Consider the following 55717-nt stretch of genomic DNA (forward strand, 5'->3'; position numbering starts at 1 on the left):
TCTGGAGGGGGTCAATGGGAAAATGTCCATTTAGGCAAAAAAGTTCAAAAACCTTGGAAGTTCCTGAACCAGGCTGAGAAAATTCCGATTCCCGTCTCAAGATTCGTTTCTGGTTTCCATCCACTAAGCTTCTGCACAGCCTCCAGAGACGCCCAGGTCGATTCCATATCCGCAGCCGGGCGGGGACGAAACTCTATCTGGGCTTTACGGCCAAGTGTTTCCTCAAGCAGCCCGATAAGGCGTGTCACTTTTTCTGGGTGATCTCCGCCAAGATTGAAAAGCCGCGCCTCACCTGCTTTTGCGGGGTGATCCATAACGGCAAGAACGCCAGAAGTGATGTCATCTATATAAGTGAAGTCACGTGAAAGGCCGGACCCTTCATAAAGCGTGACGGGTTCGCCCGCACATATCGCTTTCGCAAACCCGTAATAGGCCATATCAGGCCTGCCCCACGGGCCATACACCGTGAAAAAACGCAGACCTGTCTGCGGGATTCCATGAAGATGCGCGTATGCCGTCGCCGTGAGTTCGCCCGCTCTTTTGGTGACCGCATAAAGCGAGCCAGGAGCGTCAACCCGATCGGACTCCTTAAAAGGCAAGGATGTGTTCTGACCGTACACTGACGACGATGAGGCATAAATGAAGTGCTCCAGGCTTGGCAGCTTGCGGCAAGCCTCCAGAAGCACGACCTGCCCCATGACGTTTGTATTCACATACGAATAGGGATCGACCAGCGAGTACCGCACCCCCGCCTGCGCTGCGAGATGCACAACAATCCGAATGTCAGGGTTATCAGCCATTAGCCCGTTCATCTGATCACGATCAGAGACATCAGCCTGCTGAAAACTGAACTTCGGCGATACCGTCAGACGTTCCAGTCGGGCTTTTTTGAGCACCGGATCGTAGTAGGCATTGAGCGTATCAATGCCTACTACTTCAATTCCGCGATCAATCAGGGCATGCGCCACATGCGAGCCAATAAAGCCCGCAGCCCCCGTAACGAGAACCTTCACTGCCAGCTTACTGCTTCACATGAGCCAAAACAGGACTGCTAACTTCGTCTCCCACTTCAATCCCCAAAGCCTCTGTAACACCCCCTGCCAGTTCAAGCGTGTTCGCCACCACACCCTGACTACTCAGAATTGCTTCACTCCGCGGAACAGCCTTTTCGGAAATGGCGTGAACATGGTTCGTCGAATCAATGAACACGATATCCAGAGAGACAAGTGTATTACGCATCCACATGTCCGAGTTCTGAGGGCGCGGCCACATGAATAGCATCCCACGGTCATGCGGGAGCGTCGTGCGGAACATCTCGCCGACCTCCTGCTGAGGATAAGTTTTTGCAAGCTCCACCGTGAAATTATGCTTCACGCCATCCTTTGTGGTGATCGTAAGGGGCGCTGTAGGCAATTCCGCCTGAGCCTTGGTGATCGTGTCCGCCGGCTGCGCGTGAACAACTGAACTGAAGGAAAGAGCGGCCACCGCAGCCGAAAGGAAAAACCAACGCATAAAATATCCTCAGCAGAAATTCAGGAAACAGACTTGAAAAAAGGATTGGACCGGCGTTCCTCACCAATGGTCGTAGGCATTCCGTGACCACAGAGCACGACAGTGTCGTCAGGAAGGGTGAAGAGCTCCGCGCGGATGCTGTCAATCAGCGCTTTTGCATCACCATACGCAAAATCCGTCCTACCAACCGTTCCGCGAAAGAGCGTGTCACCTACGATGGCGCGCTTACTGGCGCGATCAATAAAAACGACGTGCCCTGGAGTATGACCCGGAACGTGGGCCACCTCGAATTCATGCCCTAACAAAGAGAGCTTTTCTCCTGCTTCAAGATAACGATCAGGCTCTACATTATACATGCCACCAAGACCGAAAGCTGCAGCCTGATTTTCAATACTTGCCAAAAGGGCAGCATCTCGACGGTCCGGCCCCAAAATAGGAACGTCCGCACCCTGACGAGCAGCAAGCCCTTCTTTCAAAGCAGCAGCGCCGCCCACATGATCCAGATGCCCGTGTGTGAGCAGAATGGCGTCAACATGCGTGGCCTGCAGTTGACGAAGAAGCTCGTCCACATCCCCACCCGGATCTATGACAACCGCATGCCCATTCTGATCAGAGAGAATGGTGCAGTTCTGACGTAGCGGCGTAACGGGCACGGTCTTGGCGCTTAGCGGCATGACGCTCATCCTTCCCAGTGACGATTCGTTGCGTCTCGGGCGATACAGCCTTGAACACGCCATCACAAGTCATCCGAGAGATTGACCCGTTCGGCGGAAAAGACCAGCCTTCCGGCTTTCCATTTCCAGAGAGACCGGATCATGAGCCGTATTCTTCGCACAGACCCTAACCCCATCCTCTCCAAAGCCGTTGAATATCATGGCTTTGTTTTCACACAGGGCGTGGTCTCACGCGACCTGACCCTCGACGCCGAAGGGCAAACCCGTGATATCCTTGCACAGCTCGACGACCTGCTCGAGCTGCATGGAACAGACAACACACGCATCCTGCAGGCTCAGATCTGGCTGAAATCCATTGATGACCGTGAAGCCCTAAACAAGCTTTGGAGCGCCTGGCTACCAGAAGGTTTGGCCCCGGCACGCGCGTGCGTTCAGGCAGTAATGGCTGATTCGCGCATGCTTGTTGAGATCATGCTGATTACGACCAAATAATGGCAGATCAGGGCGAGGGAAAGATTTTCGCAAAAAACGAAAATTTAGCCCTCAGCCCTGCTTTCAGCTCTTGTCAGGGTTGCAAGAAGATTGTTACCTGCATGTGACCCGAACAACACATGTCCAATCAGGATCAAAAAGATCGTGACGCAACAACGCCGCCGGAAATCTTTCCTCTCTGCTTTGGCATTGTCTGCTGTCATGCTCCTGACGGGTCATGCACAGGCCCGACACCTTCGCGCTCATCAGGCTAGGGCCAGTCACCACTCATATTTTTCCCATCACGGTCGCTTCCATTCCAGCGTCCACGTTCTTCAGTGCGTGGCCTTTGCAAAGGAAGCTTCCGAAGTAGTTCTCCACGGAAATGCTCGGGACTGGTGGCATAATGCAGCTGGCATCTACGCACGTGGCACAGCACCGGAAGAGGGTTCAGTTCTGAATTTCCGCGGTATCCGTCGTATGCCTCTCGGCCACGTTGCCGTGGTACGTCAGGTTGCGGATAACCGCACGATCTACATCGACCAGTCTCATTGGGCCTCAAACGGTATCGCCCGTAACGTCAAGGTTGTGGACGTATCTCCCAACAACGACTGGAGCGCAGTTCGCGTCGCTCTGAATGATCGTAGTGGACGCCTTGGCAGCATTTACCCAACCTACGGCTTCATCTACAGCCGCGCCGATGATGGCCGCCAGCCTTCTCAGGTTATGGTTGCACGTGCTGATCGCACCACCATCCACCGCCGCCTGATTTCCCGGAGCGCCAGCCCGCTTAGCAATCCGATGTCCAGCACGGAAGTTGCAGAAGCCCCGGACGATGCTTTCACATCCGATGCCCCCAACCGCTCCATTCGTTAACGTATCACTCGCCAACATGGTTCAATAAAAAAGGCAGGGGTTTCCCCTGCCTTTTTTATTGGCTGAACTGAAAAGACAATCAGTCCGGACGTGTATCGCGATGATACGGGTGGCCTGTATTGATCGCCTGAGCGCGAAAAATCTGCTCTGCGATCATGGTCCGGACCAGCATATGGGGCCACGTCAGCGCCCCCAGAGAAAGAACAGCATCAGCGCGCTCAATCACAGAAGAATCCAGCCCTTCCGCACCACCGATCAAAAAATGAATCGGACGGCCTGAATCCTGCCAACGTTCCATCATTGCCGCAAATTTGAGGCTGCTTAGGGCTTTCCCACCTTCATCAAGCGCTACAACAATCGCGTTATCAGGACACGCCCCCAACAGAGCCGCAGCATCACGGCGCTTCTGCTCAAGGACAGAGCCTTTGGACGGCGGAAGTTCCGTAACCTCCAAAGCTGGCCTCAGCCGTGCAGCATAACGCTCGAAAAGGTCGCGTTCTGGTCCAGATTTAAGACGACCGATAGCGACCAGACGCATTCAGGACTGCTCTTCGTCGCTGCCAACCGCAACTTCTGCTTCAGCCGAATCAATGTCAGATCCCCACATACGCTCAAGCGCATAAAGTTCACGACTTTCCTGCTTGAACAGATGCACCACAATGTCACCGATATCGATCAGGACCCAGTCGCTGCCATTGGTGCCTTCAACCAGAACCCGCTTGAAGCCCTCTTCACCAAGCTTACGCTCGATGTGATGCGCCATCGCAGAAATCTGACGGTCCGACAAACCCGTCGCAATAACCATGCGGTCTGCGAAGCTGGCACGCCCAACAAGATCAAGCGTCACAATGTCCACGGCGCCATCTTCATCGAGGCTAGTGGTCACGATGCCGAGCATCTTTTCCAGAACATCCGGACTGACAGCTTCGCGCTTGGTGCGGGACTTCTTGGGTCCGGCAGCGGCAGCCTTCTTCCGAGGGGTTCCAGGTACCTTCGCCGCTTCGGCCAGAGCCGTATCGGGAGAAGTCGGCTTCCGACGCGTCGTCTTTGCCTTCGGTTCGGTAATGGTGGTCTTGGTGATGGTTTTCACTCCTGATCGGAATCGAGGCAGACCCGCCCTGACTCTCGCAACGCTGTAGCTGATATATCGTTCTGCGGCGCAGAAAGGAACGTCCATGCGCTTCCCTTCTGGCGGAACAGAATCGGGGACTCACGTGAAGGCCGTCGCTGCGCCCTTAATGCCGAAGCCGCTGCCCCATGCAAAGCAGGTGTGACACTGCCAGGACGTGGCAGGACAGCAATGGGGACGAGCCGCGCCAGTCTTCTCCAGTTTTTCCACCGGGAGAACTGCGCCAGCCCATCAGCCCCCATAAGCCAGACAAAGCTTGCGTTTGGGAAACGCTGCTTCAGCATCGCAACCGTCTGGGCTGTGTAACGCTGCTTCAGACGAAATTCTATGTCCGTGGCCAGAATATGCCGCCCATCTGAAAGACGCTGTGCCGAGGCGAGGCGCGCCCGAAAAGGGCCCATTCCAGCCTTGGGCTTTAGCGGATTCCCGGGCGAAACCATCAACCAGACCTGATCGAGACGCAATGAACGCAAGGCGCGTCGCGCAAGCTGAAGATGTCCCTCATGGGCGGGGTTGAACGACCCGCCCAGAAGCCCGATCCGCATGCGCCGTCCATCACCGAATGTCGGGATGGTATTCAGCCGCGCACCTGTCCGGTACCAATTACTTCGTAATGATAGGTGGTCAGTTGCTCGAGCCCAACCGGACCGCGGGCATGCATCTTGCCGGTGGCAATGCCGATCTCGGCACCAAAACCGAATTCGCCCCCATCGCAGAACTGCGTGGATGCATTCCACATCACTACAGCGCTATCCGTTCCATTCAGGAACTGCATCGCCACAACCTCATCTTCTGCGATGATGGCTTCTGTATGGGCACTACCGTGCTGGGCGACGTGCTCCAGAGCCTGCTCCACACCGTCCACCACAGCGATCGACAGCACCGAATCAAGCCACTCGGTATCAAAATCCACAGCATCTGCGAGCGGAAGAGACGGAATAATTTCGCGCGCTTTGGCATCCGCACGAAAAGCACAGCCCTTGGCCGCCAGGTCCTGCACCAGAACAGGCAGAAGCGAAGGGGCGATGGCAGAATCGATCAGCAGCGTTTCCGTAGCACCACAGATACCAGTACGCCGCATCTTGGCATCCAGTAGAATCCTGCGAGCCATATCTGGCTTAGCACTGGCGTGAACATAGGTATGGCAAAGGCCATCCGCATGGGAAAGGACAGGCACCCGCGCCTCTCGCTGCACACGCTCCACAAGCGCACGCCCCCCACGTGGTATGATCAGGTCCACGCCACCAGATGCCTGTAGCAAAGCGCCAACAAGATCACGATCCGCCGAAGGCATGATCTGCACACATGCCTCATCCAGCCCCGCAGCCCTAAGACCATCAGCCATAGCCGCATGAATGGCACGTGCGGAGTTCAAGCTCTCACCACCACCACGCAGAATCACTGCATTCCCGGACTTGATACACAGCGCGGCCGCATCCGCCCCAACGTTCGGACGACTTTCGTAAATCATGCCGATCACGCCAAGCGGCACGGCCACACGACGAAAATGCAAACCATTCGGGCGCGTCCACTGCGCCAGAACCCGCCCCAGAGGGTCTGGGAGAGCAATAACCTCTTCCAAGCCCTTGGCCATCGCTTCAACCCGCTCCGAAGTGAGCGTCAGGCGATCACGAAACGCAGCATTACGATCTGCGGACAGCCCCGCCAAATCACGCGCGTTCGCTGCAACGATCTCATCTGTTCGTACACGCAACGCTTTAGCCGCCGCAAGAAGCGCATTGTTTCGCACACCCTCGTCAGCGCGAGCGAGACCACGGGCCGCACGACGCGCAGCGTCAGTCAAACCCTTGAGAAGGATTGTCGCGTCAGACATTGAACCGGAACAACAGGACGTCTCCATCTTGCACCACATATTCTTTGCCTTCGATGCGAAGCTTACCCGCTTCCTTAGCGCCTGCTTCGCCGTTGAAAGCGATGTAGTCTTCATAAGCCACGGTCTCACAGGCAATGAAGCCACGCTCGAAATCGTTATGGATCACGGCAGCTGCCTGTGGGGCCTTGGTGCCCGCGGTAATCGTCCAGGCACGTGTTTCCTTGGGGCCAACCGTGAAATACGTTTTCAGGCCAAGCAGACTGTACCCCGCCGCAATCACACGATCCAGACCGCTATCACTCAGACCGAGTCCTTCAAGGAAATCCTTGCGGTCTTCCTGGGGAAGCTGGCTGACCTCTGCCTCGATGGCCGCGGACACAATCACAACGCCAGCACCTTCTGCCGCTGCACGCTTGCGAACAGCTTCAGAATGCACGTTACCTGTCGCAGCAGCGCCTTCCTCGACATTGCAGACATACAGGACCGGCTTGGTGGTCATCAGTTGCAAACGGGAAGCCTCAAGCTCCATCCCCTTCGGCACTGCAGTGCGCGCGGGCTTTCCCTCACGAAGGGCCGCCATGAGCGGGTCCATGATTTCAAGCAACGCCTGCGCTTCACGGTCATTTCCACGTGCGCGCTTCTGCAGGCTGATCTGGCGCTTTTCCAAGCTCTCCAGATCCGCAAGCATCAGCTCAGTCTCAATGATTTCCGCATCGCGAACCGGGTCAACGCCACCTTCGACATGCGTGATGTCGTCATCCTCAAAGCAACGCAGAACATGGATGATGGCATCCACTTCACGAATATTGCCCAAAAACTGGTTGCCCAGACCTTCGCCACGCGAAGCGCCCCGTACCAGACCAGCGATATCCACAAACTCCAGACTCGTAGGCAGGATTTTCTGGGATTTGCCAACATGCGCCAGCTTTTCCAAGCGCGGGTCCGGCACACCCACACGCCCGGTATTTGGCTCGATGGTGCAGAACGGATAATTCGCAGCCTGCGCTGCCGCGGTCTCCGTCAGCGCATTAAACAGCGTGGACTTGCCGACATTGGGCAGACCGACGATGCCGCAGTTGAAACCCATCCGTACTCTCCATATTCAGGCCCGCGCACAAAGCAGGAGCCATACGCGTAAATTCGTTGCCCTGTGTTTGCAGAAACCGCGCTTCACGACAACCATCACAACGTCAGGAAGACGCTTTATCTCCTGCTATTCCGGCAAGTTCCTGCAAGGCCTGCACGTGAGAGCAAAAAGCGCGTCGTCCCTCCTTTGTCAGAACGAGCCATGTGCGCTGCCGTCCACCTAACGCTGCCTTGCGCAGACGCACATATCCGGCCTCCTGCATCTGGGCGAGATGTTTGGAAAGAACAGAATCACTGACCGCCAGCATATCCCGTGCCGTGCCAAATTCCATATCGTTGACCGACGCCAGAAGTGCCGCAAGCTGAAGGCGGACCGGCGGATGGATAACCGGATCAAATAGCGGAAGCGTGCTCACAAGGTGCGCTTCATATCAGCCACATATGCACGCTGCCAGACACCACACCCATAAAAACCCATCGCTACGGCCATCAATGCCGCAGGATAGGTGACCCAGCCCGGCACAATATGAAACCTTGCGAGCGCCGATACGGCCATAAGAGCATAAACCATCAGAACTATCGCCACGGCGACCCTGCGAGTGGAGCCCTCACGATACCCGCTGACAAAAAAGCCACGCTTGCGCCGCCCCATCACATACAGAAACGCGCCTCCCGCTGCGGCTACAGACTCAAGAAGATACATCCAGAAAATCGGCAGGTTCATAGCCATCACAATTGCCCCCATGCAGAGCCCAATTCCCGCCCTCTCCCACCATGCCTGTTTCATATGCCCCGCCATCTGCTGCCGGGTATGCTCCAGCGCTTCCAGTTGCTGTGCTGCCTCAAACCTCGGGTCATTCATTTTATTGACTTTCCATATTGGAAAATGATGATCATGACTTTCCAATATGGAAAGAGAATCGCATCATGACCATTATTCTGCCCGTATGGATAGCTTTCCTGCTTGCAGCCTGCGCCATCCGCGCCAGAAAAAGCGCCCGAGAGTGGCAGAATTTTAAAGCCACACACCAGACCAGAGAACGTCAGCGCTTCTATCGCCGCTGGCTATTGGAGGGCGTCGTTCTGCTGGATTTCGGCAGCATCATTACTATTGTCCTGCTCCACGAAAAAACCTCATCATGGCCATATCTGACTTTGCCTCTTTCAGGCCAACTCGTTCCAGAAATCGAAATTTCAGGTGCCTTCGTAGCCGGCCTGCTATCGGGCCTGGCAATCTTGCTTCTGGGCCTCTGGCTGAACTTCAAATTTCGCCAAAAGAGCCTCAACGTGACTTTGGGTGATTTCGAAAGTCTCATCCCGCGAACGCGCAAGGAAGCAGGCTTAGCACTCCTGCTCTGCCTCAACGCGGGCATCGGAGAAGAGCTGTTTTTCCGCTTCGCTCTACCACTTCTGATTGCCCGGTTTTCCAGCAGCCTGATTGCAGGGGCCATCGCCTCGACAGCCCTCTTCGGACTGATGCACTGGTATCAGGGCTGCAAAGGAATACTGGCAACGACGTTTCTGGGCGCAGTCTTCATGACCCGCGCATTACACGGCACTTCTCTGCCTGCCCTGATGGTAGTCCACGCATTAATCGATATTTTTGGACTATTCGTCCGACCCGCCGTTTCGGGGAAGTTCAGCCGACGAGCAGCGCAACCTTCGTCATGAAGGCCTCATTCTCGCCTTTTGCCAAAAGAGGCGCGGCATCGGCGATGGACTCCAGCCAACGCTCAAGCTCGGATTCTTCTGCCTTGGCAAAATTACCCAGCACATGACCATGCACCCGGTCCTTGTGGCCAGGGTGACCGATCCCCATCCGCACGCGCCAATAATCCGGCCCCGGAAGAGAACGATCCATGGAGCGTAGCCCATTATGACCTGCCGCACCGCCGCCGCGCTTTATGCGCAGTTTGCCAAAGGCAAGATCAAGTTCGTCATGGAAAACGATAATATCGGCCTGCGCAATTTTGAAAAAATGCGCCGCCTGCTGAACGCTGTCGCCGGACAGGTTCATGTATGTCATCGGCTTGAGGAGGAGGATTTTCTCCCCCCCCAGCATACCCTCGGAAGTCTCCCCCCGAAAGCGCTTCCGCCACGGCGAAAAGCCATGACGTCTGGCAATTTCATCAACCGCCATGAAGCCAATATTGTGTCGATGACGGCTCATCCCCGGCTCGGGATTGCCGAGGCCGGCGATGAGCCTCATGACTTACTTCTTCTTTGCGCCCGGCTTTGCATTTGCCAGTGCAGCAGCAGCAGCCTTGGCAGCAGCTTCAGCTTCCATTTCTGCATCGACGGTCGGCGCAGCAACGGATGCGATCACGAAGTTCGGGATCTTCAGCGTCGGCACAATACCGGCTGTGCCTTCAAGATCATCCCAACGCACGTTGTCATGGATGTCGAGTTTGCTCAGATCAACCGTGAAGTGCTCAGGAATGTTCTCGGGGTCAACCAGAACGTCCACGGAGTGACGAACAATGTTCAGCACGCCGCCACGCTTGATGCCAGGAGCCTTTTCTTCGCCCGTGAACTCGATGGCGACCTGAACGTGAACCTTTACACCAGCGGAGAGGCGCTGAAAGTCAACGTGGATCGGGGCATCGCTCACCGGGTGCAGCTGCACGTCACGCAGCAGAGCCGTCACGGCACCGCCTTCGAGATCGAGGCTGTACAGACGGGACTGCCAGCCACCGCGGTGAAGTTCTTTCATCACGACGCGCGGGTCGATCGAAATGATGGAGGGTTCCTGCTTACCGCCGTAAATTACTGCTGGTACCAGGCCCTCACGTCTCGTAGCGCGCGCTGCCCCCTTACCAGCCTTCGCGCGCGGGGAGACAGCGAGTGTCGTCAGATTAGCCACTTTACGCTCCTGCGTATTGGAATTTCGTTACCACACAGACCTCCAGGGGTGCCTGCGCGAGGGGCGGCATTAGCGGAAAACCGCCACAAACACAACAGCCCGCGAGAATGGGGCCCATAAGACACCAGCACAAACATCACATTTTCGCGCGATTAAAGGCTGCGACAAGAATTCGGCTGGAAACAAAAAATAATTCGCGCAATGTGACGTGAAATTTCCTCCAAAGGACTTCGCGTGCACATAAATCATCCCTTCCCCACAAGAGCAGAAGCCCACAAATCTCTGGGGACGGGCACATCAAATACTATAAACTTATTTTTAATATTTCATAAATCAACAACTCCTCTTTCACAACATTCCTCCGGGACTAACAGAGTCTTCTTAATGCCAAGCAATCCCTGGCATGCAATCCCCACTACCAGACACTTCATGTCAGCTACCTCAATCCGAACATTCTGCGAATCCAGTCTCTCCTTTGCCCATGCCACAAATTCGGGGAGCGTCTCTGCATGACCTTCGAACTCGACAGAAGGCGCTTTCTTGGCGCCACACTCAGCGCCGCCATCATAGCCCTTCAATCGCCGGGAAAGGCTTTTGCCGCCACCGATGCTGACGCTTTCATGGCCGTCTCCCGTGCCGCAATCGGCCCGCAACAGCACCTGAACCCGACCATCGCCCGACGCCTTCAGGAAACCATGGCTGAACATCTTCAGGGATTTGGAGCAGCCCTCACCAGACTGGAGCCCCTCGCCCGCCAGAATGCGGATACAGACGCTCTTGGCAAAGCAGCAGAAGAAGCAGGCCTGCACGATACCCTGCGGGCAATCATCGCAGCCTGGTATACAGGCTCCATTTCAAACACCATGAATGCCCCGATGGTCGCCTATTACGAGGCGCTCATGTACCGGCCCGTCGCGGATGCACTTCCGGTGCCAACCTACTGTTTCGGTGTGCCAGGATGGTGGACTGCTACTCCTCCGGCTCTCGGCATTTCCCCCATTCCCACCGCAGCACCGCCAAAAACCTCACAGGCCCCGGCGCAGGGCGCTGCTCCCCTTCCTGCCCACCCGCTACCCAATACACCGACCGGGAAACTCTGAACCATGTCCGATTCCACGTCCCTCTCCGACCTTTCTGCCGACGTCGTCATCGTAGGCAGTGGCGTCGTCGGTGGCATGATCGCCGACCAGATGGTTCAGGCAGGTCGCTCCGTCATCGTGCTGGAAGCCGGCATGCGGCGTCCACGCGGCGAATTCGTTGAGAAATGGCGAGACATGTCGTTTTTCAACCGGCGCCACTCCGACTTTCAGGGCCTGTATCCGCAATCTCCAAAAGCGCCCGCGCCTCTTTATTTCCCACCCAACAATTATGTTGGTCTGAGCGGCCCGGACGGAAGCGCCTATCAGCAGGGTTACCTCCGGATCGTCGGCGGTACGACATGGCATTGGGCAGCCTCATGCTGGCGGCATCTGCCAGAAGATTTTCAGATGAAGTCCCTGTTCGGCGTTGGGCGCGACTGGCCGATCTCCTATGACGATCTGGAGCCCTATTATCAGCGTGCCGAAGAGGAAATGGGCGTCTCAGGCCCGCATGATCCGCACCTCCAGTCTCCGGACCGGCGCAGTAAGCCATATCCGCGGGACATGATACCATTCGGATATGGTGATCGCCGCGTGTCGGAGATCCTCAATCCACATGGCTTCAATGTCGTCCCCATTCCACAAGGACGCAGCATTCAACCATACGGCGATCGCCCGGGCTGTTGCGGCAACAATAACTGCCAGCCCATCTGCCCGATTGGCGCCATGTATAATGGCATCCAGCACATTGAACGCGCAGAAGCCCGTGGCGCACGGATCATCGCAGAGGCGGTCGTCTACTCCGCCGATACAGACGAAAACAACAATATCACAGCGGTGCATTGGTACGATTCACAGCACAATAGCCACCGCGTAACCGGCAAGGCGTTTGTCTTCGCCTGTAACGGCATCGAAACACCCCGTCTGCTGCTCCTCGCTGCCAACAGCCGCAACCCGAATGGTCTGGCCAATTCGTCCGATCAGGTGGGACGCAACATGATGGACCACTCCGGCATCCACGCCACCTTCCTTGCCAGCGAACCGCTCTGGTTCGGTCGTGGCCCGGCGCAGAGCAGTTGCATCGTGGGCGCCCGTAACGGCGATTTCCGCGCACGATACTCTGCAAACAAAATGATTCTGAACAATATCAGCCGCGTAGCACCCGCAACGGAACAGGCCCTCGCGCTTGGTCTTTCAGGTCAGGCGCTGGACGACGAGATCCGCCGCCGGGCAGCCTGTGGCGTTGATCTTTCCATCAGCCTTGAGCCCCTCCCCGATCCCGCCAACCGCCTGACAATCAGCAAAACCCGTAAAGACCCGATGGGGCTTGGATGCCCCGATATCCATTATGACGTGGGAGACTACGTCCGGAATGGAACACAGGCCGCGGTGGACCAGATCCACCAGATTTCTGCGTTGCTGGGTGGGCAGGAACTAGAAATCAACACCAAGTTCAACGCCAACAATCACATCATGGGCGGCGCGATCATGGGTAAGGATCCAAAAGATTCCGTCACCAATGGCGAATGCCGGGCACATGATCACGCAAACCTCTGGCTGCCCGGCGGTGCGACCATGCCATCAGCCAGCGTCGTGAACACAACACTAAGCATGGCAGCTCTTGGCCTTCGCGCGGCCGATTCCATCAAGAGGTTTTTCGCATGAAATGCGCGCACCTGCTGGCGAGCGCTCTCGCCTTTCCCTTGCTACTGTCAGTCGCGCAAGCCTCAACAACGCAAGACGCACAGAACGCTCATCAGGACACACAATCTCCTGTTCTGAAGGCACAAACACCCGACAAGCCGCCCGGCACCATTCCAGAACATAAACCAGCGCCTGTCTCCGGGCGCGATAACGGCCCCGTCTCGGCCAAAACCCCCGTCCCTGGCCCGACACAGTCTCCCGATCAGCAGCCAACGGCGATTGCACCTCATACTCCCGCGCCAGTCGCAGAAATGCACGGCGAAGATGCTCTCATCGCCCGTGGCCACTATCTGGCCATAGCCGCAGACTGCGCCGCCTGCCACACCAATCCCTATGGTGGAAAAGCCTATGCCGGCGGATATGGCATCGCGTCCCCACTTGGTACGATTTACTCGACAAACATCACGCCCTCAAAAAGCGACGGCATCGGCACCTACACCCTGAAACAGTTCACGGCTGCGCTGCGAGACGGCATCCGGGGCGATGGAGCACATCTCTATCCCGCAATGCCCTACACGTCCTACACACACCTGTCAGACGTCGATGTCCGCGCGCTTTATGAATATTTCATGCATGGCGTGCAGCCAGTAAACCACAAGCCACCCGTAACACATCTGCCTTTCCCATTTGGCATCCGTGCGTCGATGGCGTTCTGGAATCTGCTTTATCTGGATCATAGTCCTCTCAAAGCGCCCGCCAACGCTTCTGATGAGGTTCGCCGTGGCCAATACCTCACAATCGCCCTCGCCCATTGCGACACATGCCACACACCACGCGGACAGCTGATGGCCGAAAAGAGCAGCCGTCCTTTTGCCGGTGCTTCGCTTGCCTCCTGGTACGCACCCAACATCACCAACGGCCCAGCAGGCATCGCGGACTGGTCCGACAATGATCTGTTCCAGTATCTCAAAACAGGGGACGTTCCAGGGCGTTCTCAGGCTGCGGGACCAATGGCCGAAGCCGTGGAACACAGCTTCCAGTATCTAAGCGACACTGACCTGCACGACATTGTCTCGTATGTCCGTACACTGGAAGCGCTGCCCGATCAGGGTCAGACATTGGCTCGGGACAGCTTCGGGAAACCAAGTGATCGCGAAGCTGCGCTTCGTGGTCTTCCCATGCAGGACCATGGAGAATGGATCTACCAAAGCGAATGCGCCGCCTGCCACCGCCCCGACGGAAAGGGCAGCCCGGATCATTATTATCCACAGCTTTTCCATAACAGCGTCACGGGCGCGAATACGCCCACCAACCTGATCGCAGCCATCCTTCTGGGTGTGGACCGCACCGTTGATGGAAAACGCGTCTACATGCCAGGCTTCGGCCCCGGCTCCTTCGTACAGACACTGTCTGACCACGATGTTGCAGACGTCGCAAATTATGTGCTCAGGCAGTTTGGCAACACCAGCGCATCTGTCACGCCCGCCGATGTAGCTCTCGTGCGATCGGGCGGCCCCAAACCCCTCATCGCACGCCTCGGACCATTCATTGCCCCAGCGATGGGCGTAGGCGGCGTTGCAGTCGTGCTCATTGCTGCTCTGCTCCTCCTGCGTCGACGTAAACGCAGCATCTGACTGGACCTGACGGGGAGGAGGCGGATAGGATTTCCATTCCCTCCCCGCAACATCAGGTCCGCACGCCGCATGAGCATCAATGCCCGTATCGAACGGCTGCCCTTTACCCATTTCCACCGCAAACTGCTGCTTCTGGGTGGCTTAGGATACACGTTCGACGGGTTGGATTCCGCAATCGTCGCTTTTGTTTTGCCGGTCCTGAAAGCAGACTGGCACCTCTCAGGCCCCGGCGTGGGGTTTCTAGGCAGCGCGACCTATCTCGGATACGGCCTGGGCGCCCTACTCTCAGGCTCCATCGGAGACCGTTTCGGTCGCCGCCGGGTTATGATGAGCGCATTGCTCCTCTATGCAATTGGCTCCCTGCTCTCGGCCATCACAGCATCCTACACGGCCTTCTTCATCTGCCGCGTCATTGCCGGAACAGGCGCCGGAGCAGAAGCCACGATCATCGCACCATATCTCAGCGAGTTTGTTGCCGCCCAATACCGGGGCGCATTTACCGCAGCCCTCACAGGTTTCTACTCATTCGGATATGTGATCGCAGCGATCCTCGGATATGAGCTGATCCCAACACAAACGGATGGATGGCGCTGGGCCCTCGCCCTGACGGGTCTGCCCATCCTGATGCTGCTATGGTGGCGGCATGCACTCCCGGAGTCACCGCGCTGGCTTGACCGGCGTGGACGCACCCGCGAAGCCTGTGCGATCGTGGGTGGAATTGAGCGTATGGCAGGCCTTGAGCCGGGCCTTAGCCTTCCATCCACACAACACCTCCAGACCCTACACCCCGCATCTGACCTGCTCCGTAAACCTCTGCGCCGCTCTACCCTTATGAGCTGGGTCATGTGGCTTACCATCACATTCAGCTTCTATGCGTTCTTCACGTGGATCCCGACCCTCATGATCGAACGCGGCATGACCATCACCCGGAGCTTCGGATATTCCATCTCCATCGCCGCAGCGCAGCTTCCGGGATATCTCTGTGCCGCATTATGCACCGAGAGACTTGGCAGACGCGGGACCGTCGCGGGATTTATGCTTCTGGGCGGCCTGAGCGCTATCGTCATGGCAGCAAGCCGGACATCAGGTGAAGTCCTGCTCTGTGGTATCGCGCTGTCCTTTTTCATGAACGGCACGTTCGGCGGCATTTACGCATATACGCCTGAACTCTTTCCCACGGATCTCCGGGCCCGCGGCATGGGAATCGCATCCGCCATCGCACGGCTCGGAGCAATCGCATCTCCGGTCATGATCGGATGGATCTACCCTCATGCTGGCTTCCCCGGTGTTTTCGGCCTGACGACTGTTATTTTACTAACCGGTGCACTGACCGTCCTACTCTTTGGTCCCCGCACCGAAAACCGCCCGCTCGATGCCGAAGTAGCCTCTCCGTAAGAATTTCCAGGCTTTGTCGCATAAATGGTGCGCGGAAATTCCGATTTTTACCTTGAGTTTGTGAGCTGGTCGCGGCGAGTAAAACGGAGGCGCGAAGCAAAGGCCCACGCTATATGAGATTTGTTTATCCGCTGAAGGATGGTTTCACGTGAAACCATCCCCCGTGTCCCTGAAAACAGATTTTTAGCCAAAGCAAACAGTTTTATAATCAAAACCGATAAAGCCTTTATGGTTGTGTAACTGTTTTTTGATGGCCTCCATTGACACATCAAGATATGAATTAGACATATTTTGACATGGAGCGTGCAATTGTCCCTCCCGGATTTTTTCTGCCTGCATTCACGGACCAACCGCCAACGCGCCCTGCTTCTACTGGGCACAACCTGCGGGCTGACATTGCTCTCCACACCGGCTTTTGCGTCCGAAGACGACGTCATCACCCGAATGGAAAAGGAAATGTCACGCCTTCAGGAAGCGCAGGCACACGTCCAGCAGGAGCAGAAGGAAATCAATCATGATATGGCAATTATCCGCGCGGAACTTATCCGCCATCGTAGAGCAGCAACTCCATCACAAGCCCTGAACACAAGCGCCAGCAAAACGGTAAAATCTGCTCCAATCTCCCGAATAACTCAGAAAACAGCCCACGCATTCCCCGTTCCGTCAGGATCAGACGAAACGAAAACAGTGTCTCTCCAGAGCAATCACACGCCCACCGTTCTGGAGCCGTTCGTAGTAGGAACACCCCATTCCGCAACGGCCCGGCGCGACGAGGTCAGCCTTTCTCCTACCGGTAAATCTCTGGTAGATATCGGCCCCAGCAGCCAGCTCGCCGTGGTCGGGCGACGTTCGGAAGATATTAGCAGCCGCTTTGCTGAAAACGGCGTCGGCCCTCATTCGCGTGAAACAGTAGGCGCACAGGCAGCTGGTGCACTGGGCGACCATGGCGTTTTCCATTTCGGACCCGTATCGATTATCCTTGGCGGCTTCGTGGATACTTCCGCCGTTCTTGAAAACCGCCACGTGGCGTCCGGAACGTTCAACTACTGGCAGGACATGCCGTATCCGAACGAGCCACGCTATCACACCAATAATTTTGACGGCAGCGCGCGCTACAGCCGCCTTTCGCTCATGGCACGGGGCAATATTGATCCTGAGCGCGTCATTTCAGGATTTTTCGAATCAGATTTTGGCGCAGGCGCCGTCACAACAGACCCATATGAAAGCAACAGCTACTCATTCCGCCTCAGACAGGCCTACCTGTCCTATGACGATAACCGGAACGGCCTGCATTTTTTGGGTGGTCAGGCCTGGAGCCTCCTGACACCGGGCCGTATCGGTATCGTGCCCCGTCAGGAAAGCCTGCCTGAAACCATTGAAGCATCAATGCTCGCAGGCCAGACCTGGGCGCGACAGTGGCAGGTTCGAGCGGTGAAAGACTTTCTTCATCGTCGCCTCTGGGCGGGCCTCTCGATTGAGAACCCGGCAACCCTGTATGACACCACAGGCTTCACCAATAACAACGGCTCAGTAGCACTGCCAAATGGCGGCACGGCGACCATCGGTGAAAATGGCGTTGGACTGACAAACGACACAACGAATTTCTCCAATGAAATCTCGCCCGACGTCATCGGCAAGCTCGCCTACGATCCACGATGGGGTCACTACGAAGTCGAAGGCATCCTGCATTTCCCCCATGACCGCGTGACGATTGGCCACACCGGGCACAATAATACCGCCATCGCAGGCGGAGGTGGTGGATCAATGATCCTGCCCCTCATCCCCAGCAAACTCGAAATCAGGCTTGGTGGCCTCGCGGGCTGGGGCGTGAACCGCTACGGATCTGCGCTACTTCCCGACGCCACTCTGAACGCTCAGGGTGCCCCCGCGCCACTCTTTGGAGTGCAGGCGCAGGCCGGCGTGATTGCACACCCCAACCAACGGATCGACGTCTACGGATATTTCGGCACCCAGCGCGTCGGAAAATCCTCTTTCAGCGTCAATGGTACACCCTATGGGTATGGAAACACCGGCTACTCGAACGCAGGCTGCTTGCAGGAGCTGTCTTCCCTGAGCTGCACAGCCAATACCCGCGCCGTCTCGGAAATTACGGTCGGCGCATGGTGGCGCTTCTTCAAGGGGCGCTTCGGAACAGTCGAAGGTGGCACACAACTCGCCTATTCACGTCGGGAAATCTGGTCCGGCATCGGGGGAGACCCCCATACGAGCATGAGCCAGATCTTCTTCGATTTCCGTTATCTGCCCTTCCAGTAACCTCCCCTTACGGAACAGAAAGATAATCCCCGCGGCACTCTCAGGCAGTGGGGCGAATAGCGGAAATCTGGTGGCCAATATGGCCGCCGCCCGCGAGTGTCCTCCGACGATGGCTGAAGAAACGCTGATCCGTCAGTGTATCCACACCTATCACGTCCACCTGATCCACGCCGGCACGACGCAATCGGGCAGCGCAATACCCCGGCAAATCAAAGTAAAAATGCCCGCTCCGATCAGCCGGCCTGAAAAATGCGCCTGCTCCTGAATCCTGCGCCATGACAGCGGCCCGCATATCCGGACCGACCTCATAGCTCTCCGGGCCGATACACGGCCCTACAGCCGCCACGATATTCAGTGCGCCAAGTGCCCGCATTCGGCTCACAACAGATTCAAGAATACCACCAGCTGCCCCGCGCCACCCGGCATGCGCCGCTCCAACAACCCGCCCATCGTTGCCAGACAGAAGGATCGGGCCGCAATCCGCGGTAATCACACCAATCCCAACATCGGGGCGATCCGTCACCAACGCATCTCCATCCTGACCTTTTCCCATTGGCCAGAGCGGCATGTCAGCAATCACCGGCACCGTCGTATCGCTGTGGGTCTGCTTCAACCCCATAAGATTTTCCGGCAAAATACCTATTTCACGAGCCACCCGCGCCCGATTTTCCCGAACATGCTCCAGATCATCCAAAGACGACAAAGAACAGTTCAGACTGTCAAATGGTGCGGGAGAAACTCCACCAAGGCGGGTAAAAAAGCCATGCGGAACAGCGAGAGCACCAGAGCGCAAAACCCACTCAGGCATGCGCACGCGCCCGACGCGGGTTTTTGAGGGCATAGATCATAAGACCGATACCCGCCATTGCCATAGGAATGCAGAGTATCTGGCCCATCGTCACGCCACCTGACAGAAACCCGATATTTGCGTCTGGCTGCCGGAAAAATTCGCAGAAACTGCGGGCGCACGCGTACCCGAACAAGAACAGCCCCGACAGAAATCCAAAATGTTCTCGCAATCGCGGACGTGTGGCCGAAAAGAGCATAACAGTCAGCAACACCACCCCCTCAGTCAACGCTTCATAAAGCTCTGACGGATGGCGCGCGATCGGGCCACCTGTGGGGAAAACCATGGCCCAGGGCAAATCAGGAGATGCCGCGCGCCCCCAAAGCTCACCGTTCACAAAGTTCGCGCAGCGACCAAGCCCCAGACCAATCGGCACCACAGGCACGATACGATCTGAAAAAGCCAGGAAATTCAGCTTCTTTTTCCATGAGAACAAGGCCAGAGCGATGATGACGCCTAAAGCACCACCATGGAAGGACATGCCGCCGTCCCATGTTTTCAGGATTTCCAACGGATTCGAAAGATAATCCAGCGGCCGATAGAACAACACATAACCAAGGCGCCCCCCCACAAGTACACCAAGAATGGCGTAAAACAGGAAGTCATCCACCTGCTCGCCCGTCGCAACTTCCGGGGAGAGGCGGCAAAGCCGCTTGGCAATCGGCAGGGCAATGATGAAGGACACCATATAGGCGAGCGCATACCAGCGCACCGCCAGAGGGCCGACGTGAAAAGCAACCGGATCAAAGCCCGGGAACATGAGAGGATGGCTCAAAGGTTAGGCTCCGGACGGGAAAGATAGTCACGCACATACATGCCAATTCCGTCTTCAAGAGACGTGAACGGCGCATCATAGCCCGCATCACGCAATTGGCTCATATCCGCACATGTATAGGACTGATACTGCCCTTTCAGACTCTGCGGCATATCAATGAATTCAACATCGCGACCACGTCCAGCCGCATCGCATACGGCGTGCGCCAGATCCAGATAGGTCCGTGCAACACCCGTACCACAATTGAAAAGCCCACTTACCGAAGGATTATCAAAAAGCCAGAGCATGATCTTCACGATATCTCCCACCCAGATGAAGTCACGCTTCTGCGCTCCATCTGCCAGACCGGGGATATCGGAACGAAACAGCCTAGCCGAATGACCTTTGACAACCTCATCGTATTTGACCTTCACCACCGAGATCATAGACCCCTTGTGATATTCGTTCGGGCCATACACGTTGAAAAACTTCAACCCGGCCCATTGGCGCGGCGCAGCCTCACCTTCAACAAGCGTGCGCTTCACCCAGAGATCAAATGCCTGCTTGGACCAGCCATACAGGTTAAGCGGGCGAAGATGGTCGATACCCTCAAGGCCATCAACAAACAGGTCCGGACGATCCGCTCCGCCATAGGTCGCAGCGGAGGACGCATAAATCATCCTGACATCACGTGCCGCACACCACCGCCACAAAAACTGTGAAAGCGCGACATTCGTGGACCAGACAAGATCGCCATCACGCGCAGTCGTTGCGCTGATCGCTCCCATATGAAACACGGCCTCAACATTGGGCTCGCTTTCCAGAAAAGCGGGCAGATCCTCCGGAGCGATGAGCATATCCGGGGCATGAGCCGCGAGATTGCGCCATTTCAGGCCATCGCGAAGGCGATCCACCACAACTGTCTGCAAACCGCGCCTGCGGAGTGCAGCATGAAGACACGAACCAATGAATCCGGCGCCGCCGGTGACGATGATCATGGTTACTGTATAGTCTGCTAACAAACACGATCCAAGCGACGCGCCACACGCGAAACGCCGCATATCAGCAGGAGCTTACCCCATGTCCGACAGACCCCGTTTCTTTGACGATATTGCAGGACTGGCAGGAAACGCATTTTCCGCCGTTACCGGCGCACGTGAAGAACTTCATTCCATCATCCGTACCCGCGTAGATGAAATCCTGGGCGCCCTTGAGCTGGTTCGCCGCGATGAATTCGACGCGGTTCAGGAAATGGCCACGCGCGCGCGCATCGGTCAGGCCGAAACAGAAGCACGCCTCACGGCCCTCGAATCGCGTCTCGCAACCCTCGAAGGCCTGACAGAAGAAGAAAAAGGCGGCCCCCAAGGCTGAACATTACACTTTTGCGCGTAATACTTGCGTAGGTGCAAAAGGCTCCATAACGTGGTGGAGACCAGAAGGGTTCGCCCTTCTGGTTCGCAGACATCTGGAGCGCCGCACCGGCGTGACCGGTGCCGGGCTCTATGGCCTTGGGAGAACCGCCATGCCTGCCCTGATCACCTCACCGACCCACGAAGCAGAAGCGCACGCACTCGATCTCATGGAACAGGTCATCGGCCTGTATGAATGGGAGTGCGAACGCCTTGGCCCATCAGAAATGGCCGCACAAGCCCCTGGCCAGTGGTGCGATTACAACCTTTTCTTCACATGGTCTGATGAGCTCTGCGCGCTGAACCTGACATGCGCGCTCGACTTGCGCTCTCCTGCCAATCACAGAACCGCCATTCACGAACTCGTGGCGCTGGCAAACAACCGTTTGTGGGTGGGCCATTTTTCCGTGGAACCCGAAACAGGCATCCCGTCCTTTCGCCACACCCTACTGATGCGGGGTGTCCAAACGCTTCCTGGTGAAAGCATGGAAGACCTGATCGACATCACTCTTTCTGAATGTGAGCGCTTCTATCCTGCGTTTCAGTTCGCGCTCTGGGGCGGAAAGTCACCACAGGACGCTCTGGACGCCGCGATGCTGGATTGCGCAGGAGACGCCTGAACTTGCCTAAAAACTCCTCCATTCTTCTGGTTGGCTGTGGAAAGTTGGGGGGCGCGCTACTTGATGGCTGGCTCGCCTCCCCTACACCGCCTCGCCTCGTCGTTCTTGATCGCCATCGGACAAATGAAGACCCTGACTACACAACAGTCAGGGTCGCTTCAGAAATTCCCACAGATTTTCAACCCGACATCATTGTGCTGGCCGTAAAACCCGCAGCGGCAGACGCGATCATTACCGAGCTCTGCATCACACTTGGTCAGCGTCTCTCAAGATCTGCATTTCTTTCAGTCATGGCGGGAAGAACCTGTGATGGGCTTGCGGCAGCTGCCCGAAGTGCCGGGATAAACAACGCACCAGTCATCCGCGCCATGCCAAACACACCTTCCGCTATCGGTGCAGGAACCAGCGGCTTTTACGTTCCTCCTACTGCGACCGAGCGTCAGCATACGCTCTGTCATGACCTTCTTTGTGCAGTCGGTGATGTCGTGCGCGTTGAACACGAGGCTGACCTTGCCGCTGTTACAGCCATTTCCGGTTCTGGCCCGGCTTATGTATTCCTCTTGGCCGAACTTTTGGAAGAAGCCGGCATAAAACACGGCCTTCCAGCACCTGTCGCACGCCGCCTGGCACGGGGAACCGTGTATGGGGCCGGCCGCATGTTGGATGACTGCCCCGAAGATGCATCAGCACTCCGTAAGGCAGTCACAAGCCCAAAAGGCACAACAGCCGCCGCACTCGATGTCCTGATGTCGCCGGATGCGTGGCCCACAAGTATCTCCAAAGCCATTGACGCAGCAGCCAGACGAGCAGAAGAACTCGCTGGTTAACGCTTTCCAGGCAACAGGGAACTGTACGACAGGGAAACCCTTAGCACTCTGGAAAGAATGATATCGACAGGAGACCGGCATGGAACCCGCTACGGACACATCGGAAGACCCGTATTTTACTGACGACGGACTGTCCGACAGCATCGCGCCGGAGACAGACAGCGACGCCTTGGACATCGCATTCCTGCAATCCTCATTCACCCTCGCCGCACGCGATGGGTGGAGCAGGTTTTCTCTGGTAGAGGCCGCAAAAAATGCTGGCCTACCATTGGAAGTCGTGCGGACCCATTATCCGCTAAAATCCATGCTTCTTCTGCGCCTCGGCCGCTTGGCAGACGAGAGTGCCCTCCGGGATGATGGAGCTGGCACACTGCGTGAGCATTTGTTCGATCTGCTGATGCGACGGCTCGATGTCTTTCAGGACTATCGTGAGGGCCTTCGCGCCGTAATGCATGCAGTCCCCTATGACCCGGCACTCGGCGCGATCCTGACAGGAGCCACTTTGGACAGCATCCGCTGGGTCGCCGACGCAGCGGGACTAGACTGCACTGGCTTGGGCGGAGTCTGGAGAATCAACGCACTGGGCGCCGTATGGGGGCACGCCCTGCGCGCGTGGGAAAAAGATGAGAGCCCGGATCTGGGAAGCACGATGGCTGCCCTCGATACAGCGCTAAACAAAGCGGAGCGTTTCGGTATCCTAAAAGCCTCCGCACGGCGCAAACTCGAAGACGCCACACGCTCTTCCGGACTCCCAGATCACGAACTTGAACTAGAATCCTGACTTAACATCTTTACGAACACCTCAGCTTCGGATTAGAACCCAACTCAGGCCACTCTTTCACGGGAGACTGGCCTGATGCTGGGGCGTAGCCAAGCGGTAAGGCAGCGGATTTTGATTCCGCCATGCGGAGGTTCGAATCCTCCCGCCCCAGCCAAATCTCATAAAACTTTACAACTTCTGCTTTAATCTGGGACTCGCCTTGAAGCGGACCGTCTGACCAGCCTGAACGGTGACCGTAGCGCCCGTTCTAGGATTGAGAGCCTGCCTTTCCTTTGTCTCGCATACGGCAAATGTTCCGAATGACGGCAGTGTAAAACTCCCTTCTTCTTTCAATTCTTCTACGATTGCTGACATCAGGTCTTTGACAGCCTTGTGCGCAGCAACACCTGTACAGTCGAGTGAATCCTGCAGGACAGCCGCTAAAAATGCCTTACTCATGAGTACGCACCTTCCACCACGAGATGGCTCTCTCCCCAAAAATCACCAATTTCCGCGATCTATTGGAATGCCAAAACAGATGACCTGACAATCGTAGAGCGCTACCGAGAGTGCTTCAACACACCCCCTATCTGTCAAGTTAGTTTGGAAAACAGTTTCCAATGGAATTTCATGAACCAAAACCGATTTCACCCAAAGAATGGTGTGGCTTCGTATTTTCACTTCACAATCAAAAAAGGCCGGGTCCCATGGGGACCCGGCCTTTCCAGTAGAAACTCAGACGTTAAAGACTAAAAATCAGGACTGACCCCACAGGCTGAAGTCCGAAGCCTTCAGATCCGTGGTGTTCAGGAACGTAATTTTGGAATTATCAGAAAGCTGAATGGTCGTATTGCCACCAGAAATCGTCGCATTATTCAGCATTTTCGACACATCTGCATCCGTCATGTTGTACTTGTTCAAGCCAACAAGGTTACCGGCTGCACTACCAAAGTCAGTAATCGTATAATCACCGCCCGCATAGCCATCAATGAACTGGAACACGTTTGCTGCACCCGAACCACCCGTAAGGGTCGAGTTACCCGTCGTTCCTGTAAGTGTATCGGAAGCAGATCCGCCAACAACCGTCTGGTTGTTACCAACCCACGCGATCAGAGAAGTCTGCGAAGAGGATGCATTGAACGATTCCCCGGCCATCGTCGAACGATCGCCGCTAGCACTTTGATCGCCGACAAAAAGGCTTGTACCAGACGTACCCGTGAAGTTAGCTACGAGTCCGGTTGAGCCCCAGACGGTTGCAGTTCCGGCCGTAATGGTCGTGGAGCCGGTGCCACTTAGGAACTGTAAGGAACCACCAACACTGATATTGTTAGCGATACCTGCGTCTTGAATCAGACTGCCTGCTGCAGAAATCGTGTCGCCCGTACCACCCGAAAAAGTGCCCCAGCCACTCCCCGTTGTAAAATAAGTACCCGAGCTGCCACCTATGATCGTGCTGTTACTTCCAACAGTCACAGAATTATTGGTAGAAGTATCGAACACAGTTGCATTTGCATTCAACTGTACAATGGAACTTCCGCCCTGCAGACTTACTGTGTCCGTGCCAGAAGTACCGTAAATCGTGTCCTGACCCTCAGATAGAACAGAATTCTTTCCTGAGCCAAGGAAGATCAGATTCTGACCCGAGCCACCAGAAATTGTGTCGTTGCCGTTGGTGCCGAGGATTGTGTCGTTACCGTTACCGGTCGCCACGTTCCAGTTTCCAGTCTTACCCGAACCAAGGAATGCATTGTTACCAACGCCACCAACGAAAAGACCGTCCTGATTACCAGCAAACAGCGTCACACCGCCAAAGCTACCCGTCAGAACACTGATCGAAGAAGCGGTATCAGACGTCAGGTTAATCGCAACTGGATCACTAAGGGAATAGGTTGGGCTCGATTCGCTAATATAGCTGCCTGCAGCAATATAGGAGAGATCACCTGTAAAATTATAAGCCCCACCAGTGCTGATAAGCCCCTGAGCAAGACTGCCTGATCCAGCAACATTACCTGAAGAGACATTATAAGAGGTGAAACCGCCCCCTGCCTGAAGGCCGGCGACAGCAGATGCATACTGCTGAGCAAGAGTCTGGGCTGCCGAACCATCGACCGTGACCGTAAAAGTCTGGCCGGAGGCGCCAACCACTGTAGTGATTGCCATGCTATGCGCTCCTGAACACTAGAAGGTTTCTCGCACCGGCGGCCCTCGGACCCCCCAAATGATCGAGTGACGAGAGGAAGCTATATCAATAACAAACTCCATATAGCAATCACATTTTAACCATTTGAATACGAATCGTTTACCTTTTGCAAAGCTTCAAAAGGGCAGACGAAATAGAATTAAATATTTCAAATAATAAATGTAAAAGTAAGAAATTTATTTAAATAGAAACCCTATTATCTAGATAATTAATTATTAACGATATTAATTAATGAACTGTTGTTGTTTTTATAATTTTTTATATAATATTATTTTGAAAAAAATAGAAAATAACCCTTTTAAATACTACTTATGATAGGAATATTTATAATTTATATACAAAAAACCCGACATCTATCTAAGATGTCGGGTCAAAACATACTGAAAATCAGTACGAATTATTAATTACGAGAGTTAAAATGGCGCATCAATGTCCACGACATCAATAAGCTTATGGTTGACGAACTCTTTAATACCGAGACCAATTAGTTCACGACCATAACCGGAACGCGCAACACCACCGAAAGGGAGGTCTGCTTTAACCATCGTGGGATGATTGATGTAGACCATTCCCGTATAGATCTGCTCTGCGACCTTATAACCACGCTTGGTGTCCTTGGTGAAAACGGAACCACCCAGACCAAACGGTGAATCATTTGCAATACGAATCGCATCCTGTTCGTCTTTGGCGCGATACAGCTGTGTAACCGGCCCAAAGAACTCCCAATGCCGCGCTTCATTCTCGCTGTGCAGGTTTGTCATCAGCAGTGGCTGGAAGAAAGCACCCTTCTCCGGAACTGGCGCACCAATTACTTCGACGTGTGCACCGTGCTTCTTGGCTTCTTCCACCTGAGCTAGCAGATCATCAGCAGCCTTCTGCGAAGACAGCGGTGCGAGCGTTGTTGCCGGGTCCATCGGATCTCCAGCCTTCAGCTCTGCAACGCCTTTCTTATAGAGCTCAACGAAGCGCTCATAAATTGAATCCACAACAATGAGGCGCTTTGAAGAAACACAGACCTGACCTGCATTCCAGTGACGGCCGAATACCGCCCACTTTACTGCCTTCTCTAGATCCGCGTCTTCCAGAACGAGGAACGCATCCGCGCCACCAAGCTCCATCGTAGACTTCTTGAGCGCCTTACCAGCAATGGCGCCGACAACACTACCAGCCCCTTCGGAGCCGGTCAGAGCAACGCCGCAAACGCGAGGGTCGTTCAGAATGACTTCCGTATGGTGTCGTGCTGCATACAGATTACGGAAACCACCCTTCGGCAGACCAGCTTCCAGCATCAGCTCCTCAAATGCATGCGCAGACTGCGGCACGTTGGAAGCATGCTTCAACAGGACAGTATTTCCTGCCGACAACTGCGGAGCAATGATGCGGGCGATCTGATAGAATGGGAAATTCCATGGCTCGATGGCCAGAAGAACACCCTGCGGCTGACAGATAAGATGAGCTTCACCCTCGGCAGGGTTTGCAACCGGCAGTTTTTCTGGCGCGAGAAGGCGCTCTGCATTCTTCGCATAATATTCGAAGATTTCTGCAGACAGCTCGGTCTCAAGCTTTGCTTCAGTGAAAAGCTTTCCCATCTCAAGCGTCAGGAGTTTAGAATACTTGTCGATGTCACGACGCAGAATAGACGCCGCAGCACTCATTACCTTCGCACGGTCAGCGAAGGATGCATGACGCCATTCCTTAAACACATCATATGCATCCGTGATGGCACCCTGGACTTCAGCGTCAGTTGCATCCGGGAAAGTCTTGATCGTCTCACCCGTAAAGGGGTTTGTAGTAGCGTAAGCCATTCTGTCAGGTCCTTACGGTTGTTATCCAAGTCTTCTTCATATGGGATTGGGAGTCGGGCTCTGGAAGTGTCCAACTTGCGAGAATTCGCAAAGTTCATTCAGGGACGTTCTTCCGGAGCTCCTCAAGCCATGCCCGCGCGTTGCCATCCGAAGGCGCCCGCCAATCTCCACGCGGAGACAGAGAGCCACCCGCAACCAGCTTGGGGCCATTCGGCATTGCAGAGCGCTTGAACTGACTCGTTCCAAAAAAACGGCTCAGGAAAATCTCCATCCAGTGCCTGATATCGGAGAGATCATAAGCAGTTCTCCGGTCCTGTGGATAGTTCTGCGGCCAAACACCGCATTTCGGATCAGACCAGGCCCGCTCAGCCAGATAAGCGATACGCGAAGGCCGAAACCCGTGTCTCAGCACATAATAGAGCGTAAAATCCTGTAGCGCGTAAGGGCCGATAATCTGCTCTGTGCTCTGCACACCCTGCCCGCTATCAGGGACAAGTTCGGGCGAAATTTCTGCACTTACAATCGACTCAAGAACCGAAGCGATACGCCCCTCAACGTCTTCCTGCCTAGCGAACCAGCGGATGACATGCTGGATCAGGGTCTTGGGCATGCCTGCATTAACATTATAATGGGACATCTGATCGCCCACCCCATATGTGCACCACCCAAGCGCCAGTTCGGACAGATCTCCAGTCCCGATCACAATTCCGTTACGAAGATTGGCCAGCCTGAAAAGAAAGTCCGTCCGCAGCCCGGCCTGGACGTTTTCGAAGGTGATATCATGGACAGCTTCACCGCGGGAATATGGATGACCAATCCCTTGGAGCATCGTTTCTGCCGCAGGGCGAATGTCCAGTTCATTGGACTCCACTCCCAACGCATCCATCAATTCATGCGCCAGCCCACGGCTCTCGGTACCTGTCGCAAATCCGGGCATCGTGTATGCAAGAACATGCGTCCGAGGCCATCCAAGTTCATCTGCGGCCCGTGCTGCAACCAGAAGCGCCAATGTACTATCGAGACCACCGGAAACTCCGATCACCATGCGCTGCGCCCGACTCGCCACGAGCCTTTGTCGCAATGCACTGACCTGAATCGTCCAGGCTTCGTAACAGTCGCGCTTCAGATGTTCAGACTCGGAGGGAACAAAGGGAAACCGCGCCACATCCCGCTTCAACCCCAGATCGGTCAATGGAGGAGCCAGAACGAATCCAAGCCGTCGGAACCGCTCGCCCCCCATACCAAACTGGCCTGTGCGCATGCGCTCCTGACGTAGAAGCTCCAGATCCACGTCCGCGACGATAACCCTTTCGCCTCTGGGAAAGCGGTCCGAACGCGCAAGAACTTTACCCGCCTCATGAATCGAGATCTGCCCATCCCACGCAAGATCAGTCGTGGATTCACCCTCGCCGGCTGCTGCATACGCGTAGGCCGTAAGGGTCCGCATGGATTGTGCATTGCACAGAAGCGTGCGGTCTTCGGCCCTGCCAATCGTCACAGGAGAGGCAGACGGGTTCAAAATGACACTGGCCCCTGCCATCGCAAGCGCACCACTCGGCGGAGAAGCCACCCATAGATCCTCACAGATCTCGACCCCCAGCGTCAGACCGGCAATATCCTCGGCCTCGAACAAAAGATCCGCACCAAACGGCACATCCGTCCCCCATAGACGGATGACGCCGGTTGAGCCCAGACCAGATGTAAAATGACGGGGTTCATAAAACTCCCGGTATCGCGGCAGGTAGGATTTAGGAACCACACCCAGCAGGCGCCCTCGGTGCACCACCGCGGCGCAGTTGTACAAAAGGTCACCACGCCTGAGGGGCACACCAACTACAACAACCGTCATCAGGTCCGTAGTGGCTTCCACCAGCTTTTTCAGTGCAACCTCAGCCGCTTCCAGAACGACATCCTGAAATCGCAGATCGTCCAGCGTGTAGCCTGTAAGGGCAAGCTCCGGAAAAACCACCGCGGCAACGCCCTGTGCCGAGCAATTGCGGGCAACGGATAGAATGGCATGCAGACTTGCCTGCGAATCCGCCAGAACAACAGGCAGCGTACAGGCCGCGATCCGGGCAAAGCCCTGATGATAAAGAGAGCGGAATCCCTGCATGACACCCTTCACTGTAACCAACGGAGATCGGCACTCCTGAAAACGGATGATGCCAGAAAAGAGCTCCATGAAAAATGAACCCGGCCTGATCAGCGCCGTTTCATTTCGCTCCTGTGCCTTCTCCAACGTGGAAAAGGCTTTTTTCGGAAGATCGACATCATGGACCTCCTACGCTGGACGATCGTATTCCTTATCCTCGCCCTGTGCGCCGGCGTGCTGGGTTTCGGAGGAATTTCGGCTGACTTTGCCTATATAGGCAAGATCCTGTTCTTCATCTTCCTGATCCTGCTGATCGTAAGCTTTGTCTTCGGTCGTGGTCGCGGCCCCCGACTGTAACGTTCAGGCCCGGCGGGAACGGAAAACCTTCACGCTTCCCGCCGCAGCGACAACAAACACGACCAAAGCATAAAGCCCACCCGTCTCCGTCATCGAGATGGGAAGACCGTAGAGATAATCTGGCGAATCACAGGGTTTGTTTGGACGCGCTGGCATACTTGCCATCCAGTCCTTGAAACCTCCTCCATGGAACGCAGGCGCCCGACATTCAGGCGCCGGGCTTGGCCAAAAGCCATGCTCGACACCCGCATGAAGAATGGCCAACCCAATACTTACTCCAATGCACGCAAGCCCAGCAGCCAGCGGCCAACGTGCATAGCGAGGCGGCAGGGCAAACGTGAGCACACCCAGAGCAATCAGGTATCGCCACGGACGCCTTTCCCAAAGGCATAATTCACAGGGCGCCAGCAGCAATCTGTTCTGCGCATACCAAGCCACTCCGATTGCAAGCAGCCCAGCCAAAACGAAAAGTCCACCGAGCAATCTGGTCCTCGTGGACTGTCTCGTTCTGCTCGCAATCATGTCGTGGCCATCTCCAGACTATCAAGAAACTGCTTGGCCCAGCTCCCCGCCGTGTTGCGGGTCACCTCACCATACATGACTGACCATGCCTCATGACGGGCCTTCCGGTCCATGCTGAGGCCCGTATGAAGAGCGTCCGCAATACCATCCGTATCCAACGGATTGACCTGTAACGCCTTCACGAGGTCAGGCGCAGCACCCGCAAGCCGCGAGAGAATCAGGACGCCAGGGTCGTTTTCGTCCTGCGCCGCGATAAATTCTTTCGCAACGAGGTTCATGCCGTCACGGCGGGGCGTAACAAGCCCGATATCAGCATGACGATACAGACCCGCCAGATCCTCACGCGCCAGCCCATGCGTCGTGTATCGTACAGGCGTCCACGCAGCCGTTCCGTGAGCCCCATTGATGGAACCAACCAGTTCGTCAATCTGCTGCTTCAACGCACGGTAACTCTCAACACCCGCACGCGACACAGGCGTAACCTGAAGAAAAGTAACCTGCTCACAGTATTGCGGATACCGTTCCAGCAACCTTGCAAAACCACGCAAACGCTCGGGAATACCCTTGGAGTAATCAAGACGATCCACGCCAATGATAAAGCGGTGGCCGTCAAAGGAGCGTAGCGTTTTGCGAACCTCATCAGATGCGGCACTACTAATCGCCGTCTGCCGGAAGGATTCAGGCTCAATTCCAATCGGACAGGCCTCAACCACCGCTTCTAATCCACAGGCAGCAAAACAACCTCGCAGGTTTTCGGCATCCTCATGGGTCTGCACGCCAATCCGGTCATAGGCCGTCATGCTCTCCAGAAGCCTGTCCACCCCCGGCAGAACACGCGCCACACTCCATGGCGGAAACGGAATGTGCAGGAAAAAGCCAATCCGACCTTTCACGCCACGACTACGGAGCCGCTTCCCCATTGGAAAGAGATGATAGTCATGAATCCAGATCGTATCATCTGACCGCAAATAGGGCAGCAAACGGTCCGCAAAACGCTCATTAACCGCGTAATAAGCTTCAGCGTCCGCACGCCAGTATCGAATCAAATCCGTCCTGTAATGACACAGGGGCCAGAGCACACCGTTGGAAAAATTCAGGTAAAAACGCTCATACTGCTCAGGCGTCAGATCAAAAGTCGCATAGCTGACCGTCTCACCCGATTCTACCTGTACAGGCTTGGCATCCGCATCCTCCGCCTGGTTTCCCGACCAGCCGAACCACAGGCTTTCCCGCGTTTGAACCACCTCATGCAGGCCGACAGTCAAGCCTCCCGCTGGCTGGGTTCGTTCTCCCTGCGCGGGAGTACGGTTGGAAACTACAATCAGACGTTCCATCGTTTATCTTCCGCGAGCTTGTGCAGCCATTCCCGAAAAGAAGCGGCATCGGGGAAATCATCCGGAATCAGCCAGCCAGCACCGCCAAGCTCACGCGCAGCCAGAACCCCGTCCATATCCGTTACATCATCCCCGACAAAAACCGGCAGCCTTCCCCGAAACGGCATTTCTTCCATGACACGCCGAACGGCCTGCCCCTTGTCCACACCGTCCGGACGAAGTTCCAAGGCCATCTTGGCCTCCTGAACTCCAAATCCATACCGCTCAACACCCCACCGGGATGTCATTTCCCGCAAAGCCTGCTCTGCACCGGGGGCGCCTCTATAGTGAAGCACCAGCCCGGCGCGTTTGCGCTCGACGTGAACACCAGGGTAACGCGCGGCAGTCTCATCGGCTTCCTCAAGCCATGCAGCATGTATTTCCGGTAACGATGCATGCACGGCCGCAACATCAGGTGCACGACGCAGCGCTACACCATGTTCACCCGCCACTGCATGAGGAATACCGGGCAGGAAGTGATCAATCTGAGCAATCGGACGACCGGTAATGATCGCCAATGCGCCCCCCAGTCTTTTTTTCAGACAAAGAAGATCATCGACCAGACCAGCGGGAACCACAACGCTGTCAGGAGTCGGGGCGATATCGACGAGCGTTCCGTCGAAATCCAGCAGGAGAGCCATCCGGGAGGGGGAGAAGGGCAGTTCAGTCATATGTGACAGCCTTTGCACCAAACGTGTCATTTTCATGCCCCTCTCGAATTTTATTCGAGACCGGGGTCAGGTTCCGGGGGAGGTAACGGCTGCTGGGCAGACGGAGCAGCGCCCGACGGCGCAACAGGGGCCGCGGGAACAAGGGATTGCGGTGCACCGTTCATGGGCGCAAGTGGAATAGGCGCACTGGATTGCGGCGCAAGGGGGACGGGACCGCCACCCTGCGGCGAATAGGGCTGCGGCTGTGCAGGACCAATCTGATCGCCACCTTCCTCTTCCGGCGCATCGGTCTGCGCCAGTTGAGGCGTGACAGGCACCGGAACAGGGCCAGCCTGTGGCGCAACCATATCACCGCCACATGAGACAACCCGCACATCATAAAGCGGACTGCCATACGTATTGAGAGACGGTTCGGCAGCCAGTAGCCAGCCATCGAAAGGCTTGCTTGTCTTGTCGACGGTATCCGAAAGATGAACCTGCACAGCAGAATCGGCAGGCAATGTCGCGGGGCGGCTCACGCAGGATTGAACTGCCACAGAGAGCGAACGATAAGCTCCGGTTCCTCCTACAGGAACCGTCAGCGTCTCAACATGCGAATCCAGTCTGTCCAGAATCCGGATGACAGCCTGCGTACGCCCCTGCCAGGTCGCCGCCGGATACATGGCAGGTGGCGTAACAGCTGTAGCCGCAAATGCCCCAACGGGCATCGCAACAAACAGCCCTGCAAGCATGCCCCTGTAAACAGTACGGATCATGAGCGTCCTTCCTGCGTAGGATCAATCAGAGAGGATAGCATGTCCTCGAATGTTGCCCGCATGGAGGCTGGCGTGACACCCATCAGAACTCCGTCTTCAAACGCATCCTGAAGAGCCTGACGCAGTTCCGCATCATTCTCCCGCAGGACCTTGACCTTCTCCGCACAGGCCACAGGCTCGCCTGCACGATCCACCCATGGAAAGGAAGCGTCCTTCACGGCTGGTCAGAAACTCCACCAGACGTCTTCTTACTCTTCTGAAGCGAATCCGTGACCGAAAAGATGAATTTGCTGAGAAGCTGTTCCAGACTGATGGAGCCCTGCGTCTCGGTCATTGTGCCACCCGGCTTGATCAGGCTGTCCGCACCACCAGGAGAAAGGGCAATATACTTTCCACCAAGCAGACTGTCAGACGTGATGATCGCAGCAGAATCCGTCGGCAGCTTCACCTTCGGGTCCAGAGAAAAGGTTACCTGCGCCTGAAAGGTCTTAGGATCGACACGTTCAGCAGTGACATGCCCGACCGTAATCCCCGCCAGACGAACATCGGAACCCACGTTCAGACCATCGATCTGACTGAACGAGGCCAGAACGGGATAGCCGTCATTGCCCTGCTGGTGCCTGCCAATCATGGCCGCGACAAGCAGTCCGGCAAGAGCCAGAAGCACCACCAGTCCTGCGAGCAGTTCAAGCCGGTCATGCCGGGCGTTTGCGCGGGCTGTTCCTGCAACTGCGGTCATGCCGGTCCCTTCAGTGAAATCATGTCGCCAGCACTAGCCGACTCCACGACGGACGTCCAATCCGTTGTCTGTTTCCGCCCCTTGGGAACGCCTTGTGAATGTTATCCCCCATATCCCCATGTTCCCACCCATTAACCGGGTTTTCGAGGCTCTTTTCCACCTTACAGGCGCAGGGAGCGGAGGCTTAAACTCCTATTCATGACAGCTCGTCTTCACTGGACCGGCGTTCGCATGCGGACGCTTCGGGTCAATATCGATCCGGATGACAGCGCCATGCGCTCCGTCACCCTTCCTGCTGCATGGGAGGATGACGCCGCACAGGCACTGGCCCAGATTACCCCGACCACTGGCGGCCCTATACGCCTGTCTTCAGAAGCAGGCCGCTGGGTCGACACGATAGACGCAAGTCCCGCCCTGCCAGGGACGCCCGCAGACGCTCCTTCTCCGGGTCGCAGCCTGTCCTGCCTCCTGCTCATGCGTCAGCTCGCTCCTAACGTCGCGTTATGGCAGCGCCAGCCAGACGACGCGCCCGGCTTTGTCCTGCGGCTTTCCGGCTTCGTGCAGGATGGTGGCTTCTCGCCGGAGCATTTCGTGGCCTGCATGCAGCTGGCATGCGATTCGCTGCGCCGCCTCGCCGCTGAGACCTCCGCCGAACGCACAGGGGAGCTTCCCCTGTTCGATATCCCAACAGAGCAGACCCTCGACTCCGCAGGCATCATCCTGCTGACAGATCTGGACGCCTGCCTCGCGGCACAGGGCTACGACTATGACAGCGATGACGGCCGAAATGCTGCAAAGGCAATTTCCGCCCTCGCAACAACCGTGGCGCGAGCAGGAACAGGACGGGCTGCACCATCGATTCCCAACACTCCGCTCCCCGGTCTGCGCGCACTGGCCGCATCCGTAATGGCATCTGCCGAAAACCAGCGGCTGGCACCGATCGAAACAGGCTTTTCCACCCCCGGGCCAGTCGATGCCCTTCTCGGCGCAGAAGCCTGCGGCCTTGCGCCGGTGTTCTCCCCCCTTACCGAGGGTGGGCAGCTGCGCGAATCCACTCTGGCACGGCTCGCGCACCGGGGCCTGACTCCTGAAGCCGCTCTCGCTATGGCACTGGGTGGGACAGCACCGCTGCCGTTGGCGGGGGTACATGCGCATACAGCCATGCATCAGGCGCTTGCAGGTGCCGTGGATTACCTGCCAGCCCTGCCCGAACCCGAAATGGAGAATCTGCGTGCGCGGCTCGAGCGTGGCGTGAGACGCCCGCTTCCAATGCGCCAGACGGGCTTCACGCAACGCGCCGCCATTGGTGGTCATCATATTTTCATGCGCACGAGCGAATTCGAAGACGGTTCCCTCGGAGAGCTCAGCATCACCCCTGCCCGTGAGAGCCCGATGGCGCGCGGACTGATGGATTGCCTGAGTCAGGCCGTCAGCATCGGACTGCAGTTCGGCGCCCCGCTCGAGGCATTTGTAGAACGATTCGCTTATACCCGTTTCGGGCCAGGAGGTACCGTAGAAGGCGACCCCGTGGCTGCTTACGCCACATCAATGCTGGATTATGCCTTCCGCGCATTATCGGATGCCTATCTCGGCACACACATGCCCGATGCCCCTCCTATCGAACCCAACGCGGAGGACCCTTCGCCGATGCTGCCCTTCACGAACACATCGGACGAACGCCCCCGTGGGCGGCGTCTGAAACTGGTCAGTTAGGACGAAAAATACACCTGAACGCGCTGTTACCGCTGGAATACATTGACAGTCCGAAGACACGCCGGTAGCTAGCGCCTGCGCTGAGAAAAGACCTGTTCTATGACCGGTTGCTTCAAGGCGCACAGGGTAAGGGATCAGATCAGCATGGGACATGCCCCTTCCGGAGATGAAGAAAGCTTCGAACGCCGCCTGAAAAAGGCACGGGCAAAGCTTGATCCCCGGAGTGACATGGCAGCAGATGCAGTTGAGACCGAGAGCGATACATCTTCGCTTCTTGGCCTCGCACTCCGCATCGGCACCGATATGGTCGCGGGTCTCGCGGTTGGCGTGGCGGTTGGCTACGGTCTGGACCGCTGGCTTGGTTACAGGGCATTATTCCTTGTAATCTTTGCCCTGTTGGGTTTTGCCGCCGGCATGATGAATGTCTGGCGTATTGTAAACGGGTCAGACATGGGGTCTGGACCAAAAGGTGACGGGAGAAGCCAGCGTGGCAGCCGGATCGACGATTGACGCGCTCGGACAGTTCGAGCTCCATCCGGTTCTTGGATCGCTGGGAGAAGCCCTGCGCTTCTCGCAATCCCCGCTGTTCATGCTGATTGCAGTAGTCCTGGTTCTGGCATTCCTGTTCATCGGCATGCGTCCGGCAGCAGTTGTGCCCGGTCGCCTGCAGGCTGCAGCCGAGATCGGTTACGATTTCGTACACGATCTGGCCATTGGCACGATGGGCAAGGAAGGGACGGCATTCTTCCCATTCGTATTCGCCATCTTCTTCTTCGTGCTCGCCGGTAACTATCTAGGCCTCCTGCCTTTCTCCTTCACTTACACGAGCCACATCGCGGTAACATTCGCGCTGGCAATGTCCGTGTTCGTGATTGCGATTCTTGCATCGCTCCGTATTCAGGGTCTTGGCTTTTTCAAGCACTTCATGCCGGCAGGCGCCCCGATCTGGCTGGCACCGCTGCTGATTCCCATCGAGATCCTTTCTTTCCTCTCCCGTCCTGTCAGCCTCTCGATCCGTCTGTTCGCCAATATGGTGGCGGGTCACGTGCTGCTGGAAGTGTTTGCCGGCTTCACAATCATGCTCGCCGGTCTGGGCGCATTCGGCCACGTTCTGGCTGTCGCTCCGATCGCGATCAATGTTGCGCTGACGGCCCTCGAATTGCTGGTGGGTGTGCTTCAGGCATACGTATTCGCCATCCTCACCTGCATCTATCTGCGTGAGGCCGTTGCGCACTGAGCGCGGCTTCACACAAACCCTGTATCGACCCTAAAGGAACCTGACCATGGACGTTCAAGCCGCTCGTGAAATCGGCGCCGGTATCGCTGTTATCGCCCTCGCAGGCGTGGGCATTGGCCTCGGCAACATCTTTTCGACGCTTGTGAGCTCCATCGCTCGCAACCCGGCTTCCCGCCCGCACGTCTTCGGCCTCGGCATGCTCGGCTTCGCGCTGACGGAAGCCGTGGCTCTGTTCGCGCTGCTGATCGCCTTCCTGATCCTGTTCGCCTGAGGTCGAACATGCACCGTATGCCACGCCTCTTCCTGTTCGCCGCTCCGCTCGCGGCCGTGCCGGGCCGTGCCGTGGCTGCGGGCATGCCACAGCTGAACGTCCACGATCCGCTGCTGCTCGGACAGGTAGCCTGGGGAGCCGTCATCTTTGCCGGCTTCTACATGGTCCTCAGCCGCTCCGCCCTGCCGCGGATCGAACGGGTTCTGGAAAATCGCCGCACGCGCATCCAGAACGACCTCGATATTGCCCGCCGTGCAAAAGCTGACGCCGACCGCGCCAGCGCAGAACTGCTCAGCACACGCCACGAAGCAGCCATGCACGCACGGGCCAACGTGCAGCGTATCCAGGACGAAGCCCGCAATGCAGCTGAGGCCTATGCCGCAGCCACGAACGCGCGCCTCGAAACCGAGATCGCAAACGCCGAAAACAGCATTGCAGCTTCCCGTGAGCGCGCATTGTCCGGCCTGCCCGAGATCGCCACCGGAACTGCACAGTCTCTGGTCGAGCGTCTGATCGGCACCCACGACACGCAGGCTGTTGCCAGCGCCGTCGAACGCGCAAGCGCCTGAAGGAGACGACGATGTTCCACGAACCCCGTTTCTGGACGGCACTTGCCTTTGTTCTGTTCTTCGTGATCTTCGGAAAGAAGCTCTGGACAGTCATCGCAAGCCATCTTGACGCCCGCGCTTCCAGCGTTCGCAGCGACCTGGACGAGGCTGCCCGCCTTCGCCGTGAAGCCGAGCAGATGCTGGAAGATGCAACCCGCGAACGCGAAAGCACCCTGGCCGAGACCCAGGCCATGCTCGCTCGTTCCGAAGCAGAAGCCGCAGCTCTCGCAGAGCGTGCACGCCGCGAAGCAGAAGCCGCAGCAACCCGTTACGAGCAGATGGCCCGCGACCGTATCCAGGCTGCCGAGCGTGCGGCAATCCGCGAAGTTCAGGAGCGTGCTGCCGCAATCGCCGTTTCTGCTGCCCGTGATGTTGTTGCCGCCCACCTGTCTCAGGACTCGCAGGCAGCTTCAAAGCTTATCAATGAGAGCATCGATGCTCTCCCGGCTGCTCTTCGTCGCTCCGCAGCCTGAGCTATGACTAACTTCAGCCCTCGCCATGACAAGGGTAGCAGCAGCGTCGAACCGCCTGTGCTGTCCATCGTCATGGCAGTGTTGAATGAAGCCGACAATATTCTTCCTGTCTGTCAGGAAATTTCAGAAACATTGTCGCAGCTTCCGGCTACCGAAATTCTTGCCATCGACGATGGTAGTACTGATGAAACAGTCGAGCGCCTTCTTGAAGCCCGCCATCGCTTTGTTCCTTCGCTCAGAATCATCAGCCATCCAAAGCGCCTCGGCAAGTCAGCTGCCCTCCGCACCGGTGTAACAGCAGCACGCGGCAAATGGGTCGCGACGATTGACGGAGACGGTCAGGATGATCCTGTCGCAATCGTCTCAATGCTTGAGCGCGCCCGCGCCTCGAATGGTGCGCCCCCGCTAGTTGTCGGTGTCCGTCGCAAACGCAATGATCGTCTCTCACGGCGCCTAGCAACACGCCTCGCGAATGGTTTGAGACGTCGATTGTTGAATGACGGCTGCCCCGATACCGGCGCGCCGCTCAAGCTTTTCTCGAGAGACCTGTTCCTGAGAATGCCGCAGTTTGAGGGCGTCCATCGCTTCCTGCCTGCCTTACTCGGTCACTACGGCGCCCCACTGATCTGCATTGAAGTCAAGCATCGCGCGCGCCTTCATGGTACATCCAAATACACCAATCTGAATCGGGCCCTCGTTGGCATCCGCGATATGCTGGGTGTCATGTGGTTGCAAAACCGCACCCACCTGCCCGACCATCTCACCGAACGCTGATCCCGTAGCCCTGTGCGGCACACCTGCCTTCCTTTGAGGCTGGCCGTAGTAGGACTACCCGATGGACGGTAACGGAGTTCCCTCATGACCCTGACCCTCCGGCATTATGCCCTGCTCGGGCTGCTGACGTTCCTGCTTGCTTTGCCAGGCCGAATGACGTTACCGCCACTGGACCGGGACGAACCTCGTTACATGGAAGCATCCGAACAGATGCTGACATCGGGAAACCTCATTGACGTCCGCTTTCAGGACAAGCCACGCTATCTTCAGCCTGCTGGAATTTACTGGCTTGAAGCAGGATCGGCACGCATTGCCGAAGTAGCATTTGGCCCCGAAATTCTGCGTAAAACATGGCCTTACCGAATCCCAAGCCTGCTCGCTGCCAGTCTGATCATTCCGCTCACTGCATGGGTTGGCGCGTCCCTTTTCGGAGCGGTCACAGGCCTCATGGCCGCAGCATTGCTGATGGTATCGACACTCTTCGTCGCCGAAAGCCATATGGCGACCATCGATACGGTCCTCCTGCTAGACATCCTGTGCGTCGAAGCGACCCTGCTTCGCGCGTTTTTGGATCGCCAGAAAAATCGTCCTACCCTGCTTCGCACCGCAGTTTTCTTTTGGCTCTCTCTTGGTGTCGGCCTGATGCTCAAAGGGCCTGTCGTACTGATCCCAGGCTTTGGCACCCCGCTTGCCCTATGGCTGATAGAGCGCGACAAACGCTGGTGGTCACGCCTTCGCCCATCCTGGGGGTGGCTGTTGATGCTGGCTGTTGTTGTGCCGTGGTGTGTAGCAATCGATGTTATCAGCGGGGGAGATTTCTTTTCGCGTGCCGTTGGTAACAATTTTCTGGGCAAGGTCGCGCACGGTCAACAGGCCCATGGCCTTCCACCAGGCTTTCATCTACTGGTTTTTGCGTTGGCTTTCTGGCCCGGCTCCATTTTTGCCGCGCTGGCGATCCCTGCTATCTGGGCAAGGCGCTCGCTTCCCGAGGTGCGCTTTCTTCTGTGCTGGATTCTTCCACACTGGCTGGTCTTTGAACTGATCGCCACCAAACTTCCACACTATGTTCTGCCCACCTATCCGGCTATCGCTGTGCTAACCGCGGCAGCATTGATTAATTGGCCGGAAGTCAGACCCAAGCGCCTTGGACGTATCTTGCTGGGAGCTTACGGAGCCGTTTGGGCGGGCATAGGGATTGCGTTCTGCGTTGCTGGAACTGTGCTTCTCTACAAGATGGAACACATGATCTCCGTCCGGGAAGCCATTGCCATGTTCGGCTCCTTGCCTCTCATGGCAGGTGCCGCTGTGTTGCTGTTTCAGCACCAGCGTCGGCAGGCTGCATTCTGTGCAATGGGTGCTGCGATCATCGCTCAGGCGGGCTTGTTTCTAGCTGTCATTCCGAACCTCCAGACCATTCGCCTTGCCCCACGCGCGGCTGCATTATTCGAAGAATCCAAGCCCTGCGCTGACAGTGTGCTGATCTCGACATCATATTCTGAACCAAGTCTCGTTTTTCTTGCAGGGCAGCATACCCAGCTGATCGGCCCGGTAGAGGCTGCGCGTTACCTGAAAAAAAATCCTCGCTGCGATCTCGCGCTTGTGGACCGGAAAGACGAACCAAAATTCCGTGCGGAGTTACAGAAAAACGGAATGGATGTTCTAGAGTATGGTCGGGTGAGTGGAATCAACTATTCCAATGGACACCACCTTGATCTTGGACTTTTTGCCCCGCGCTAAAGTGCCGCGTCAGTGGGTTTGAACATAATCATCAGGTCGAAAAGGTGGCGCCGATATTGCATAAAAGCTGAGTGCAACATTCGCATCCGCCCTGACTTTATGACGGACACCTGGCGCAATTTTCACAAGATCACCTGTGTTTAAACTCTGCGCCTTACCATCTAGCCAAACCGTACCTCTTCCGGCGATTACAATAAAAATCTCCTCAGATGCCCGGTTATAGCTCTCAGGATATTCGGTGCCCGGCGCAATGGAAAACCGTGCAATACTCTGCCTTGCAGAATTAAGAGCGGCACCCTGTCCAAGCAATTCCTGCATATCAACACCGCTCTTGGGGTGAATGACGCTCACTTTCGAAGCATCAAGATGCTGTGCATGGGCCAATGCCGGAGCGGACAAGGCTACTATCGAGACGAATAATGCTCTCATGGCTTAAAAGCCTCCGTGCGCGTCAGTGCAGATATTTGCGAGCGGAATGCAGGATAGCTGCGGCTCAAGCTCGCACGATCCCCAATCTCGAAATCACTGTCGATAAATCCAGGTGCCATGGTAGTGCCCGCAACAGACCATCCCTCAGAACCAACAGGGGCAGACCCCTGCCATACACCTTCAGGCGCCACGAAAAAGGGATGATGACGATCGAGAAGAACAGTCTTCCCATGCCCATCGGGATACAAAAGCAATAACCGGATGGGATCTCCGCCGTAAAAATGCCAGACCTCGTCGGTTTTCAACCGATGCAGCGCAGAAAAGCCTTTTCGGGTTTCAACGTAGAGGATCGCGGTAGAAGCAGGATGCGCAACACCCGCATATCGTGATGGCAGGGCAGAGCCGGGAATGGTCTCTGGTGTTCGCAGTACCTGCGCAAACCATCCTCCCTCAACCGGCACTGGGCGCATGTCAAAACGCGCGATCCATTCCTGTGCATTATCCTGTGTACCGCGCGCATACGCGGCGGTAATGTTCAATGCACAGACAAGCATTCCAATAGCGACGAAGCGCACACTGCCCTCCTGATTATTTTGAAATCAGGATGACATGTTCCTGCCCATTGGCAAAACCGCGAACGATATTAGGCCGTGCGGATTGATCTGAGCGCTGGATATATTTCCCGATATCTCAGATATGCCTGACGATATGCACCATTGAGCGTACTATCCGGCTCAATCGATGCAACGCGCTCTGGTGGCGTGCAAACATCCTGAACGGATTCATTCGTAACAGCGATACGCGCCAGACGCGCAGCACCAAACGCCCCCCCCTGTTCACCATGCGCTAGTCGATGAAGTTTTACGTCCAAAATCGATGCTATGATGGATGTCCACAATGCACTTTGTGATCCACCACCGATCACATCTGCCTCCTGAAACGACAGCCCCGATGCTGCCAATCCCTCGACTGCATCCCGGAATGAAAACGCGACACCTTCCAACACGGCCTGCGTCATCTGTGCACGGGTGGTGCTCTGTGAAAGCCCAATAAAGCCCCCCCTGATCGTACCATCATTATGTGGCGTGCGTTCACCCGAGAGATAAGGTGCAAACATAACCGGCGATGGCGCCTGAGGTGCTTCAGGCAACTCGGCAAGAAGCTGCGCCTCGCTCTTTCCTGCAATACCCGACCACCATGCCAAAGACGCAGCCGCAGACAGCGTGACACCCATCTGATGCCAAGTAGCCGGAACAGCATGGCAAAAGGAATGGATCGCCGCATTTCCACCAGGATAATAGGAATCGGTTGTCATCCAGACCACCCCGGACGTACCAAGCGAAATAAATGCATCGTTGGCCCGAACGGCACCAAGTCCTACTGCTCCCGCCGCGTTATCTCCAGCACTTCCGGCAAATACGGGACGTTCAGCCATTCCCCATCGCTGCGCGAGATCTGCGTTAAGACGCCCTGCGACGGCTGTGCCTTCACACAATTCAGGCATATGCTGAAGGCGCAGCCCACAGCATTCGAGCGCTGCGTCGGACCACATGCGTTTTCCGGTATCAAGCCACAACGTCCCCGAAGCGTCGGACATGTCTTCGATCATGTCGCCTGTCATGCGAAAGCGAAGCCATGCTTTCGGCAAAAGTACATGACGCACCTGACTGAAAATATCAGCCTCATGCCGCGCCACCCACAGGACCTTTGGGGCCGTGAAACCAGGCATTGCAATGTTGCCTGTGATCTGTCGACTCTGTGGAAAGCGACGTTCAAAGACCGTACATTCTGTCTCCGCCCTGGTGTCATTCCAGAGCATGCACGGCCGCAGGACCTCGTTGTTACGCCCCATCAGCACCGCACCATGCTGCTGGCCGGACAGACCAATGCCCCTGACTGCACCAACTTCCCGCGGATGGCTGGCATGTAGCGCATCAATGGCGCTGCACGTTGCTGTCCACCAGTCTTCAGGGTTCTGCTCACTCCACCCCTCATGAGGGCGGCTCACAACCAGCTTCTCCGTGTGAGACGCAACAACCTTCTGCGCCTCGTCAACCAGCAAAACCTTTATGCCGGATGTTCCTACATCAATCCCGATGAACATAATCGCTCCGATACCCTGCAGGTGCCATGAAGTGCAGATCGCGCAGTACGCGTCTCAGGCCAACGCACATTACGTTGATAAGAAGCATTCAGATGTAAAAAACACTGCAGTCTGATCAGGACATAAAAGGTCACAAAGGAAAATTGTTCAGGGATGTGTCCCCAGAGACAAAAGCAGACGGTATAAATAGAGAAGCAACTGATAAAGCGCCTTAATCATTTCCAGAAAAGCGCGCAAAACCTCCAACATTCCTGATCCCTGTTTCTTCCAGAACAGGCACCATACACACGTTTCACCCCTCACGCTCAGCCGATACAAATTGAAAATACGATGCGATGAAAGGCAATCGTCCGGCACACAGCTATTAAAATCTGCTCCGCTGTATCACGCTCGCGAAAGTAGCGCCTGTTGTGGTGTAGCCCGCAGCCGGATACAACAGGGAAATCCCTGCCGCATTTTTTCTGCGCTCTTATTTTGCCAAGAGGTTCCTGTGGTGTTTGCCCTGTACCAGATCATCATGATGCTGATTCAGGCCTTTGTCTGGGCTCTGCTGGCGTACTGCGTGATGTCGATGATGCTCGGTTTTGGCGTTCTGGATATTCGTAACAGGTTTTTCTATTCAGTCTTCAATACGCTTGCGCGGATTGTCGAACCTGTCATGACACCAATCCGCAACATCATGCCCAACACTGGCGCCATGGATTTTACACCCATGATCGTGCTGCTGCTTATCCAGTTTCTGGTGCGGCCTGCCGTAACACGCATTTTCTTCATGCTGGCCTCACACAACAGCTTCTGATTTATCGAACGGCGCGCCAAGCCTCTTCGAGCGCGTCAACCAGTTCAGCATGGGGCGCACTACAATACCCCGCGTGCCCAGGCGGCTGCATCGACACGCGCCACGGCTCACCCGGTATCCGCTCAATGCTGATATTCCAGTTTTCGGGCAGGCGCGCCAGAACCCGCGTCATGCGCAGTTCGGCGGTCAAGGGTTTGGCGTAGTTATGTCCCAATCCACTTCTCCTGAAAAACCCCTGATATTCCGCATAATCAGCCCAAAAATGCTCTTCTTTAGGCCGTACCCCCAACCGTAAGACCGGCGAGCTTCAGCGTTGGCTGTCCAACGCCTACCGGCACACCCTGCCCGGCCTTACCGCAGGTCCCAATACCGGGGTCGAGCTCCACATCAGAACCAATCATCGAAATTCGATTCATGGCATCTGCACCATTGCCGATAAGTGTCGCCCCACGCACCGGGGTCGTCACTTTTCCATCTTCGATCAGATATGCTTCGGAAGCCGCAAAAACGAATTTCCCGGAGGTGATGTCCACCTGCCCACCCCCAAAATTCACGGCGTAAAGACCACGTTTGGTGGAGCGGATCATCTCCTCTGTGGTCGCATCTCCACCCAGCATCAGCGTATTCGTCATTCGGGGAAGTGGCGCATGAGCGTAGGACTCGCGCCGTCCATTACCCGTAGGATTGACGCCCATCAGCCTCGCATTCAGGCGGTCCTGCAGATACCCGGTCAGGATACCGTCCTCGATCAGCGTTGTCCGGTCTGTAGGTGTTCCTTCGTCGTCAATGCTCAGAGAACCACGACGCTCTGCCAATGTGCCGTCATCTATCACTGTAACGCCCGGCGATGCCACGCGCTTGCCAACCATTCCCGCAAAAGAGGATGTTCCCTTGCGGTTGAAATCACCCTCAAGACCATGACCAACTGCTTCATGGAGCAGAATACCGGGCCAGCCAGAGCCAAGCACAATATCCATTTCACCCGCAGGAGCCGGTGCCGCATCGAGATTGACAAGCGCCTGACGCAAGGCCTCATCAACAGCGCCCTGCCATTTCTCGGTGGTCAGCAGGCGTCGCAATTCATAGCGCCCGCCCTGACCCGAGCTGCCACTTTCACGGCGCCCGTCCTTTTCCACGACAATAGAAACATTTAACCGAACGAGCGGGCGCAAATCTGCAACGCGACCGCCTGCATCCGCCCGACGCATGATCTGCACGGCCTGCCACTCCGAGCTGATACTCGCGCTGACCTGCACTACACGGGGATCACGCCCGCGCGCATAGGCATCAATTTCGCCCAGAACGGCCGCACGCTTTACGAACTCCGTCCCTTCAAGGGGGCGCGAATCTCCGTAAAGGCGTTGATTGGTTTTCTGCGGGCCCGGTGCCATCGTAAAGCCGCGCCCCTGCCGCACAGCCCCAACTGTTGCAACGGCACGTCCGAGTGCGTCGCGGCTGATCTCATCTGAATGCGCGAAAGCGGTTTCCGTTCCGAGCACGGCCCGAAGACCAAACCCGGACGACGTATTGAAGCTGGCCGAACGAATTGTGCCGTCATCAAGACTGATGCCTTCACTCTCCCGGTACTCCAGGAAAAGCTCCCCATCGTCCACACCGTCCAGCCCGCGTGAGACAAGAGCTTCGGCATCCTCGCGGGTCAGGGCTGTGTCCGGACGCTCGAAAAACAGGGCATCAGTGGTGGCAAGCGCCCCCACGGCATCAGCGGCTACGGACATGGTTCATTCTCCGGGACGGCAGGAAAGAGTGCCCCTAACCTAATGCGGCCAGGAATAATTACGAGAGGGCAGCGCGGTTTATGTCAGGGCGGCACGCATACGCTTCAAAGCTTCTTCCAGAACATGCGGCTGTTTGCAGAAGGCAAAGCGTATAAGATTTTGCGGCGCTTCAGGGCCGTTCGGATCATAGAACGCCGAGACAGGAATTGTCGCAACACCTGCATGCTCCACGAGCCACCGTGCAAACTCGACATCATTGCGACCGGCCGCATGTCGCGAAATGTCGGCCACAATGAAGTAACTGCCATCTGCTGGAAGTGTACTGAACCCCAGATCATGCAGCCCATTCCTCAGCAGATCGCGACGCCCCTCAAGATCTGCCGATAGCTGCTGGAAATAAGTATCATCCATATTCAGCCCGTGCGCCACGGCGCGCTGAAGATTGGGCGCCGTAGCAAACACCATCACCTGATGTGCTTTGGCAATCACGGAGGCAAGAGCCGCAGGAGCCGTCACATATCCAACCTTCCAGCCGGTCAGAGAGAAGCTCTTCCCTGCGCTGCCGATACGCATGCAGCGCTCGCGCATTCCAGGCAGCGTCATGAGCGGAACATGTTTCACGTGAAACGTCAGATGTTCGTAAACTTCATCACAGATGGCATAGACATCATGTTCCCGCACGAGATCCGCGATCAGATGCAGTTCCTGCTCGGAGAAAACCTTGCCAGCAGGGTTCATGGGAGAATTAAGAAGGATAGCCTTGGTTTTGGGCCCAAATGCAGCCCGCAGCTCATTTTCCGGCAAAGACCAGTGCGGCGGCTGCAATCGTACGCATTTCGCGGTAGCTCCAAGAAGCTTCAGCGCAGGCAGGTAAGTGTCATACAGCGGTTCGATCAAAACCACTTCATCGCCCGGCTCGATAACTGCCATCAGACACGCGGCAAGCGCCTCCGTGGCCCCAGACGTGACAACCACCTCTGTGGCAGGATCAATGTCCAATCCGTAAAAACGCATATTGGACGCCGCCACAGCCTGCCTTAGCTCCGGCAGACCAGTCAGAGGCGCATACTGGTTACGGTTGTCCTTCAAGGCTGCAGCCGCAACTTCGATCAGTTCCGCTGGCCCCTCCGTATCCGGAAAGCCCTGCCCGAGATTAACGGCATCATGCTTCACAGCCAACTGGGACATGATCGTGAAGATCGTTGTCGGCAGCTCAGAGAGGTAACGGTTCGGAGACTTCATGATTGGCAGCGACTCAACAGGTCAGAGGGATTACCCTCACCATTGCAGGACGGGGCTCCAGTGAAAAGCCTGCAATGCCGTCATTTTATGATCCCTGCATCTGCGTCCTGCGCTTCACGCCGCGCAATAGACTGCGCCCCAGGGACCGAAGCAATGCCACCGCCATTCCAACAAGCACAACGCCCACAACCCCCACGACAAACGCATGCATAAAAGGCAAAGGAACATACCCCGCTGGAACCAAGTTCGATGGCTCAACCCTGAACTCCATAGCGGCCCATCCCGCGCCCGCAGGGATATCAACGCCATGCGGATACATGATTTTCACGATCGGCAGGATCATCAGGCTGAAGCCCGCAACCAGCAGGATAAACACCGCCATCCCACCGAAAAACGCAATCACGCTTGTACTGGCAAGCCGCAACAATACCCACAGCAACCCAAGGGGATTTGACTGCTGTACGCCCAGCGCAAGTTCATGACGAAGGGTAAATTGTGCGGCAAGCTGTTCGGGCGAACCCAGTCTTCGCAGAAGACGCTGCACCGCAGCCTCTCCTTCGCGTGCCTGTGCTCCCACCTGAAGGCGGACTTCAGAGACGATCTGGTCACGTTCGCTCTCCGGCAACGCGAGCAAGCCTCCACGGAAATCATGAAGGTACTGTTCCACAGGAAGGGAAAGGAGGTCAGCGTCCAGGCAGAGGGGTTGAGGTACAGGTTTCAGAATCATCAGCTTTCTCCGCTTTGAAAGGTCTGACAGTTTCCATGCAAGTTTGGGGCCATCTGCCGTTTATGGCCGTACGAAATCGAAACATTCCTGCGAAAATTCATGCATTGGCGAAATTTCCCATACTCGACAATGCGACAAATGTCCCCTAATCGTTTTGCAGCCGTTCACACGATGCAAGGCGACAGATCGATGGCAAAGAAAGCCCCTACCCCCTCCCCTGCCAAACCGAAGGCCGCACCTGCGCGCCGTACCCCGGCGAAGGCTGCTGCTCCAAAGGCAGCACAACCGACCATCTCCAAAAACGCCCCACCGGCACCTAGCAAGGAAGCCGTTGCGCGCGTCTTTGAGATGATCCAGGAGCACGCGGCGGAATTCGTCGATCTGCGCTTCACGGACCCGAAGGGCAAGTGGCACCACACCACCCAGACCGTTTCCACAATCGAGGATGACACCTTCACCGAAGGCTTCATGTTCGATGGTTCGTCGATCCAGGGCTGGAAAGCCATTAACGAATCAGACATGGTCCTGTTGCCCGATCCGGCAACAGCCGTCATGGACCCGTTCTCGGCGAAGCCTCAGCTCATCCTGTTCTGTGACATCGTCGATCCGAAGACGGGCAATTTCTACAACCGTGACCCTCGCTCGACCGCAAAGCTGGCTGAAGCGTATCTCAAGGATGCAGGCTTCGGCGATACGGCCTTCTTTGGCCCGGAAGCCGAGTTCTTCGTCTTCGACAACGTGCAGTTCGGCACAGGCCCGAATTTCGGCACATACCAGCTCGACAGCATCGAAGGCCCAGGCTCTTCCATGAAGTCATACCCCGAAGGCAACATGGGCCATCGCCCTGTCGTCAAGGGTGGCTACTTCCCTGTTGCGCCAGTTGACAGCGAGCATGACCTGCGCGCCGAAATGCTCTCCACGATGGGCGAAATGGGCCTGCCGATCGAGAAGCACCATCACGAAGTCGCACAGTCGCAGCACGAGCTGGGTACGAAGTTCGACACCCTCGTGAAGTCCGCTGACTTCATGCAGATCTACAAATACTGCGTGCACAACGTCGCCCATTCCTATGGCAAGACGGCAACGTTCATGCCAAAGCCGATCGCAGGCGATAATGGCTCGGGCATGCATGTTCACCAGTCGATCTGGAAAGACGGCAAGCCGACTTTCGCAGGCGACAAGTATGCCGACCTGTCTGAAGACGCACTGTTCTACATTGGCGGCATCATCAAGCACGCCAAGGCTCTGAACGCGTTTACGAACCCGTCCACGAACTCCTACAAGCGCCTGATTCCGGGGTTTGAAGCGCCTGTGCTGCTGGCATATTCCGCTGCCAACCGCTCGGCTTCGTGTCGTATCCCGCATGCGACCAACCCGAAGGCCAAGCGCGTTGAAGTTCGCTTCCCGGATCCGACAGCAAACCCGTATCTCGCGTTCGCTGCCATGCTGATGGCTGGCCTCGATGGCATCCGCAACAAGATCCATCCTGGTGAAGCCATGGACAAGGACCTGTACGAACTTCCGAAGGAAGAGCTCGCCCAGATCCCAACTGTCTGCGGTTCGCTCCGTGAAGCTCTGGAAGCCCTCAAGGCCGATCACGCATTCCTTCTCGAAGGTGGCGTTTTCACTCAGGACCAGATCGAGAGCTACATCGACATCAAGTGGGCCGAAGTCTACAAATTCGAGCACACGCCTCACCCGGCAGAGTTTGAAATGTACTACTCGGTCTGATCCGAACACATTTCGAACGGAAAAGCCCGGCCATTGTGCCGGGCTTTTTTTGTAAATTCCTCGTCTTTTTCAGGCCATTTCCCACGTGCTTCCGCCGTCTCTCCACAATTTTTCGTCTTCCATACTGCCCATGCTGGATATCGCTGGTACGGCGGTTTTCGCCATTTCCGGTGCGCTTGAGGCTGCAGGGAAACGACAGAACATCGTTACATTCATGTTCTTCGCGGCCATCACAGGCGTTGGCGGCGGCACCGTCCGGGATCTACTGATCAGTGCTCCGGTATTCTGGATGCACAATGCGACACCTATCGCCGTCTGTATGGCATGCGCGGTCGTAGTGTGGTTTACACCGGGGCGTCTATGGTCCGAGCGTGCGGTAGACTGGTTCGACGGGCTGGGAATTGCTGCATATGGTGTATTTGGCGCGGCAAAAGCCATCGCCTACGGCATCCCGCTTCTGCCCGCAGCCCTGATGGGCGTTGTCAGCGCGTGTATGGGAGGCATTTTCCGCGACATGCTTGCGGGCGAACCCTCGATCGTTATCCGACCAGAAGTCTACGTGACGGCCGTGGCACTATCATCAGGAAGCTACGTATTTCTGAGCGCTATAGGGCTCAACAACACCCTCGCCGCAGGAATTGCCATGGTCCTTGGCTTTTCCCTTCGGGCCGTCGCCATCGTACGCGGAACAGCCCTCCCCTCTTACCGGAAATAATTTCGCTCAGGACAAGAAGCTTTAGACAACAACGTCAAAGCCGAGATCCTCGACAACGTCCCGCAAGGCAGCAGGCTGAACCGCGTTGCCGTCATAATGGATGTTCGCCTGACCCGGATCGAGGGTGACTTCAGCACTGCTCACGCCTGGCACTGCATTCAGGGCTTTTTCCAATTTGCTGGAACAGCCCGTGCAGGACATGCCATCCACTTTGAAGATTACGGTATCAACCACGATAATTCCCTCCGCATAAAGCCAGCCTCACCTGCCAGCTCAGGAAAGCAGGAAGCCACACTTCCTTTGCGAAGGGAACCTCGGTTTAATTCTCAGTGAGCACCGTGGTTATAAACGTTTCCAAACCGGTTCTCCAGGAACAGGTCGAGCGGAATATCCTCTTGGCGGACAAAACCCTTCGTGGGGATTTTTCCTTCTGCAAGGAGGTCCAGAACGGCGCAGATGGAACCAGCCGTGGTGATCTGGATGGCCGTACAATCGACTCCCATGAAATGACGCGCCTGAATGGTCCGCGCCAGCGTCTCCTGACGGAGCTGACCGTTCTTGGTGCCCGTCACGGTAATAAACACCACAACGACATCCTGCGAAGTTCCGGGAATGGCATGCGTGAAAATATCGTGCAGAATGTGCCGACGCTCTGCCAGCCGCAGATCAGACAGTAAAATTTTCATGATGTCGCGGTGGCCGGGGTAGCGCATCGTGCGATAATTCAACTCCCGAACCTTGCCGTCATAGGTCTCACAAAGTGATCCCAGACCGCCAGACGTATTGAACGCCTCATAGGCCACGCCATCCACACCAAGCGTCTCATACCCTTCCATTGCGGGTACCATCGCGCGTTTTCCTCCGATGATGGCTTCGCAGGGCTCAATGTATTCGTTAATCAGCCCGTCCGTGCTCCAGGTCAGGTTGTAACCCAGCGCGTTTGACGGGAAACGCGGCAGCGCACCAACACGCAGACGGATCGTGTCCAGCGTATCGAAGTGACTGGCCAGATCATGTGCCGCAATAGAGACAAATCCCGGCGCCAGACCACATTGCGGAATAAACGCACTGGACGCGTTTTCAGCAAGCGCCCGAACATCGCGCGTAGAGGCGACATCCTCGGTCAGGTCCAGATAATGCACACCCGCTTCAGCCGCGGCCTTGGCCACGTTACGCGTCAGGTGAAAGGGGGCTGCGGAGAGCACTGCAAACTGGCCTTCAAGGGCGGAAGCCTCCAGCCCCTGAGCGATATCGGCCTCGCGCCGCGCAATATCCGCAGGAAGATCGAGCTTGGCCAGATACTGGGCATCACGATCAATGACCGTCACACCATAGCCTCCAGAATGCAGGAAACGGGCCATCGTTGCGCCAATCTTACCCGCGCCGATCACTGTGATTTTCTTCATACTGGAATTTTCCTGATCCGAAATAATCTCGGTTCAGGACACCGGTTCTTTCGCCGTCCTTCAATCGGCACGGCGCCGGATACCGATCTTTCGTGACGGCAGAATGCCGGTTATGGTCGGCACTATGACTGATTCCGATGATCGCGCCCTTTTGGAACTTCTACGTAAAAATGCGCGCATTCCCACTGCCGTACTCGCCCGTAGGCTCGGTATTTCACGCACCACCCTACAAGGCAGGATCGAGCGGCTGGAGCGCAACGGTATCATTCAGGGCTATACTTTGATTGAGGCCACACCACAGGACCCCGTCCGTGCGCATGTTTCCATTACCCTGACACCAAGGCAGGTCAGTTTTGTAGAAAAAAGCCTGCGAAGCCTGCCCGAACTTCGAGAACTCCATGCCGTCAGCGGCATGTCGGATCTGATTGCTGTCCTAGGGGCTGCCAGTACGGAAGCCATCAATCAAGCGATTGACGATATCGGGCGCATAAATGGTGTGGAGAGAACCATTTCTGCAGTCATTCTCTCCACACGATACAAATTGACCTGATTAATCAGGCGGCATCAGCCGCAGCATCAAGCGGGCGAACCTTCATGATGGTCACTTCCGCCCCTAAAGCGCCCATGGCTTTTGCCAGAACGTTGAAATGAGATGTAGCAAGATGCGCATCGAAAGCAGCGGGCGTATCCCAGCGTTCGTCTGTCGTAAAACGACCTGGCTTCTCAAGATCTCGATTGACCACATAATGCTGGCAAGGAGCTTCCTTGCGGGATGCAACCATACAGCGCGCCAGTTCGGCCTCGGCCGTATGTGCATGTTCGGGCGCGACGGTAACGATTGCTACGACGTAGGTAACTTCGCTCATGGAATCATCTTCCTGAAAATATTCGTCTACAGACACCAGCGCTCTTCTCAGCACCATGCCTTCAGGATTTGATACCATTTCCACCGCTCTGTCTCTCCCCGCGCCCTTCCGCACTTTGCCGTGATACCTGTGCGCCTCTTCGTGTTGCCCTGTGCGTCCGAAATCCTCAGACTATGTTTCACGTGAAACGCATTGCTGGAGCCTATTGTGAGTCTTGAGAGTGTCCGCGCCGATCTGGCCATAAGAGCCCCTGAACTTTCCCTGATCCTCACGGAAGACTCCACCGCCACAGTGGAGGAAGCCGCACAGGTACATGGCGTGGTGCCAGACCAGATTGCCAAAACACTCGGCGTCCGCCTCGGCTCTGGAGAAGATGCGCGCATTGTTCTGGTTGTTATGGCTGGCACAAAACGGCTCGATAACAGGAAGGCACGTGAGGCCCTGGGCGCAAAACCGCGCTTCCTTAATGGAGAGGAAGTTCTGGCCGCAACCAGCCATCCACCGGGAGGCGTTTGCCCCTTCGGCCTTCCTAGCCCAATCCCTGTCTATTGCGATATTTCGCTTCAGGCCTTTGATATGGTCATCCCGGCAGCGGGAAGCCTGAATGCGTCTGTCATGCTTTCACCGGCCCATCTGGCTGATCTGACTGGAGCAGAATGGGTTCAGGTGGCGCAGGATTAAGATCGGTTTGCACAAAAAAGGCCGGAGTTGATCACTCCGGCCTTTTTTACAGCTTCACAAATACCGCTGCATCAATCTTCAATGTAGGAAGAAATATCAGGGCAGGAACAGACCAGATTCCTGTCTCCCCATGCATTGTCCAAACGCCCAACGGGAGACCAGTATTTCGTGGTGGACACGCCGCCGGGGAAACACCCTTCCTCGCGCGAATAGGGGCGATCCCATGCTCCGGCCAGATCAGCCGTCGTGTGAGGCGCGAAATGCAGTGGGCTGGCATCCATCGCTACTTCACCAGCTTCCACTTTTGCAATTTCGCCACGAATGGCAATCATCGCATCACAGAAACGGTCCAGCTCTACCTTCCCCTCGGACTCCGTCGGTTCGATCATGAAAGTCCCCGCAACCGGGAAGCTGACTGTCGGTGCGTGGAAACCGTGGTCAATCAGGCGCTTGGCGATATCATCCACCGTGACCCCAACCTGATCCTTCAGGGGGCGCAAATCAATGATGCACTCATGCGCGGTGAAGCCATTGGCACCGCGATAAAGCACCGGATAATGCTCACCCAGACGCGCAGCGATGTAGTTGGCGTTCAGGATCGCCATCTCAGTAGCCTGACGCAGTCCGTCATCGCCCATCATCATGATATAGGCTGCCGAAATCGGAAGAATTGAAGCCGATCCATAGGGCGCAGCTGAGATCGCAACCCCATTATTGCCCGGAAGATAGGGCGCAAGGTGGCTACCAACACCAATCGGACCCATGCCCGGGCCACCACCGCCATGCGGAATGCAGAACGTTTTGTGCAGATTGAAATGCGACACGTCCGCACCGTACAGACCGGGCCGCGCCAGCCCAACCTGCGCATTCAGGTTCGCGCCGTCCAGATAGACCTGCCCACCTGCGGCATGCACCAGTTCGCAGATTTCAACGATCCGCTCTTCGAACACACCATGAGTGGATGGATAGGTAATCATGATGGCAGAGACCCGGCCATCATGCTGGGCAATTTTTGCCTTCAGGTCTTCAACGTCGACATTGCCATTGGTGTCACAGGCAACAACGACGACCTTCATGCCTGCCATCTGTGCCGAGGCAGGGTTCGTGCCATGGGCAGAGGCGGGAATCAGGCACACATCACGAGCGTCGTCGCCGCGTGCACGATGATAGCCCCGGATCGCCAGAAGGCCCGCAAACTCACCCTGCGCACCGGAATTGGGCTGCAATGAAATGGCATCATATCCCGAAACTGCACAAAGCGTGCTCTCCAGATACGCAAACAGCTCTGCGTAGCCCTGAGTCTGTTCAGCGGGTGCAAAGGGGTGAATCCGCGCAAATTCCGGCCAGGTAATGGGAATCATCTCTGCCGTGGCATTGAGCTTCATCGTGCAGGACCCCAGAGGGATCATGGTGCGATCCAGCGCCAGATCCTTGTCCGAAAGTGCACGCATATAGCGCAGCAGATCCGTCTCGGAGCGATGGGCCTGGAATACCGCATGGGTCAGCAGATCCGCGCTTCGCTTCAGCTCTGCAGGGATATGCGACGCAACAGACAAGTCCTGCTCAACCTTGGCCAGACGTGTCTCGTCTGGGCAGAAGGCGCGCCAGAGCGCACGGATCGTGTCAGGAGAGGTTGTTTCATCGCATGAAATGCCGATCCGTCCCTCGCCTGCGTCACGCAGGTTGATCCCGACATCGCGTGCACGTTGCAGAACCAGAGCCGCAGACGCGCCAGCATCAACCGTGATCGTATCGAAGAACGCGGTCGTCTCGACCTTGACCGCCAACGCTCTCAGGCCATCTGCAAGGATGGACGCCATGCGATGCGTACGCCCGGCGATCGCCCTGAGACCCTCCGGCCCGTGATAGACCGCATACATGGACGCGATGACGGCCAGCAGAACCTGCGCCGTGCAGATATTGGACGTCGCCTTTTCACGACGGATATGCTGCTCACGGGTTTGGAGCGCCAGACGGTAGGCAGGATTACCTGCGCTGTCCCTGGATACACCCACCAGACGGCCAGGCATGTTGCGCTTATAGGCATCGCGCGTGGCCATGAAGCCAGCGTGTGGGCCACCACCGCCCATGGGCACACCAAAGCGCTGCATGGACCCGATCGCGATATCAGCGCCCAGCGCACCGGGGCTCTCCAGCATAACGAGCGCCAGCGGGTCACAGGTTACAGACGCAATCGCACCATTCGCATGGAGTGCTTCAATGATGGCGCGCGGGTTTCGCAGGGCACCCGAAGATCCCGGATAGG

Annotated in this window: 62 protein-coding genes and 1 tRNA gene (1 of these 63 cut by a window edge); 27 read left to right on the forward strand and 36 right to left on the reverse strand. The window is 56.4% G+C overall.

Features of this window, described 5'->3' with window-relative positions; genetic code table 11:
* Positions 1 to 44: 44 nt before the first annotated feature.
* Genes GWA01_RS10695 through GWA01_RS10705 form a run of 3 tightly spaced genes read right to left on the reverse strand, consistent with a single transcriptional unit; the run spans position 45 to position 2186 of the window.
* A complete protein-coding gene (locus GWA01_RS10695; protein ID WP_146797834.1) occupies positions 45 to 1013 on the reverse strand; it encodes an SDR family NAD(P)-dependent oxidoreductase in 969 nt (322 codons plus the stop codon).
* A gap of 7 nt (positions 1014 to 1020) precedes the next feature.
* A complete protein-coding gene (locus GWA01_RS10700; protein ID WP_146797836.1) occupies positions 1021 to 1512 on the reverse strand; it encodes a DUF192 domain-containing protein in 492 nt (163 codons plus the stop codon).
* A gap of 20 nt (positions 1513 to 1532) precedes the next feature.
* Positions 1533 to 2186: an MBL fold metallo-hydrolase gene (locus GWA01_RS10705; RefSeq protein WP_146797838.1), complete on the reverse strand. Its 654-nt coding sequence runs from the start codon at positions 2184 to 2186 to the stop codon at positions 1533 to 1535.
* Positions 2187 to 2327: 141 nt separating this feature from the next.
* Between GWA01_RS10705 and GWA01_RS10710 the strand changes: the two genes are divergently transcribed.
* Both GWA01_RS10710 and GWA01_RS10715 read left to right on the forward strand, forming a co-directional pair.
* Positions 2328 to 2678 carry a RidA family protein gene (locus GWA01_RS10710; protein ID WP_146797840.1) on the forward strand — a complete coding sequence of 117 codons (351 nt, stop codon included), beginning with the start codon at positions 2328 to 2330 and terminating at the stop codon, positions 2676 to 2678.
* 144 nt (positions 2679 to 2822) lie between these two features.
* Positions 2823 to 3533, forward strand: a complete 711-nt coding sequence (locus GWA01_RS10715; protein WP_146797842.1) for a CHAP domain-containing protein — start codon at positions 2823 to 2825, stop codon at positions 3531 to 3533.
* A gap of 79 nt (positions 3534 to 3612) precedes the next feature.
* Here GWA01_RS10715 and GWA01_RS10720 read toward each other — a convergent pair whose 3' ends face one another.
* The 7 genes from GWA01_RS10720 to GWA01_RS10750 form a co-directional block, all read right to left on the reverse strand.
* Positions 3613 to 4071, reverse strand: a complete 459-nt coding sequence (locus tag GWA01_RS10720; protein ID WP_146797844.1) for a 23S rRNA (pseudouridine(1915)-N(3))-methyltransferase RlmH — start codon at positions 4069 to 4071, stop codon at positions 3613 to 3615.
* Positions 4072 to 4542: a ribosome silencing factor gene (gene rsfS, locus GWA01_RS10725; RefSeq protein ID WP_228118603.1), complete on the reverse strand. Its 471-nt coding sequence runs from the start codon at positions 4540 to 4542 to the stop codon at positions 4072 to 4074.
* A gap of 77 nt (positions 4543 to 4619) precedes the next feature.
* Positions 4620 to 5207, reverse strand: coding sequence for a nicotinate-nucleotide adenylyltransferase (locus GWA01_RS10730; protein WP_229316078.1), 588 nt, complete (start codon positions 5205 to 5207; stop codon positions 4620 to 4622).
* 32 nt (positions 5208 to 5239) lie between these two features.
* Positions 5240 to 6496 (reverse strand): glutamate-5-semialdehyde dehydrogenase, encoded by a 1257-nt coding sequence (locus GWA01_RS10735; protein WP_146797848.1) that lies wholly within the window; start codon positions 6494 to 6496, stop codon positions 5240 to 5242.
* A complete protein-coding gene (ychF, locus tag GWA01_RS10740; protein ID WP_146797850.1) occupies positions 6489 to 7583 on the reverse strand; it encodes a redox-regulated ATPase YchF in 1095 nt (364 codons plus the stop codon). Before ychF ends, GWA01_RS10735 begins: the two co-directional genes overlap by 8 nt.
* A gap of 103 nt (positions 7584 to 7686) precedes the next feature.
* Positions 7687 to 7998, reverse strand: a complete 312-nt coding sequence (locus GWA01_RS10745) for a transcriptional regulator (protein WP_146797853.1) — start codon at positions 7996 to 7998, stop codon at positions 7687 to 7689.
* Complete coding sequence (locus GWA01_RS10750) at positions 7995 to 8444, reverse strand: hypothetical protein (protein WP_146797855.1); 450 nt, start codon at positions 8442 to 8444, stop codon at positions 7995 to 7997. The genes GWA01_RS10745 and GWA01_RS10750 overlap by 4 nt, the downstream gene beginning before the upstream one ends.
* Positions 8445 to 8509: 65 nt before the next feature.
* Here GWA01_RS10750 and GWA01_RS13275 point away from each other — a divergent pair, with 65 nt between their 5' ends.
* Positions 8510 to 9253: a CPBP family intramembrane glutamic endopeptidase gene (locus tag GWA01_RS13275; protein WP_228118590.1), complete on the forward strand. Its 744-nt coding sequence runs from the start codon at positions 8510 to 8512 to the stop codon at positions 9251 to 9253.
* Here the strand turns inward: GWA01_RS13275 and pth are convergent.
* Together pth and GWA01_RS10765 are read right to left on the reverse strand one after the other, a co-directional pair.
* Entirely contained in the window at positions 9222 to 9791 is a 570-nt protein-coding gene (pth, locus tag GWA01_RS10760) for an aminoacyl-tRNA hydrolase (RefSeq protein WP_146797857.1), read from the reverse strand. The genes GWA01_RS13275 and pth overlap by 32 nt on opposite strands.
* A 3-nt stretch (positions 9792 to 9794) precedes the next feature.
* Entirely contained in the window at positions 9795 to 10445 is a 651-nt protein-coding gene (locus GWA01_RS10765) for a 50S ribosomal protein L25/general stress protein Ctc (protein ID WP_146797859.1), read from the reverse strand.
* 509 nt (positions 10446 to 10954) lie between these two features.
* Here GWA01_RS10765 and GWA01_RS10770 point away from each other — a divergent pair.
* The 5 genes from GWA01_RS10770 (at position 10955) to GWA01_RS10790 (ending at position 18471) form a co-directional block, all read left to right on the forward strand.
* Positions 10955 to 11545 carry a sugar dehydrogenase complex small subunit gene (locus tag GWA01_RS10770; protein WP_146797861.1) on the forward strand — a complete coding sequence of 197 codons (591 nt, stop codon included), beginning with the start codon at positions 10955 to 10957 and terminating at the stop codon, positions 11543 to 11545.
* A 3-nt stretch (positions 11546 to 11548) separates the two neighbouring features.
* A complete protein-coding gene (locus GWA01_RS10775; RefSeq protein WP_146797863.1) occupies positions 11549 to 13189 on the forward strand; it encodes a GMC family oxidoreductase in 1641 nt (546 codons plus the stop codon).
* Positions 13186 to 14802 carry a c-type cytochrome gene (locus GWA01_RS10780; protein ID WP_228118591.1) on the forward strand — a complete coding sequence of 539 codons (1617 nt, stop codon included), beginning with the start codon at positions 13186 to 13188 and terminating at the stop codon, positions 14800 to 14802. Before GWA01_RS10775 ends, GWA01_RS10780 begins: the two co-directional genes overlap by 4 nt.
* Before the next feature lie 69 nt (positions 14803 to 14871).
* Positions 14872 to 16197 (forward strand): MFS transporter, encoded by a 1326-nt coding sequence (locus tag GWA01_RS10785; protein ID WP_146797865.1) that lies wholly within the window; start codon positions 14872 to 14874, stop codon positions 16195 to 16197.
* Between the two features lie 309 nt (positions 16198 to 16506).
* Positions 16507 to 18471 carry a hypothetical protein gene (locus tag GWA01_RS10790; RefSeq protein WP_146797867.1) on the forward strand — a complete coding sequence of 655 codons (1965 nt, stop codon included), beginning with the start codon at positions 16507 to 16509 and terminating at the stop codon, positions 18469 to 18471.
* Positions 18472 to 18511: 40 nt separating this feature from the next.
* Here the strand turns inward: GWA01_RS10790 and pgeF are convergent, their stop codons facing one another.
* From pgeF to rfaD, 3 genes are read right to left on the reverse strand one after another with little or no spacing between them, the layout of a single operon-like run.
* The gene (gene pgeF, locus GWA01_RS10795; RefSeq protein ID WP_146797869.1) at positions 18512 to 19279 is read right to left on the reverse strand and encodes a peptidoglycan editing factor PgeF; all 768 of its coding nucleotides are present in this window, start codon (positions 19277 to 19279) and stop codon (positions 18512 to 18514) included.
* The gene (gene lgt / locus GWA01_RS10800) at positions 19272 to 20078 is read right to left on the reverse strand and encodes a prolipoprotein diacylglyceryl transferase (protein ID WP_146798228.1); all 807 of its coding nucleotides are present in this window, start codon (positions 20076 to 20078) and stop codon (positions 19272 to 19274) included. The genes pgeF and lgt overlap by 8 nt, the downstream gene beginning before the upstream one ends.
* An 11-nt stretch (positions 20079 to 20089) precedes the next feature.
* Complete coding sequence (rfaD, locus tag GWA01_RS10805) at positions 20090 to 21070, reverse strand: ADP-glyceromanno-heptose 6-epimerase (protein WP_146797872.1); 981 nt, start codon at positions 21068 to 21070, stop codon at positions 20090 to 20092.
* An 82-nt stretch (positions 21071 to 21152) separates the two neighbouring features.
* Between rfaD and GWA01_RS10810 the strand changes: the two genes are divergently transcribed.
* The 5 genes from GWA01_RS10810 (at position 21153) to GWA01_RS10830 (ending at position 23863) form a co-directional block, all read left to right on the forward strand.
* A complete protein-coding gene (locus GWA01_RS10810; RefSeq protein ID WP_146797874.1) occupies positions 21153 to 21443 on the forward strand; it encodes an accessory factor UbiK family protein in 291 nt (96 codons plus the stop codon).
* 151 nt (positions 21444 to 21594) lie between these two features.
* Positions 21595 to 22101, forward strand: a complete 507-nt coding sequence (locus tag GWA01_RS10815) for a type III secretion system chaperone family protein (protein ID WP_146797876.1) — start codon at positions 21595 to 21597, stop codon at positions 22099 to 22101.
* 2 nt (positions 22102 to 22103) lie between these two features.
* Positions 22104 to 22928 (forward strand): pyrroline-5-carboxylate reductase, encoded by an 825-nt coding sequence (gene proC, locus GWA01_RS10820; protein ID WP_146797878.1) that lies wholly within the window; start codon positions 22104 to 22106, stop codon positions 22926 to 22928.
* A gap of 79 nt (positions 22929 to 23007) precedes the next feature.
* Entirely contained in the window at positions 23008 to 23709 is a 702-nt protein-coding gene (locus GWA01_RS10825; RefSeq protein WP_146797880.1) for a TetR family transcriptional regulator, read from the forward strand.
* A gap of 79 nt (positions 23710 to 23788) precedes the next feature.
* Positions 23789 to 23863: transfer RNA gene (locus tag GWA01_RS10830), tRNA-Gln, on the forward strand.
* A gap of 14 nt (positions 23864 to 23877) precedes the next feature.
* Here GWA01_RS10830 and GWA01_RS10835 read toward each other — a convergent pair.
* The 4 genes from GWA01_RS10835 to GWA01_RS10850 all read right to left on the reverse strand — a co-directional run bounded on the left by GWA01_RS10835 (position 23878) and on the right by GWA01_RS10850 (position 29806).
* Positions 23878 to 24147 (reverse strand): HU family DNA-binding protein, encoded by a 270-nt coding sequence (locus GWA01_RS10835; RefSeq protein ID WP_146797882.1) that lies wholly within the window; start codon positions 24145 to 24147, stop codon positions 23878 to 23880.
* A gap of 297 nt (positions 24148 to 24444) precedes the next feature.
* On the reverse strand, positions 24445 to 25848 hold the full coding sequence (locus GWA01_RS10840; protein ID WP_146797884.1) for a beta strand repeat-containing protein: 1404 nt from the start codon (positions 25846 to 25848) through the stop codon (positions 24445 to 24447).
* Positions 25849 to 26301: 453 nt separating this feature from the next.
* Positions 26302 to 27693 carry an NAD-dependent succinate-semialdehyde dehydrogenase gene (locus GWA01_RS10845; protein ID WP_146797886.1) on the reverse strand — a complete coding sequence of 464 codons (1392 nt, stop codon included), beginning with the start codon at positions 27691 to 27693 and terminating at the stop codon, positions 26302 to 26304.
* A gap of 94 nt (positions 27694 to 27787) precedes the next feature.
* Positions 27788 to 29806 carry an NAD(+) synthase gene (locus GWA01_RS10850; protein ID WP_146798230.1) on the reverse strand — a complete coding sequence of 673 codons (2019 nt, stop codon included), beginning with the start codon at positions 29804 to 29806 and terminating at the stop codon, positions 27788 to 27790.
* A 159-nt stretch (positions 29807 to 29965) separates the two neighbouring features.
* On the opposite strand from GWA01_RS10850, the gene GWA01_RS10855 reads away from it, so the two are divergent.
* The gene (locus GWA01_RS10855; protein WP_146797888.1) at positions 29966 to 30142 is read left to right on the forward strand and encodes a DUF1328 domain-containing protein; all 177 of its coding nucleotides are present in this window, start codon (positions 29966 to 29968) and stop codon (positions 30140 to 30142) included.
* Between the two features lie 3 nt (positions 30143 to 30145).
* On the opposite strand, the gene GWA01_RS10860 is transcribed toward GWA01_RS10855, so the two are convergent.
* The 6 genes from GWA01_RS10860 to mlaD are packed head-to-tail and all read right to left on the reverse strand — an operon-like array spanning position 30146 to position 34202.
* Positions 30146 to 30664 (reverse strand): disulfide bond formation protein B, encoded by a 519-nt coding sequence (locus GWA01_RS10860; RefSeq protein ID WP_146797890.1) that lies wholly within the window; start codon positions 30662 to 30664, stop codon positions 30146 to 30148.
* Entirely contained in the window at positions 30661 to 31998 is a 1338-nt protein-coding gene (locus GWA01_RS10865) for an alpha,alpha-trehalose-phosphate synthase (UDP-forming) (RefSeq protein ID WP_146797892.1), read from the reverse strand. The genes GWA01_RS10860 and GWA01_RS10865 overlap by 4 nt, the downstream gene beginning before the upstream one ends.
* Positions 31986 to 32708 (reverse strand): trehalose-phosphatase, encoded by a 723-nt coding sequence (gene otsB, locus GWA01_RS10870; protein ID WP_146797894.1) that lies wholly within the window; start codon positions 32706 to 32708, stop codon positions 31986 to 31988. The genes GWA01_RS10865 and otsB overlap by 13 nt, the downstream gene beginning before the upstream one ends.
* 50 nt (positions 32709 to 32758) lie before the next feature.
* Entirely contained in the window at positions 32759 to 33463 is a 705-nt protein-coding gene (locus tag GWA01_RS10875; RefSeq protein WP_146797897.1) for a DUF2155 domain-containing protein, read from the reverse strand.
* A complete protein-coding gene (locus GWA01_RS10880) occupies positions 33460 to 33681 on the reverse strand; it encodes a hypothetical protein (protein WP_146797899.1) in 222 nt (73 codons plus the stop codon). Before GWA01_RS10880 ends, GWA01_RS10875 begins: the two co-directional genes overlap by 4 nt.
* The gene (gene mlaD, locus GWA01_RS10885; RefSeq protein ID WP_146797901.1) at positions 33678 to 34202 is read right to left on the reverse strand and encodes an outer membrane lipid asymmetry maintenance protein MlaD; all 525 of its coding nucleotides are present in this window, start codon (positions 34200 to 34202) and stop codon (positions 33678 to 33680) included. Before mlaD ends, GWA01_RS10880 begins: the two co-directional genes overlap by 4 nt.
* Before the next feature lie 198 nt (positions 34203 to 34400).
* Between mlaD and GWA01_RS10890 the strand changes: the two genes are divergently transcribed.
* From GWA01_RS10890 to GWA01_RS10925, 8 genes are all read left to right on the forward strand, one after another.
* On the forward strand, positions 34401 to 35915 hold the full coding sequence (locus GWA01_RS10890) for a TSCPD domain-containing protein (protein ID WP_146797903.1): 1515 nt from the start codon (positions 34401 to 34403) through the stop codon (positions 35913 to 35915).
* A 144-nt stretch (positions 35916 to 36059) separates the two neighbouring features.
* On the forward strand, positions 36060 to 36425 hold the full coding sequence (locus GWA01_RS10895) for an AtpZ/AtpI family protein (protein WP_146797905.1): 366 nt from the start codon (positions 36060 to 36062) through the stop codon (positions 36423 to 36425).
* The gene (locus tag GWA01_RS10900; protein ID WP_146797907.1) at positions 36403 to 37152 is read left to right on the forward strand and encodes a F0F1 ATP synthase subunit A; all 750 of its coding nucleotides are present in this window, start codon (positions 36403 to 36405) and stop codon (positions 37150 to 37152) included. The genes GWA01_RS10895 and GWA01_RS10900 overlap by 23 nt, the downstream gene beginning before the upstream one ends.
* Before the next feature lie 46 nt (positions 37153 to 37198).
* On the forward strand, positions 37199 to 37423 hold the full coding sequence (locus tag GWA01_RS10905) for an ATP synthase subunit C family protein (protein ID WP_146797909.1): 225 nt from the start codon (positions 37199 to 37201) through the stop codon (positions 37421 to 37423).
* An 8-nt stretch (positions 37424 to 37431) separates the two neighbouring features.
* Positions 37432 to 37992 carry a F0F1 ATP synthase subunit B family protein gene (locus tag GWA01_RS10910; protein WP_146797911.1) on the forward strand — a complete coding sequence of 187 codons (561 nt, stop codon included), beginning with the start codon at positions 37432 to 37434 and terminating at the stop codon, positions 37990 to 37992.
* Between the two features lie 11 nt (positions 37993 to 38003).
* Positions 38004 to 38504: a F0F1 ATP synthase subunit B family protein gene (locus tag GWA01_RS10915; RefSeq protein WP_146797913.1), complete on the forward strand. Its 501-nt coding sequence runs from the start codon at positions 38004 to 38006 to the stop codon at positions 38502 to 38504.
* Between the two features lie 3 nt (positions 38505 to 38507).
* A complete protein-coding gene (locus tag GWA01_RS10920; protein ID WP_146797916.1) occupies positions 38508 to 39278 on the forward strand; it encodes a glycosyltransferase family 2 protein in 771 nt (256 codons plus the stop codon).
* An 84-nt stretch (positions 39279 to 39362) separates the two neighbouring features.
* On the forward strand, positions 39363 to 41015 hold the full coding sequence (locus tag GWA01_RS10925) for an ArnT family glycosyltransferase (RefSeq protein ID WP_146797918.1): 1653 nt from the start codon (positions 39363 to 39365) through the stop codon (positions 41013 to 41015).
* Between the two features lie 9 nt (positions 41016 to 41024).
* Here the strand turns inward: GWA01_RS10925 and GWA01_RS10930 are convergent, their stop codons facing one another.
* The 3 genes from GWA01_RS10930 to xylB all read right to left on the reverse strand — a co-directional run bounded on the left by GWA01_RS10930 (position 41025) and on the right by xylB (position 43548).
* Positions 41025 to 41444, reverse strand: coding sequence for a cupin domain-containing protein (locus tag GWA01_RS10930; protein WP_146797920.1), 420 nt, complete (start codon positions 41442 to 41444; stop codon positions 41025 to 41027).
* On the reverse strand, positions 41441 to 42019 hold the full coding sequence (locus tag GWA01_RS10935; protein WP_229316077.1) for a cupin domain-containing protein: 579 nt from the start codon (positions 42017 to 42019) through the stop codon (positions 41441 to 41443). The genes GWA01_RS10930 and GWA01_RS10935 overlap by 4 nt, the downstream gene beginning before the upstream one ends.
* Positions 42020 to 42087: 68 nt before the next feature.
* Positions 42088 to 43548 carry a xylulokinase gene (xylB, locus tag GWA01_RS10940; RefSeq protein WP_146797922.1) on the reverse strand — a complete coding sequence of 487 codons (1461 nt, stop codon included), beginning with the start codon at positions 43546 to 43548 and terminating at the stop codon, positions 42088 to 42090.
* 493 nt (positions 43549 to 44041) lie between these two features.
* On the opposite strand from xylB, the gene GWA01_RS10945 reads away from it, so the two are divergent.
* Positions 44042 to 44347, forward strand: coding sequence for a YggT family protein (locus GWA01_RS10945; RefSeq protein WP_146797924.1), 306 nt, complete (start codon positions 44042 to 44044; stop codon positions 44345 to 44347).
* Between the two features lies 1 nt (position 44348).
* Here GWA01_RS10945 and GWA01_RS10950 read toward each other — a convergent pair whose 3' ends face one another.
* The 4 genes from GWA01_RS10950 to GWA01_RS10965 form a co-directional block, all read right to left on the reverse strand.
* Positions 44349 to 44561 carry a hypothetical protein gene (locus GWA01_RS10950; RefSeq protein WP_146797927.1) on the reverse strand — a complete coding sequence of 71 codons (213 nt, stop codon included), beginning with the start codon at positions 44559 to 44561 and terminating at the stop codon, positions 44349 to 44351.
* A 58-nt stretch (positions 44562 to 44619) separates the two neighbouring features.
* Entirely contained in the window at positions 44620 to 46083 is a 1464-nt protein-coding gene (tldD, locus tag GWA01_RS10955) for a metalloprotease TldD (protein WP_146797929.1), read from the reverse strand.
* A 78-nt stretch (positions 46084 to 46161) separates the two neighbouring features.
* Positions 46162 to 47325, reverse strand: a complete 1164-nt coding sequence (locus GWA01_RS10960; RefSeq protein ID WP_146797931.1) for an aminotransferase — start codon at positions 47323 to 47325, stop codon at positions 46162 to 46164.
* Between the two features lie 85 nt (positions 47326 to 47410).
* On the reverse strand, positions 47411 to 48052 hold the full coding sequence (locus GWA01_RS10965) for an HAAS signaling domain-containing protein (RefSeq protein WP_146797933.1): 642 nt from the start codon (positions 48050 to 48052) through the stop codon (positions 47411 to 47413).
* Between the two features lie 348 nt (positions 48053 to 48400).
* On the opposite strand from GWA01_RS10965, the gene glnA reads away from it, so the two are divergent.
* Together glnA and GWA01_RS10975 are read left to right on the forward strand one after the other, a co-directional pair.
* Complete coding sequence (gene glnA, locus GWA01_RS10970; protein ID WP_146797935.1) at positions 48401 to 49783, forward strand: type I glutamate--ammonia ligase; 1383 nt, start codon at positions 48401 to 48403, stop codon at positions 49781 to 49783.
* A 130-nt stretch (positions 49784 to 49913) separates the two neighbouring features.
* Positions 49914 to 50498 (forward strand): trimeric intracellular cation channel family protein, encoded by a 585-nt coding sequence (locus tag GWA01_RS10975; RefSeq protein ID WP_228118609.1) that lies wholly within the window; start codon positions 49914 to 49916, stop codon positions 50496 to 50498.
* Between the two features lie 21 nt (positions 50499 to 50519).
* Here GWA01_RS10975 and GWA01_RS10980 read toward each other — a convergent pair whose 3' ends face one another.
* Together GWA01_RS10980 and GWA01_RS10985 are read right to left on the reverse strand one after the other, a co-directional pair.
* Positions 50520 to 50732 (reverse strand): heavy-metal-associated domain-containing protein, encoded by a 213-nt coding sequence (locus tag GWA01_RS10980; protein WP_146797943.1) that lies wholly within the window; start codon positions 50730 to 50732, stop codon positions 50520 to 50522.
* Between the two features lie 92 nt (positions 50733 to 50824).
* Entirely contained in the window at positions 50825 to 51904 is a 1080-nt protein-coding gene (locus tag GWA01_RS10985; protein WP_146797946.1) for a saccharopine dehydrogenase family protein, read from the reverse strand.
* Positions 51905 to 52028: 124 nt separating this feature from the next.
* On the opposite strand from GWA01_RS10985, the gene GWA01_RS10990 reads away from it, so the two are divergent.
* Positions 52029 to 52454, forward strand: a complete 426-nt coding sequence (locus GWA01_RS10990) for an Lrp/AsnC family transcriptional regulator (protein WP_146797950.1) — start codon at positions 52029 to 52031, stop codon at positions 52452 to 52454.
* 4 nt (positions 52455 to 52458) lie between these two features.
* Here GWA01_RS10990 and GWA01_RS10995 read toward each other — a convergent pair whose 3' ends face one another.
* Complete coding sequence (locus GWA01_RS10995) at positions 52459 to 52848, reverse strand: putative quinol monooxygenase (RefSeq protein WP_244945721.1); 390 nt, start codon at positions 52846 to 52848, stop codon at positions 52459 to 52461.
* Between the two features lie 129 nt (positions 52849 to 52977).
* On the opposite strand from GWA01_RS10995, the gene GWA01_RS11000 reads away from it, so the two are divergent.
* Entirely contained in the window at positions 52978 to 53451 is a 474-nt protein-coding gene (locus GWA01_RS11000) for a YbaK/EbsC family protein (RefSeq protein WP_146797955.1), read from the forward strand.
* 71 nt (positions 53452 to 53522) lie between these two features.
* On the opposite strand, the gene gcvP is transcribed toward GWA01_RS11000, so the two are convergent.
* Positions 53523 to 55717 carry the 3' portion of an aminomethyl-transferring glycine dehydrogenase gene (gcvP, locus tag GWA01_RS11005; protein ID WP_146797958.1) on the reverse strand. 643 nt of this gene lie beyond the right edge of the window, so 2195 of the gene's 2838 nt are visible here — the last part of the coding sequence; its start codon lies beyond the right edge, outside the window; the stop codon is at positions 53523 to 53525.

The sequence above is a fragment of the Gluconobacter wancherniae NBRC 103581 genome (assembly GCF_007988885.1).
Lineage (GTDB): Bacteria > Pseudomonadota > Alphaproteobacteria > Acetobacterales > Acetobacteraceae > Gluconobacter > Gluconobacter wancherniae.

Excerpts from the sequence above, each read along its gene's own strand:
- GWA01_RS10700 (WP_146797836.1), bottom strand. The coding sequence starts at position 1,512 with ATGCGTTGGTTTTTCCTTTCGGCTGCGGTGGCCGCTCTTTCCTTCAGT.
- GWA01_RS10705 (WP_146797838.1), bottom strand. The coding sequence starts at position 2,186 with ATGCCGCTAAGCGCCAAGACCGTGCCCGTTACGCCGCTACGTCAGAAC.
- GWA01_RS10710 (WP_146797840.1), top strand. The coding sequence starts at position 2,328 with ATGAGCCGTATTCTTCGCACAGACCCTAACCCCATCCTCTCCAAAGCC.
- GWA01_RS10720 (WP_146797844.1), bottom strand. The coding sequence starts at position 4,071 with ATGCGTCTGGTCGCTATCGGTCGTCTTAAATCTGGACCAGAACGCGAC.
- GWA01_RS10730 (WP_229316078.1), bottom strand. The coding sequence starts at position 5,207 with ATGCGGATCGGGCTTCTGGGCGGGTCGTTCAACCCCGCCCATGAGGGA.
- GWA01_RS10735 (WP_146797848.1), bottom strand. The coding sequence starts at position 6,496 with ATGTCTGACGCGACAATCCTTCTCAAGGGTTTGACTGACGCTGCGCGT.
- ychF (WP_146797850.1), bottom strand. The coding sequence starts at position 7,583 with ATGGGTTTCAACTGCGGCATCGTCGGTCTGCCCAATGTCGGCAAGTCC.
- GWA01_RS10750 (WP_146797855.1), bottom strand. The coding sequence starts at position 8,444 with ATGAATGACCCGAGGTTTGAGGCAGCACAGCAACTGGAAGCGCTGGAG.
- GWA01_RS13275 (WP_228118590.1), top strand. The coding sequence starts at position 8,510 with ATGACCATTATTCTGCCCGTATGGATAGCTTTCCTGCTTGCAGCCTGC.
- pth (WP_146797857.1), bottom strand. The coding sequence starts at position 9,791 with ATGAGGCTCATCGCCGGCCTCGGCAATCCCGAGCCGGGGATGAGCCGT.
- GWA01_RS10770 (WP_146797861.1), top strand. The coding sequence starts at position 10,955 with ATGACCTTCGAACTCGACAGAAGGCGCTTTCTTGGCGCCACACTCAGC.
- GWA01_RS10775 (WP_146797863.1), top strand. The coding sequence starts at position 11,549 with ATGTCCGATTCCACGTCCCTCTCCGACCTTTCTGCCGACGTCGTCATC.
- GWA01_RS10780 (WP_228118591.1), top strand. The coding sequence starts at position 13,186 with ATGAAATGCGCGCACCTGCTGGCGAGCGCTCTCGCCTTTCCCTTGCTA.
- GWA01_RS10785 (WP_146797865.1), top strand. The coding sequence starts at position 14,872 with ATGAGCATCAATGCCCGTATCGAACGGCTGCCCTTTACCCATTTCCAC.
- pgeF (WP_146797869.1), bottom strand. The coding sequence starts at position 19,279 with ATGCCTGAGTGGGTTTTGCGCTCTGGTGCTCTCGCTGTTCCGCATGGC.
- lgt (WP_146798228.1), bottom strand. The coding sequence starts at position 20,078 with ATGTTCCCGGGCTTTGATCCGGTTGCTTTTCACGTCGGCCCTCTGGCG.
- rfaD (WP_146797872.1), bottom strand. The coding sequence starts at position 21,070 with ATGATCATCGTCACCGGCGGCGCCGGATTCATTGGTTCGTGTCTTCAT.
- GWA01_RS10810 (WP_146797874.1), top strand. The coding sequence starts at position 21,153 with ATGTCCGACAGACCCCGTTTCTTTGACGATATTGCAGGACTGGCAGGA.
- GWA01_RS10815 (WP_146797876.1), top strand. The coding sequence starts at position 21,595 with ATGCCTGCCCTGATCACCTCACCGACCCACGAAGCAGAAGCGCACGCA.
- GWA01_RS10825 (WP_146797880.1), top strand. The coding sequence starts at position 23,008 with ATGGAACCCGCTACGGACACATCGGAAGACCCGTATTTTACTGACGAC.
- GWA01_RS10835 (WP_146797882.1), bottom strand. The coding sequence starts at position 24,147 with ATGAGTAAGGCATTTTTAGCGGCTGTCCTGCAGGATTCACTCGACTGT.
- GWA01_RS10840 (WP_146797884.1), bottom strand. The coding sequence starts at position 25,848 with ATGGCAATCACTACAGTGGTTGGCGCCTCCGGCCAGACTTTTACGGTC.
- GWA01_RS10845 (WP_146797886.1), bottom strand. The coding sequence starts at position 27,693 with ATGGCTTACGCTACTACAAACCCCTTTACGGGTGAGACGATCAAGACT.
- GWA01_RS10850 (WP_146798230.1), bottom strand. The coding sequence starts at position 29,806 with ATGCAGGGATTCCGCTCTCTTTATCATCAGGGCTTTGCCCGGATCGCG.
- GWA01_RS10855 (WP_146797888.1), top strand. The coding sequence starts at position 29,966 with ATGGACCTCCTACGCTGGACGATCGTATTCCTTATCCTCGCCCTGTGC.
- GWA01_RS10860 (WP_146797890.1), bottom strand. The coding sequence starts at position 30,664 with ATGATTGCGAGCAGAACGAGACAGTCCACGAGGACCAGATTGCTCGGT.
- GWA01_RS10865 (WP_146797892.1), bottom strand. The coding sequence starts at position 31,998 with ATGGAACGTCTGATTGTAGTTTCCAACCGTACTCCCGCGCAGGGAGAA.
- otsB (WP_146797894.1), bottom strand. The coding sequence starts at position 32,708 with ATGACTGAACTGCCCTTCTCCCCCTCCCGGATGGCTCTCCTGCTGGAT.
- GWA01_RS10875 (WP_146797897.1), bottom strand. The coding sequence starts at position 33,463 with ATGATCCGTACTGTTTACAGGGGCATGCTTGCAGGGCTGTTTGTTGCG.
- mlaD (WP_146797901.1), bottom strand. The coding sequence starts at position 34,202 with ATGACCGCAGTTGCAGGAACAGCCCGCGCAAACGCCCGGCATGACCGG.
- GWA01_RS10890 (WP_146797903.1), top strand. The coding sequence starts at position 34,401 with ATGACAGCTCGTCTTCACTGGACCGGCGTTCGCATGCGGACGCTTCGG.
- GWA01_RS10895 (WP_146797905.1), top strand. The coding sequence starts at position 36,060 with ATGGGACATGCCCCTTCCGGAGATGAAGAAAGCTTCGAACGCCGCCTG.
- GWA01_RS10905 (WP_146797909.1), top strand. The coding sequence starts at position 37,199 with ATGGACGTTCAAGCCGCTCGTGAAATCGGCGCCGGTATCGCTGTTATC.
- GWA01_RS10910 (WP_146797911.1), top strand. The coding sequence starts at position 37,432 with ATGCACCGTATGCCACGCCTCTTCCTGTTCGCCGCTCCGCTCGCGGCC.
- GWA01_RS10915 (WP_146797913.1), top strand. The coding sequence starts at position 38,004 with ATGTTCCACGAACCCCGTTTCTGGACGGCACTTGCCTTTGTTCTGTTC.
- GWA01_RS10920 (WP_146797916.1), top strand. The coding sequence starts at position 38,508 with ATGACTAACTTCAGCCCTCGCCATGACAAGGGTAGCAGCAGCGTCGAA.
- GWA01_RS10925 (WP_146797918.1), top strand. The coding sequence starts at position 39,363 with ATGACCCTGACCCTCCGGCATTATGCCCTGCTCGGGCTGCTGACGTTC.
- GWA01_RS10930 (WP_146797920.1), bottom strand. The coding sequence starts at position 41,444 with ATGAGAGCATTATTCGTCTCGATAGTAGCCTTGTCCGCTCCGGCATTG.
- xylB (WP_146797922.1), bottom strand. The coding sequence starts at position 43,548 with ATGTTCATCGGGATTGATGTAGGAACATCCGGCATAAAGGTTTTGCTG.
- tldD (WP_146797929.1), bottom strand. The coding sequence starts at position 46,083 with ATGTCCGTAGCCGCTGATGCCGTGGGGGCGCTTGCCACCACTGATGCC.
- GWA01_RS10960 (WP_146797931.1), bottom strand. The coding sequence starts at position 47,325 with ATGAAGTCTCCGAACCGTTACCTCTCTGAGCTGCCGACAACGATCTTC.
- GWA01_RS10965 (WP_146797933.1), bottom strand. The coding sequence starts at position 48,052 with ATGATTCTGAAACCTGTACCTCAACCCCTCTGCCTGGACGCTGACCTC.
- glnA (WP_146797935.1), top strand. The coding sequence starts at position 48,401 with ATGATCCAGGAGCACGCGGCGGAATTCGTCGATCTGCGCTTCACGGAC.
- GWA01_RS10975 (WP_228118609.1), top strand. The coding sequence starts at position 49,914 with ATGCTGGATATCGCTGGTACGGCGGTTTTCGCCATTTCCGGTGCGCTT.
- GWA01_RS10985 (WP_146797946.1), bottom strand. The coding sequence starts at position 51,904 with ATGAAGAAAATCACAGTGATCGGCGCGGGTAAGATTGGCGCAACGATG.
- GWA01_RS10990 (WP_146797950.1), top strand. The coding sequence starts at position 52,029 with ATGACTGATTCCGATGATCGCGCCCTTTTGGAACTTCTACGTAAAAAT.
- GWA01_RS10995 (WP_244945721.1), bottom strand. The coding sequence starts at position 52,848 with ATGGTATCAAATCCTGAAGGCATGGTGCTGAGAAGAGCGCTGGTGTCT.